37 protein-coding genes, 33 tRNA genes, 7 rRNA genes and 2 pseudogenes (2 of these 79 cut by a window edge) are annotated in these 57,671 nt (G+C 33.0%); 6 read left to right on the forward strand and 73 right to left on the reverse strand.

Features of this window, described 5'->3' with window-relative positions; genetic code table 11:
- The 3 genes from feoB to JYG23_RS05720 form a co-directional block, all read right to left on the reverse strand.
- Nucleotides 1-804, reverse strand: partial view of a ferrous iron transport protein B gene (feoB, locus tag JYG23_RS05710; protein WP_207237568.1) — the 5' end (the start) only. 1,335 nt of this gene lie to the left of the window's left edge; 804 of the gene's 2,139 nt are visible here — the first part of the coding sequence; it begins with the start codon at nt 802-804; the stop codon falls past the left edge of the window.
- Nucleotides 805-888: 84 nt separating this feature from the next.
- Nucleotides 889-1,110 carry a FeoA family protein gene (locus tag JYG23_RS05715; protein ID WP_207237569.1) on the reverse strand — a complete coding sequence of 74 codons (222 nt, stop codon included), beginning with the start codon at nt 1,108-1,110 and terminating at the stop codon, nt 889-891.
- Between the two features lie 43 nt (nt 1,111-1,153).
- Nucleotides 1,154-1,366 (reverse strand): FeoA family protein, encoded by a 213-nt coding sequence (locus JYG23_RS05720; RefSeq protein ID WP_207237570.1) that lies wholly within the window; start codon nt 1,364-1,366, stop codon nt 1,154-1,156.
- A 670-nt stretch (nt 1,367-2,036) separates the two neighbouring features.
- Between JYG23_RS05720 and JYG23_RS14830 the strand changes: the two are divergent.
- Nucleotides 2,037-2,810, forward strand: a pseudogene (locus JYG23_RS14830) (YibE/F family protein).
- A gap of 306 nt (nt 2,811-3,116) precedes the next feature.
- On the opposite strand, the gene JYG23_RS05735 reads toward JYG23_RS14830, so the two are convergent.
- The 7 genes from JYG23_RS05735 to JYG23_RS05765 all read right to left on the reverse strand — a co-directional run bounded on the left by JYG23_RS05735 (nt 3,117) and on the right by JYG23_RS05765 (nt 5,659).
- A tRNA-Leu gene (locus JYG23_RS05735) sits at nt 3,117-3,199 on the reverse strand.
- Nucleotides 3,200-3,214: 15 nt separating this feature from the next.
- Nucleotides 3,215-3,290: transfer RNA gene (locus tag JYG23_RS05740), tRNA-Lys, on the reverse strand.
- 21 nt (nt 3,291-3,311) lie between these two features.
- Nucleotides 3,312-3,386 (reverse strand) — tRNA-Gln (locus JYG23_RS05745).
- A 5-nt stretch (nt 3,387-3,391) separates the two neighbouring features.
- A tRNA-Arg gene (locus JYG23_RS05750) sits at nt 3,392-3,468 on the reverse strand.
- A 26-nt stretch (nt 3,469-3,494) separates the two neighbouring features.
- A tRNA-Glu gene (locus JYG23_RS05755) sits at nt 3,495-3,569 on the reverse strand.
- Nucleotides 3,570-3,574: 5 nt separating this feature from the next.
- A 5S ribosomal RNA gene (gene rrf, locus JYG23_RS05760) occupies nt 3,575-3,691 on the reverse strand.
- Between the two features lie 153 nt (nt 3,692-3,844).
- A complete protein-coding gene (locus JYG23_RS05765; protein ID WP_207237573.1) occupies nt 3,845-5,659 on the reverse strand; it encodes a glycerophosphodiester phosphodiesterase in 1,815 nt (604 codons plus the stop codon).
- A gap of 190 nt (nt 5,660-5,849) precedes the next feature.
- On the opposite strand from JYG23_RS05765, the gene JYG23_RS05770 reads away from it, so the two are divergent.
- Together JYG23_RS05770 and JYG23_RS05775 are read left to right on the forward strand one after the other, a co-directional pair.
- Nucleotides 5,850-6,110, forward strand: coding sequence for a hypothetical protein (locus JYG23_RS05770; RefSeq protein ID WP_207237574.1), 261 nt, complete (start codon nt 5,850-5,852; stop codon nt 6,108-6,110).
- A gap of 166 nt (nt 6,111-6,276) precedes the next feature.
- A complete protein-coding gene (locus JYG23_RS05775; protein ID WP_207237575.1) occupies nt 6,277-6,549 on the forward strand; it encodes a transposase family protein in 273 nt (90 codons plus the stop codon).
- A gap of 126 nt (nt 6,550-6,675) precedes the next feature.
- On the opposite strand, the gene JYG23_RS05780 is transcribed toward JYG23_RS05775, so the two are convergent.
- The 16 genes from JYG23_RS05780 to JYG23_RS05855 all read right to left on the reverse strand — a co-directional run bounded on the left by JYG23_RS05780 (nt 6,676) and on the right by JYG23_RS05855 (nt 14,561).
- A tRNA-Cys gene (locus JYG23_RS05780) sits at nt 6,676-6,749 on the reverse strand.
- A 17-nt stretch (nt 6,750-6,766) separates the two neighbouring features.
- A tRNA-His gene (locus JYG23_RS05785) sits at nt 6,767-6,843 on the reverse strand.
- A 10-nt stretch (nt 6,844-6,853) separates the two neighbouring features.
- Nucleotides 6,854-6,927: transfer RNA gene (locus JYG23_RS05790), tRNA-Gly, on the reverse strand.
- A 32-nt stretch (nt 6,928-6,959) separates the two neighbouring features.
- Nucleotides 6,960-7,034, reverse strand: a tRNA-Gly gene (locus JYG23_RS05795).
- Nucleotides 7,035-7,048: 14 nt separating this feature from the next.
- Nucleotides 7,049-7,133, reverse strand: a tRNA-Tyr gene (locus JYG23_RS05800).
- Between the two features lie 21 nt (nt 7,134-7,154).
- Nucleotides 7,155-7,231 (reverse strand) — tRNA-Asp (locus tag JYG23_RS05805).
- A gap of 19 nt (nt 7,232-7,250) precedes the next feature.
- Nucleotides 7,251-7,326, reverse strand: a tRNA-Val gene (locus tag JYG23_RS05810).
- An 18-nt stretch (nt 7,327-7,344) separates the two neighbouring features.
- Nucleotides 7,345-7,419, reverse strand: a tRNA-Glu gene (locus JYG23_RS05815).
- Nucleotides 7,420-7,427: 8 nt separating this feature from the next.
- Nucleotides 7,428-7,504 (reverse strand) — tRNA-Met (locus JYG23_RS05820).
- 34 nt (nt 7,505-7,538) lie between these two features.
- A tRNA-Met gene (locus tag JYG23_RS05825) sits at nt 7,539-7,614 on the reverse strand.
- A 16-nt stretch (nt 7,615-7,630) separates the two neighbouring features.
- Nucleotides 7,631-7,719, reverse strand: a tRNA-Leu gene (locus JYG23_RS05830).
- Nucleotides 7,720-7,726: 7 nt separating this feature from the next.
- Nucleotides 7,727-7,801 (reverse strand) — tRNA-Asn (locus tag JYG23_RS05835).
- Between the two features lie 31 nt (nt 7,802-7,832).
- Nucleotides 7,833-7,949 (reverse strand): 5S ribosomal RNA (gene rrf, locus JYG23_RS05840).
- A gap of 217 nt (nt 7,950-8,166) precedes the next feature.
- Nucleotides 8,167-11,096: ribosomal RNA gene (locus tag JYG23_RS05845) — 23S ribosomal RNA — on the reverse strand.
- Nucleotides 11,097-11,760: 664 nt separating this feature from the next.
- A 16S ribosomal RNA gene (locus JYG23_RS05850) occupies nt 11,761-13,272 on the reverse strand.
- The 16S, 23S and 5S rRNA genes sit together here with 12 tRNA genes alongside, the layout of an rRNA operon.
- Before the next feature lie 728 nt (nt 13,273-14,000).
- The gene (locus JYG23_RS05855) at nt 14,001-14,561 is read right to left on the reverse strand and encodes a uracil-DNA glycosylase (RefSeq protein ID WP_207237576.1); all 561 of its coding nucleotides are present in this window, start codon (nt 14,559-14,561) and stop codon (nt 14,001-14,003) included.
- Between the two features lie 156 nt (nt 14,562-14,717).
- Here JYG23_RS05855 and JYG23_RS05860 point away from each other — a divergent pair, with 156 nt between their 5' ends.
- Nucleotides 14,718-17,303 (forward strand): ATP-dependent Clp protease ATP-binding subunit, encoded by a 2,586-nt coding sequence (locus JYG23_RS05860; protein WP_207237961.1) that lies wholly within the window; start codon nt 14,718-14,720, stop codon nt 17,301-17,303.
- 61 nt (nt 17,304-17,364) lie between these two features.
- Here the strand turns inward: JYG23_RS05860 and JYG23_RS05865 are convergent, their stop codons facing one another.
- From JYG23_RS05865 to JYG23_RS06045, 37 genes and pseudogenes are all read right to left on the reverse strand, one after another.
- Nucleotides 17,365-18,456, reverse strand: a complete 1,092-nt coding sequence (locus tag JYG23_RS05865; protein WP_207237577.1) for a hypothetical protein — start codon at nt 18,454-18,456, stop codon at nt 17,365-17,367.
- Nucleotides 18,457-19,647 carry a hypothetical protein gene (locus tag JYG23_RS05870; RefSeq protein WP_207237578.1) on the reverse strand — a complete coding sequence of 397 codons (1,191 nt, stop codon included), beginning with the start codon at nt 19,645-19,647 and terminating at the stop codon, nt 18,457-18,459.
- Between the two features lie 546 nt (nt 19,648-20,193).
- Nucleotides 20,194-20,649 carry a methylated-DNA--[protein]-cysteine S-methyltransferase gene (locus tag JYG23_RS05875; RefSeq protein WP_207237579.1) on the reverse strand — a complete coding sequence of 152 codons (456 nt, stop codon included), beginning with the start codon at nt 20,647-20,649 and terminating at the stop codon, nt 20,194-20,196.
- 183 nt (nt 20,650-20,832) lie between these two features.
- Nucleotides 20,833-20,909, reverse strand: a tRNA-Arg gene (locus JYG23_RS05880).
- 8 nt (nt 20,910-20,917) lie between these two features.
- A tRNA-Cys gene (locus JYG23_RS05885) sits at nt 20,918-20,991 on the reverse strand.
- Between the two features lie 18 nt (nt 20,992-21,009).
- Nucleotides 21,010-21,086 (reverse strand) — tRNA-His (locus JYG23_RS05890).
- Nucleotides 21,087-21,096: 10 nt separating this feature from the next.
- Nucleotides 21,097-21,170, reverse strand: a tRNA-Gly gene (locus JYG23_RS05895).
- A gap of 32 nt (nt 21,171-21,202) precedes the next feature.
- Nucleotides 21,203-21,277, reverse strand: a tRNA-Gly gene (locus JYG23_RS05900).
- A 14-nt stretch (nt 21,278-21,291) separates the two neighbouring features.
- A tRNA-Tyr gene (locus JYG23_RS05905) sits at nt 21,292-21,376 on the reverse strand.
- A gap of 92 nt (nt 21,377-21,468) precedes the next feature.
- Nucleotides 21,469-21,544 (reverse strand) — tRNA-Thr (locus tag JYG23_RS05910).
- A gap of 23 nt (nt 21,545-21,567) precedes the next feature.
- Nucleotides 21,568-21,644: transfer RNA gene (locus JYG23_RS05915), tRNA-Asp, on the reverse strand.
- A 19-nt stretch (nt 21,645-21,663) separates the two neighbouring features.
- A tRNA-Val gene (locus JYG23_RS05920) sits at nt 21,664-21,739 on the reverse strand.
- An 18-nt stretch (nt 21,740-21,757) separates the two neighbouring features.
- A tRNA-Glu gene (locus tag JYG23_RS05925) sits at nt 21,758-21,832 on the reverse strand.
- An 8-nt stretch (nt 21,833-21,840) separates the two neighbouring features.
- Nucleotides 21,841-21,917 (reverse strand) — tRNA-Met (locus JYG23_RS05930).
- Between the two features lie 34 nt (nt 21,918-21,951).
- Nucleotides 21,952-22,027: transfer RNA gene (locus JYG23_RS05935), tRNA-Met, on the reverse strand.
- Between the two features lie 16 nt (nt 22,028-22,043).
- A tRNA-Leu gene (locus JYG23_RS05940) sits at nt 22,044-22,132 on the reverse strand.
- A 7-nt stretch (nt 22,133-22,139) separates the two neighbouring features.
- Nucleotides 22,140-22,214, reverse strand: a tRNA-Asn gene (locus JYG23_RS05945).
- A 31-nt stretch (nt 22,215-22,245) separates the two neighbouring features.
- A 5S ribosomal RNA gene (gene rrf, locus JYG23_RS05950) occupies nt 22,246-22,362 on the reverse strand.
- A 308-nt stretch (nt 22,363-22,670) separates the two neighbouring features.
- A 23S ribosomal RNA gene (locus JYG23_RS05955) occupies nt 22,671-25,600 on the reverse strand.
- Between the two features lie 461 nt (nt 25,601-26,061).
- Nucleotides 26,062-27,574 (reverse strand): 16S ribosomal RNA (locus JYG23_RS05960).
- A gap of 133 nt (nt 27,575-27,707) precedes the next feature.
- Complete coding sequence (locus JYG23_RS05965; RefSeq protein ID WP_207237580.1) at nt 27,708-27,890, reverse strand: hypothetical protein; 183 nt, start codon at nt 27,888-27,890, stop codon at nt 27,708-27,710.
- A 135-nt stretch (nt 27,891-28,025) separates the two neighbouring features.
- Nucleotides 28,026-28,550 (reverse strand): GNAT family N-acetyltransferase, encoded by a 525-nt coding sequence (locus JYG23_RS05970; RefSeq protein ID WP_207237581.1) that lies wholly within the window; start codon nt 28,548-28,550, stop codon nt 28,026-28,028.
- 80 nt (nt 28,551-28,630) lie between these two features.
- Nucleotides 28,631-29,625, reverse strand: a pseudogene (locus JYG23_RS05975) (radical SAM protein).
- A 19-nt stretch (nt 29,626-29,644) separates the two neighbouring features.
- On the reverse strand, nt 29,645-30,532 hold the full coding sequence (locus JYG23_RS05980; protein WP_207237582.1) for a class I SAM-dependent methyltransferase: 888 nt from the start codon (nt 30,530-30,532) through the stop codon (nt 29,645-29,647).
- A gap of 124 nt (nt 30,533-30,656) precedes the next feature.
- On the reverse strand, nt 30,657-31,661 hold the full coding sequence (locus JYG23_RS05985; RefSeq protein WP_207237583.1) for a S66 peptidase family protein: 1,005 nt from the start codon (nt 31,659-31,661) through the stop codon (nt 30,657-30,659).
- A gap of 98 nt (nt 31,662-31,759) precedes the next feature.
- Nucleotides 31,760-31,842, reverse strand: a tRNA-Leu gene (locus JYG23_RS05990).
- Between the two features lie 138 nt (nt 31,843-31,980).
- A complete protein-coding gene (locus JYG23_RS05995; RefSeq protein ID WP_242631641.1) occupies nt 31,981-33,318 on the reverse strand; it encodes an MATE family efflux transporter in 1,338 nt (445 codons plus the stop codon).
- Between the two features lie 190 nt (nt 33,319-33,508).
- On the reverse strand, nt 33,509-33,877 hold the full coding sequence (locus tag JYG23_RS06000; RefSeq protein ID WP_207237584.1) for a hypothetical protein: 369 nt from the start codon (nt 33,875-33,877) through the stop codon (nt 33,509-33,511).
- Between the two features lie 108 nt (nt 33,878-33,985).
- The gene (locus tag JYG23_RS06005) at nt 33,986-35,365 is read right to left on the reverse strand and encodes a HAMP domain-containing sensor histidine kinase (RefSeq protein ID WP_207237585.1); all 1,380 of its coding nucleotides are present in this window, start codon (nt 35,363-35,365) and stop codon (nt 33,986-33,988) included.
- 1 nt (nt 35,366) lies between these two features.
- Nucleotides 35,367-36,041 carry a response regulator transcription factor gene (locus JYG23_RS06010; protein WP_242631642.1) on the reverse strand — a complete coding sequence of 225 codons (675 nt, stop codon included), beginning with the start codon at nt 36,039-36,041 and terminating at the stop codon, nt 35,367-35,369.
- Nucleotides 36,042-36,368: 327 nt separating this feature from the next.
- Nucleotides 36,369-36,455, reverse strand: a tRNA-Leu gene (locus JYG23_RS06015).
- Nucleotides 36,456-36,510: 55 nt separating this feature from the next.
- Nucleotides 36,511-38,067, reverse strand: coding sequence for a GGDEF domain-containing phosphodiesterase (locus JYG23_RS06020; RefSeq protein WP_207237586.1), 1,557 nt, complete (start codon nt 38,065-38,067; stop codon nt 36,511-36,513).
- Between the two features lie 148 nt (nt 38,068-38,215).
- Entirely contained in the window at nt 38,216-39,388 is a 1,173-nt protein-coding gene (locus JYG23_RS06025) for a sodium ion-translocating decarboxylase subunit beta (RefSeq protein ID WP_207237587.1), read from the reverse strand.
- 19 nt (nt 39,389-39,407) lie between these two features.
- Nucleotides 39,408-39,782, reverse strand: a complete 375-nt coding sequence (locus JYG23_RS06030; RefSeq protein ID WP_207237588.1) for a biotin/lipoyl-containing protein — start codon at nt 39,780-39,782, stop codon at nt 39,408-39,410.
- A gap of 22 nt (nt 39,783-39,804) precedes the next feature.
- Nucleotides 39,805-40,158 carry an OadG family protein gene (locus tag JYG23_RS06035; RefSeq protein WP_207237589.1) on the reverse strand — a complete coding sequence of 118 codons (354 nt, stop codon included), beginning with the start codon at nt 40,156-40,158 and terminating at the stop codon, nt 39,805-39,807.
- A gap of 14 nt (nt 40,159-40,172) precedes the next feature.
- The gene (locus JYG23_RS06040; protein ID WP_207237590.1) at nt 40,173-41,720 is read right to left on the reverse strand and encodes an acyl-CoA carboxylase subunit beta; all 1,548 of its coding nucleotides are present in this window, start codon (nt 41,718-41,720) and stop codon (nt 40,173-40,175) included.
- 240 nt (nt 41,721-41,960) lie between these two features.
- Nucleotides 41,961-43,160, reverse strand: coding sequence for a DHHA1 domain-containing protein (locus tag JYG23_RS06045; RefSeq protein WP_207237591.1), 1,200 nt, complete (start codon nt 43,158-43,160; stop codon nt 41,961-41,963).
- Nucleotides 43,161-43,290: 130 nt separating this feature from the next.
- Here JYG23_RS06045 and nrdR point away from each other — a divergent pair, with 130 nt between their 5' ends.
- Nucleotides 43,291-43,761, forward strand: a complete 471-nt coding sequence (gene nrdR / locus JYG23_RS06050) for a transcriptional regulator NrdR (protein ID WP_207237592.1) — start codon at nt 43,291-43,293, stop codon at nt 43,759-43,761.
- Nucleotides 43,762-43,829: 68 nt separating this feature from the next.
- Here the strand turns inward: nrdR and JYG23_RS06055 are convergent, their stop codons facing one another.
- The 3 genes from JYG23_RS06055 to JYG23_RS06065 form a co-directional block, all read right to left on the reverse strand.
- Nucleotides 43,830-45,194, reverse strand: a complete 1,365-nt coding sequence (locus tag JYG23_RS06055) for a YjiH family protein (protein WP_207237593.1) — start codon at nt 45,192-45,194, stop codon at nt 43,830-43,832.
- Between the two features lie 303 nt (nt 45,195-45,497).
- Nucleotides 45,498-46,481 (reverse strand): hypothetical protein, encoded by a 984-nt coding sequence (locus JYG23_RS06060; protein WP_207237594.1) that lies wholly within the window; start codon nt 46,479-46,481, stop codon nt 45,498-45,500.
- A 13-nt stretch (nt 46,482-46,494) separates the two neighbouring features.
- Complete coding sequence (locus JYG23_RS06065) at nt 46,495-47,787, reverse strand: hypothetical protein (protein ID WP_207237595.1); 1,293 nt, start codon at nt 47,785-47,787, stop codon at nt 46,495-46,497.
- A gap of 734 nt (nt 47,788-48,521) precedes the next feature.
- Between JYG23_RS06065 and JYG23_RS06070 the strand changes: the two genes are divergently transcribed.
- The gene (locus JYG23_RS06070; RefSeq protein ID WP_207237596.1) at nt 48,522-49,154 is read left to right on the forward strand and encodes a DUF4241 domain-containing protein; all 633 of its coding nucleotides are present in this window, start codon (nt 48,522-48,524) and stop codon (nt 49,152-49,154) included.
- Between the two features lie 84 nt (nt 49,155-49,238).
- Here the strand turns inward: JYG23_RS06070 and JYG23_RS06075 are convergent, their stop codons facing one another.
- The 7 genes from JYG23_RS06075 to JYG23_RS06105 form a co-directional block, all read right to left on the reverse strand.
- On the reverse strand, nt 49,239-50,297 hold the full coding sequence (locus JYG23_RS06075) for a mechanosensitive ion channel family protein (protein ID WP_207237597.1): 1,059 nt from the start codon (nt 50,295-50,297) through the stop codon (nt 49,239-49,241).
- A 24-nt stretch (nt 50,298-50,321) separates the two neighbouring features.
- Entirely contained in the window at nt 50,322-51,665 is a 1,344-nt protein-coding gene (locus JYG23_RS06080; RefSeq protein ID WP_207237598.1) for an ABC transporter permease, read from the reverse strand.
- An 18-nt stretch (nt 51,666-51,683) separates the two neighbouring features.
- Nucleotides 51,684-53,423, reverse strand: coding sequence for an efflux RND transporter periplasmic adaptor subunit (locus JYG23_RS06085; protein WP_207237599.1), 1,740 nt, complete (start codon nt 53,421-53,423; stop codon nt 51,684-51,686).
- Between the two features lie 11 nt (nt 53,424-53,434).
- Nucleotides 53,435-54,118: an ABC transporter ATP-binding protein gene (locus tag JYG23_RS06090; RefSeq protein WP_305848859.1), complete on the reverse strand. Its 684-nt coding sequence runs from the start codon at nt 54,116-54,118 to the stop codon at nt 53,435-53,437.
- Nucleotides 54,119-54,224: 106 nt separating this feature from the next.
- Nucleotides 54,225-55,886 carry a hypothetical protein gene (locus tag JYG23_RS06095; protein WP_207237600.1) on the reverse strand — a complete coding sequence of 554 codons (1,662 nt, stop codon included), beginning with the start codon at nt 55,884-55,886 and terminating at the stop codon, nt 54,225-54,227.
- 144 nt (nt 55,887-56,030) lie between these two features.
- On the reverse strand, nt 56,031-57,563 hold the full coding sequence (locus JYG23_RS06100) for a VirD4-like conjugal transfer protein, CD1115 family (protein WP_207237601.1): 1,533 nt from the start codon (nt 57,561-57,563) through the stop codon (nt 56,031-56,033).
- Nucleotides 57,563-57,671: the 3' portion of a hypothetical protein gene (locus JYG23_RS06105; protein ID WP_207237602.1), read on the reverse strand. The gene runs 755 nt beyond the window's last position; the window shows 109 of its 864 coding nt (coding positions 756-864); the start codon falls outside the window, past its right edge — the gene reads right to left on this strand; the stop codon is at nt 57,563-57,565. Before JYG23_RS06105 ends, JYG23_RS06100 begins: the two co-directional genes overlap by 1 nt.

Below are 57,671 nucleotides of genomic sequence, written 5' to 3' on the forward strand. Positions count from 1 at the left end.
AGATTTATCTTTATTTTTGCGTTTATAACAACATTTAATTACACTTGCTATGTATATGTATCTTTCGTTAGTAATAATACTTTCTGCATCATCGTCCATTTCATCTTCAGCTTCAACAATATGCTCCTCAATATGTGAAACAATCGTTTTGTCTAAATTAAGATGTTGCATTATCTTTTCATCTCGCTCAAATATCTTAATCGCATACCAACGCTTTTCTGCTTCCGAAATTTCATCTCCCAAAGATTCCTCAATATGTGCAATTGCATGTTCAACAACTCCATTAAAGCTGTGCTGTGGCTGAATATCTACATTTGATTTTGCAAGTATTAATGCTTCAGTGGCAAGTTCGTTAATACCTGTGGCTTTCATTGCTGATATTTCCATTACTTTACACCCAAGTTGTTTTGAAAGTTCTTCGGTTCTAATAACATCACCATTCTTTTTAACAACATCCATCATATTTATTGCAACAATAACAGGAATAGTAAGCTCTGCAAGTTGTGTAGTAAGATAGAGGTTTCTCTCTAAGTTTGTTCCATCAACAATGTTGATTATTGCATCCGGTTTTTCCTCAATTAAATAATTTCTTGATACTACTTCTTCAAGTGTATAAGGCGAAAGTGAATAAATGCCAGGAAGGTCTGTGATTGTAACTTCTTTGTTTGATTTCAACTTACCTTCTTTTTTCTCTACAGTAACACCGGGCCAGTTGCCAACATATTGATTTGCGCCCGTTAAAGCATTAAACAGTGTTGTTTTACCACTGTTGGGATTTCCTACAAGTGCTATTTTAATACCCATTTTAATATCCTACCTTTCGATTTGATAAGCAGCCACTAACTGACTGCTATAAAAATTACAGAATTTTATGTCTGCTTCGACTTTTTACTCAATTTCAATCATCTTTGCATCCGCCTTGCGAAGTGTCAATTCATAACCACGCACGGTAATTTCAATCGGATCGCCAAGAGGTGCAACCTTGCGAATATACAGCTCTGTGCTTTTTGTAATACCCATATCCATAATTCTACGTTTAACTGCCCCATCACCGTGAAGCCTTTTAACTACAACGATTTGACCAATTTTAGCTTCTCTAAGTGTGCTCATATTTCTTTCCTCCTTGAAATTTGTATGTAAATTGCAAAGCAAATCACACCATAATCTTTGCTGCCATTTCCTTACTGATAGCTACACGGGACTCTTTTACATTTACAATTACATTTCCCGCAAGTTCAGAAACAACAGTAATACTTGTACCTACAATAAAGCCCAATTTTTGAAGGTGAAAACGAATATCTGATTTTCCACCAATTTTCTTAATAATGTTATCAACGCCAATTGTAGCGTATGTAAGTGGCATCATTTGTACCCTTCTTTCTACTTTGTTTTGGGTTAGTTATAACTAACCCATGCTCAAAAAAATAGTTAGTTGTGACTAACCAATTAAATAATACACCATAATATTTTGCCTGTCAATACTTTATTTTAAAATTTTGTGATTTTTTCATTAGTATATTTTTAAGTAGTAACTAGAGACATTGACATAAAAAGTATTATATGCTATACTTTTTTCTAAGTTAGCCACCGCAAACCACATGGTATTGCATAGATTTTATATTTCAAGGAGTGTTGTTTAGGAAAGAAAAAAAAATAGTTCAAAGTCTATTTTTACATTTATTTGCGTTTGCATATTATCATTAATCTTTATAATAGTCGGAAGTAATATTTGTAATTACGACTCAACTGAAACATTAGAAGGAACAGTAGAAACAGCTAAGATTATTTCTGTCCTTGATATTCATTCACAAGAAATATATGAAGGAGTAAAGAGTACCACTGTTCAATTTAAAGCAAAGATTACTTCTGGTGAATTTAAAGGACAACAGTTTCTTATGGAACAAAGCATTGACGAAATGATTTTACCAACTCCTAAGCAAGTAGAAAAGGGAGATTCAATACTTGTATCAAATTCTCCTGGAATAAATAATACTGAAATGATGTGGTGTTATTTGGGACCGAACAAGCTTTACGGTATGATTGTTTTGGCATCTGTATTTATTTTACTAATTTTGATTATTGGAAAGAAGAAAGGGATTACAACTATTGCATCTCTTGTTTTTACAGTTTCAGCAATTTTTGCAGTGTATATACCATCAATTCTTTCGGGCAAAAATATTTATCTTTCAACTTGCATTATTTCAATATTTGTTATTCTTTCAAGTTTAATTATTATTAATGGACTTAGCAAGAAAACTCTTTGTGCAGTTGTCGGAAACATTGGTGGAATTTTAATTGCAGGGATTTTAGCATTATTTGTAAATTCAGCACTTGAAATAACTGGTATGGTAGATCAAGATTATGTATTTCTAACAATGCTTGAAGGAGATATTTCTATTGATCTTCGTGCAGTAGTGTGGTGAGGAATTATTATAGGTTCATTGGGAGCTATAATGGATGTATCTATGTCTATTGCTTCGGCAATGCAGGAACTATCTGTTGAAATGAAAAACAAAAGTTTTCGTAGAATGGCTCGCTCCGGAATGAACATTGGTCGTGACGCAATTGGAACAATGACAAATACGCTAATTTTAGCATATGTCGGAAGTTCACTTGCAATCATTTTACTATTTACTGCATACAATAGAAATATCTTGTTGCTATTAAATTTAGAAATGATTGTTGTTGAAGTTATTCAAGCTATTGTTGGAAGCATCGGAATTCTACTAGCAGTTCCCGTAACCGTTTTATTTGCAGCATGGATATTTAACAAAAACAATTACAACAAATTATGCAAAGTAGAACAATAAAAAAATACACAAATCAGGTAAAATGTATCCTGAGAACAAATTGATAGAATTTAACGTGGGTGAATATATTATCTTAATCAAAACATATTTAAGCACAAAAAAACAGTCTCTCGACTGTTTTTTCTCTTTGGTACAGGTAAAGGGACTATGAAAGCTCCGCTTTCATCCTCCTTGCACTTTCGTGCCGCGGATCATTTGTCTAAAAACCTGCCACTGGCAGCTTTTCTTCACGCTAAATGCCCACTTTGGGTTCAAGTCCCTTTATTTTTAAGCATAAAAAAAACAGCCTCTCGACTGTTTTCTCTTTGGTACGGGTAAAGGGACTTGAACCCCCACGGTCTCCCACTAGATCCTAAGTCTAGCGCGTCTGCCAATTCCGCCATACCCGCATAAATATTTTTAAATGGTGATCCATCCGCGATTCGAACGCGGGACACCCTGATTAAAAGTCAGGTGCTCTGCCGGCTGAGCTAATGGATCATAATACTAAATTAATTAAATTGGCTGGAGTAGCAGGATTTGAACCTACGAATGCTAGAGTCAAAGTCTAGTGCCTTACCGCTTGGCTATACCCCAACGTATGGTGAACCAGAAGGGAGTCGAACCCCCGGCACACGGCTTAGAAGGCCGTTGCTCTATCCAGCTGAGCTACTGGTCCATAATTATATTACATTTTAAAAATATTGGTGACCCTACCGAGACTCGAACTCGGGTTACTTCCGTGAAAGGGAAGTGTCTTAACCGCTTGACCATAGGGCCATATTATCTGGCGACGTCTTACTTTTCCAGGCAGTCACCCACCAAGTATCATCAGCGCTAAAGAGCTTAACTTCCGTGTTCGGGATGGGAACGGGTGTGTCCTCTTTGCTATAATCACCAAATAAATTTATTTTATACATATTTCATCAATAAAGCTTGTATAGTTTAACATAAACATTTTGATAAGTCAATAGATTTAGGTGAATTGTATTTATGTTAATATTGGAATATAAGTATTTTATTGTACAATTTTACTCAATTTCTAAGTATATTTTTTATTTATTTATCCTAAATTTATAATTTACCAATTCAATTAATTTATCTGGTGCATAATTTGAATATACCATTTCTTTTGCTTTTAATGGATCATCCGTAATTATATTATCCACACCTAAATTTATCATTTTAACTAAATCAGCTTCATTATTAACAGTCCATGCATATACATCCTTCCCTTTATTTTTTATTGTGTTAACTAACCTTTTAGTTATAAAGCTATGCTCAACACTGAATCCATCCGCATAAGGTAAAACAGCAATTTTTCCATATGCAAGAGTTGTTACATAAATTGTCTTTATATCTGGGTCAATTTGTTTTATTCTTTTTATAATATCATATTTTAGAGATGTTACAACACAATCACTCTCAAAATTATTATTTTTTATAATATTAACTACTGCATCTTCTAAACCTTTTTCATGTCCAGTAGGTTTTAATTCAATATTTAATTTAATTTTACCCTTAGCTAATTTTATGACTTCATCTAGTGTTGGAATCCTTTCACCACTAAATTCTTCGCCAAACCATTTCCCCGCATCTAATGTTTTAACTTCATCAAAATTTACATCCCAAATATATTTATTGACACCTGTAGTCCTTCTAAGGTTACTATCATGCATTACAATTATTTCACCATCTTTTGTTTGTTGTAAATCTATTTCAACCCAATCAGCAAAATGATTAATTGCACTTTCTATAGCAATAATTGTATTTTCAGGTGCATTAGCAGAATCACCTCTATGAGCTGTTATGCTTGTTTTATGAAACAATTCTACCTTTAAATCAAGTGAATTGCCTTCGAAAAATAGCAAGTAAAAGTTGTTTAGAATTAAAACTACTGCAATAAATATATATATTTTTTTAGCTAGCTTAAGCTTTCTTAAAACTATCTTAGGCTTTTTATAATTATATATTATTTCTCCAATGTCTTCTTTTTGATTAAAATAGCAAGAACTAATGTAAGCAAAAACAATTGGTAGAGTAAATAAAATAGAAACACCTACTAATAGTATAAAAATCAATCTATAGGAGTTGAAAGTAACAACACCTATTACCTCATTCACTCCTAATGCTTTTCCAAAATTAAATATAATTAACACACTTAAAATCAAAAACAAACTATTCACTATTGAAATAACAAGATTCCATAATATAAGTCCAAAAACTGTTTTAGTATAGTCATTTCTAATTAAATTCATACTTTTATCACAAGCGCTCTTAATATTACAATTTTCTATACAAAAATAATAAAATGCATATATTAACCTCATCAGTATAATTGAAAATAATATAATTAATCCGGTAAAAAAAACCAATCGATTTCTATTTGAATTAATAAAATTTAAAAGAATATTTGGTAATTTAATTAAATATGCAATTTGAACGAATTGCGTAGCTATCAATAAAGGAAAAATAAATATAATTAATAGAAGTAAAAAAATATTAACTCCTTTAAATAATTTAGCACACGAAATTATACCAAAACGGAATATATCTCTTACTGATACAGAAATTTTATAATATGATGCATGATAACATCCAACTAAAGCAGTTATTTCAAATATTACAAATATAGCAAAACCTATTAAGAAAAATGCAAGCATTAAAATCGATGTAGGTTTAGTAATAAAACTTTCAATATTGTCATAGGATAAATAATTCATTCCATTTAATTTCATTGAAAAATTTAATATTACAATTGTGCTTGGGGCAAATAATAATACCACTATAAATTTATAAATTATTTCAAATAACGCTATTGATTTAAAATTAGTTTTTATTAGCTCTAAGCCTAAGCTTTTTTTTAACACATATATCACCTACCACTTATTTTAATGTCACTTATAAATTATATATCTGTTTACTATAAAATGAAATATATATTACAAAGTATTTATTTTTTACTACTAAATATTCATTATTTAAATATAATTTTATGTTATTTATTTTTGCAACTTGTCCGATATATATTTTATAAGAACATAATTAGGAGGATTTATTATGAAATTATCACCTATAGATTCAATAAATAAAATACATGAAAATCATAATCATGATACTAATAAGGAAAAACAAAAGAAAAATTTTACTAAAAATGATAACAGCAAAAAAGATAAACAAGAGATAGACTTAAATATAGATTCAAATCAATTGCATAGTTCAAATGCGAAACAAAACTTCAATAAAATACTTAACAATGAACAAATAGAATATTTAAAATCAAATATAGGAAAAATATATACAAAAACAATACATAAATGATATTAATGACTAAATTATAATTACTTTTGGTTCTATAATAAATGTGGGGTGCATGAAAAATATTTTCATTATCCCAGCATTTTTTATATACAAAAAAAGGCACTTATGATTCAAAACTGCTATAATGTTAGTTGATTAGACCAAACAGAAAGGGATTTTGATATAAGTGCTATCTAATTCTACCAATAATTTATTAAATTTAAAATATGAATCTTATGACTTTTTACCTAAATATCATAGAATAACTAATAGATTAGCTTTTTACATATGTACAGAACTTAAGAAAACTAAATCTATGAAAGAAATTGCTATGGATACCAATGTTTCTATATCTTCTGTTATGAGCTTATTTAACTATGTTAATTATGGAGTGCCTAAACTTGCTTCTGTTTTATCTATTGATGAATTTAAGGGTAATACCGTAGCTGGTAAATACTAATGTATTCTTGTTGATGGTCAAAAAAACAAAGTAATTAACATTTTACCTCACCAGCTATTGACAAAAAGCCATAAAAAAAAGCAGGAAATATTTCACTGCTTACATTAGCGATATTAAATTATAAATTGGAGGCGCCACCCAGATTTGAACTGGGGATGAGGGTGTTGCAGACCCGTACCTTACCACTTGGCTATAGCGCCTTAATAATATAAAAAAATGGGGTAAATAGTGGGAATCGAACCCACGACCTCCAGAGTCACAATCTGGCGCGCTAGCCGACTGCGCTATATCTACCATAATTTTTTGGAGCGGGTGAAGGGAATCGGACCCTCGCAACCAGCTTGGAAGGCTGGGGCTCTACCACTGAGCTACACCCGCATTATATGCGTTTTAATATTTTCTGTTACTTTTGGAGCGGAAGACGAGATTCGAACTCGCGACCCTCGCCTTGGCAAGGCGATGCTCTACCACTGAGCCACTTCCGCATTTTAAACTTAATTGGTGGGAAGGACTGGATTCGAACCAGTGAAGGCGTTGCCAACGGATTTACAGTCCGTCCCCTTTAGCCACTCGGGAACCCTCCCATATTATGTTTTTATTGAAAATGGCGACTTGGATGGGGTTCGAACCCACGACCTCCAGCGTGACAGGCTGGCATTCTAACCAACTGAACTACCAAGCCACATTCAATTTTATAAAAATGGTGGAAACAATAGGGCTCGAACCTATGACCCCCTGCTTGTAAGGCAGATGCTCTCCCAACTGAGCTATGCTTCCATGTTTTTTATTTTGTAATGGTGACCCTACCGAGACTCGAACTCGGGTTACTTCCGTGAAAGGGAAGTGTCTTAACCGCTTGACCATAGGGCCTTTTATTTTGGTAGCGGCGAACGGATTTGAACCGCTGACACTGCGGGTATGAACCGCATGCTCTAGCCAACTGAGCTACGCCGCCATTCTCGTAATTGTCAGTATTACTTCTATATTTTTGGTAGCGGGGACAGGATTCGAACCTATGACCTTCGGGTTATGAGCCCGACGAGCTTCCAGCTGCTCCACCCCGCGACAATTTAATTTAAAATGGTACCGAAGACCAGACTTGAACTGGTACGTTCTTTAGGGAACGCAGGATTTTAAGTCCTGTGCGTCTGCCAATTCCGCCACTCCGGCACATTCATGGCTCCGAGGGTGGGGCTCGAACCCACGACCTACCGGTTAACAGCCGGTTGCTCCACCATTGAGCTACCTCGGAATATCTATTCTAATTAAATATTTAGATATCAATCTGGCGATGTCTTACTTTCCCAGGCAGTCACCCACCAAGTATCATCAGCGCTAAAGAGCTTAACTTCCGTGTTCGGGATGGGAACGGGTGTGTCCTCTTTGCTATTATCACCAGATTAGTATAACACGTAATCTAAAAATTACTTCGTTATATTGTATATTAAGTTATCATTAAATTGAAAGTTTGAACTTTCAAAATTGTATAGGAAAAACTTTTCGAGATTTGTCCGACTGTATCACAAATCTATTTACTCACTTACGTTCGTATAGATTTGGATTTCGCTGGATCTGACCTACCATCCATTTGAGAATCAAATGGGGTTAGGATCATTATTGGTCAAGACCTCGACCTATTAGTATCACTCAGCTGAATACATTGCTGCACTTACACCTGTGACCTATCTACCTGTTAGTCTTTCAGGGGTCTTACTTACTTACGTAATGGGAAATCTTATCTTAAGGTTTGTTTCGCGCTTAGATGCCTTCAGCGCTTATCAATTCCAGACTTAGCTACTCAGCCGTGCTCCTGGCGGAACAACTGATTCACCATAGGTCTGTCCATCCCGGTCCTCTCGTACTAAGGACAGCTCCCTTCAAATTTCCTACGCCCACGACGGATAGGGACCGAACTGTCTCACGACGTTCTGAACCCAGCTCGCGTGCCTCTTTAATGGGCGAACAGCCCAACCCTTGGGACCTGCTTCAGCCCCAGGATGAGACGAGCCGACATCGAGGTGCCAAACCTCCCCGTCGATGTGGACTCTTGGGGGAGATAAGCCTGTTATCCCCAGGGTAGCTTTTATCCGTTAAGCGATGGCCCTTCCATTCGGCGCCACCGGATCACTAAGTCCAACTTTCGTTCCTGCTCGACATGTACGTCTTGCAGTCAAGCTTCCTTCTGCCTTTACACTCTTCGCACGATTTCCGACCGTGCTGAGGAAACCTTTGAGCGCCTCCGTTACTCTTTCGGAGGCGACCGCCCCAGTCAAACTGCCCAACTGACAGTGTCCATATACTGGATCACAGTATCATGTTAGAAATTCAGTATCAATAGAGTGGTATCCCAACAGCGACTCCACACATACTGGCGTACATGTTTCTTAGTCTCCCACCTATCCTGTACAATTAATACCGAATTCCAATGTCAGCCTGCAGTAAAGCTCCATGGGGTCTTTCCGTCCTGCCGCGGGTAACTCGCATCTTCACGAGTACTACAATTTCACCGGATCTATTGTTGAGACAGTGCTCAAATCGTTACACCTTTCGTGCGGGTCGGAACTTACCCGACAAGGAATTTCGCTACCTTAGGACCGTTATAGTTACGGCCGCCGTTTACTGGGGCTTAAGTTCACTGCTTCACTTACGCTTACAGCTCCCCTTAACCTTCCAGCACCGGGCAGGTGTCAGCCCCTATACTTCATCTTTCGATTTAGCAGAGACCTGTGTTTTTGGTAAACAGTCGCTTGAGCCTGTTTTCTGTGGCCCACTAAAGCTCCGGTCGTTCGACTTTCACTTCCATGGGCACCCCTTCTCCCGAAGTTACGGGGTTATTTTGCCTAGTTCCTTAACAATAGTTCTTCCGCTCATCTTTGGATTCTCTCCTTGACTACCTGTGTCGGTTTACGGTACGGGCACCTTGATCTCGATAGTGGATTTTCTTGACAGCGTAGACTCAGTTACTTCACTACTTGTTTTCGCTCCCATTCGTATCTCAGGATTATTGAAGAAACGGATTTGCCTATCTCTTCTCCCTACTTACTTAGACGTACTATTCCATCAGTACGCTAACTTATCTTTCTGTGTCCCCACTTCTCTTTTAACGATCTTCGGTGGTACTGGAATTTCCACCAGTTATCCATCGCCTACGCCTTTTGGCCTCGGCTTAGGTCCCGACTTACCCTGAGTGGACGAGCCTTCCTCAGGAATCCTTAGTCTTTCGATGGGTGAGATTCTCACTCACCTTTCGCTACTCATGCCAGCATTCTCTCTTCTGTACAATCCACAGCCTCTTTCGATGGCGCTTCGACTCGTACAGAATGCTCCTCTACCGATTGTATTAATACAATCCCACAGCTTCGGTGATAGATTTTAGCCCCGGTAATCTTCGGCGCAGGTCCACTCGACCAGTGAGCTATTACGCACTCTTTGAAAGTGTGGCTGCTTCTAAGCCAACTTCCTGGTTGTCTGTGTAGTCCTACATCCTTTTCCACTTAATCTATCTTTGGGACCTTAGCTGGTGATCTGGGCTCTTTCCCTTTTGACTATGAAACTTATCTCACATAGTCTGACTCCCAACGCTAATTTTATGGTATTCGGAGTTTGATAAGTTTCGGTAACGTATAACGTCCCTTGACTATTCAGTGCTCTACCCCCATTAATCTTACGTTAAGGCTAGCCCTAAAGCTATTTCGAGGAGAACCAGCTATCTCCAGGTTCGATTGGAATTTCACCGCTATCCACAAGTCATCCCATAGCTTTTAAACGCTAACGGGTTCGGTCCTCCACCAGATTTTACTCTAGCTTCAACCTGCTCATGGATAGGTCACCTGGTTTCGGGTCTACGACATGCAACTTTCGCCCTATTAAGACTCGCTTTCGCTTCGGCTCCTAACCTCTCAGTTATTAACCTTGCTGCATATCGTAACTCGCTGGCCCGTTCTACAAAAAGTACGCGGTCACACTCGTAGTGCTCCCACTGCTTATAAGCATAGGGTTTCAGGTTCTTTTTCACTCCCCTCCCGGGGTTCTTTTCACCTTTCCCTCACGGTACTATTTCTCTATCGGTCACTAAGTAGTATTTAGCCTTGGGAGATGGTCCTCCCTGCTTCCCACCGGATTTCTCGTGTCCTGTGGTACTCTGGATCATATCTTGCTCTTTGACTTTTTCGTCTACGTGTCTATCACACTCTTTGGAGCTTCTTTCCAGAAGTCTTTGACTATCGTCTCGGATACTTTGTTGATATGTCCGCAACCCCATGCCGAAACATGGTTTGGGCTCTACCGATTTCGCTCGCCGCTACTTTCGGTATCGTTTTTTACTTTCTCTTCCTAAGGGTACTTAGATGTTTCAGTTCCCCTCGTTCCCCACGTATGACTATTTATTCATCATACGTTACATACGGTTCTCCATATGTGAGTTTCCTCATTCGGATATCTACGGATCAATACTTGTTTGCAGTTTCCCGTAGCTTTTCGCAGCTTACCACGTCCTTCATCGGCTCTTAGTGCCAAGGCATTCGCCCTACGCTCTTTATATCTTGACCTCTTAAACTCGTTCTTTTTCATTTATGCTGTGTCTCTCGTCACTTCGAATGCTCACATACTATTCGTATGCTCCGCTTCTTAGCTCCTCGTTTCGTGCCTAAATAAAAAATCACTTCGTTTATTGTTAATCATCAGTTTAATTGTGCGTCTTCACACAACTATTTTTTGGTTACTCTTGTAATTAATATTTGCTTCCGCTTATATTTTTTACTTAGTTTTATTGTTTTTTTTGATGTTTTCTCTCGTTTCAAACTTGTTCTTTTTAATTTATACTTCGTTGATCGTCGTTTCTGGTGCTCACATATTATTCATATGCTTTGCTCCTCGACTCCTCTCGCCTTGTCTAAATCAAAAAATTACTTCGTTTGTTTTTTCCTATACAATTTTCAAAGTCCAATTTGCTCGTTAATTTCATTTTATACTGTGTTGCAATTTCTCATCACTCACTTACGTACTTTTGTACGTGCGTTCGTTCCTCGTCATGCGCCTTGTCTAAATTAAAATTCACTTCGCAAATATTTATCTTAATACTCAAATTCTCACTTGAGTATCAATGAAACAGCATAAGTTCCTTGTTTCGAACATGCCTTTCCGGCGTTCAAACCAGAAAAGCGACATTGAAACAAAATGTATTACTTTACATTTTGTTTTCTGTCTCCTTAGAAAGGAGGTGATCCAGCCGCACCTTCCGATACGGCTACCTTGTTACGACTTCACCCTAGTCATTAATCCTACCTTAGGCGCCTGCCTCCAAATGGTTAGCTCAGCGACTTTGGGTATTATCAACTTCCATGGTGTGACGGGCGGTGTGTACAAGACCCGGGAACGCATTCACCGCGACGTTCTGATTCGCGATTACTAGCAACTCCGACTTCATGTAGGCGAGTTGCAGCCTACAATCCGAACTGGGATCGGTTTATTAGGTTTGGCTCCAGCTCACGCTTTCGCTTCCCTTTGTTCCGACCATTGTAGCACGTGTGTAGCCCAAGACATAAGGGGCATGATGATTTGACGTCATCCCCACCTTCCTCCGGTTTGTCACCGGCAGTCTCACTAGAGTGCCCATCTTTCATGCTGGCAACTAATGATAAGGGTTGCGCTCGTTGCGGGACTTAACCCAACATCTCACGACACGAGCTGACGACAACCATGCACCACCTGTCTCCCTTGCTTCCGAAGAAGAGAGCACATTTCTGCACTTGTCAAGGGGATGTCAAGCCTTGGTAAGGTTCTTCGCGTTGCTTCGAATTAAACCACATGCTCCGCTGCTTGTGCGGGTCCCCGTCAATTCCTTTGAGTTTCAGTCTTGCGACCGTACTCCCCAGGCGGAGTGCTTATTGCGTTAGCTCCGGCACTGACCTCTCGGCCAACACCTAGCACTCATCGTTTACGGCGTGGACTACCAGGGTATCTAATCCTGTTCGCTCCCCACGCTTTCGTGTCTCAGCGTCAGTTACAGTCCAGTAAGTCGCCTTCGCCACTGGTGTTCCTCCTAATATCTACGCATTTCACCGCTACACTAGGAATTCCACTTACCTCTCCTGCACTCAAGTTACGCAGTTTCAAATGCTTACGAGGGTTTAGCCCTCGCCTTTCACATCTGACATACGTTACCGCCTACTCACCCTTTACGCCCAGTAAATCCGGACAACGCTCGCCCCCTACGTATTACCGCGGCTGCTGGCACGTAGTTAGCCGGGGCTTCCTCCTTTGGTACCGTCATTTTTTTCTTCCCAAAGGACAGAGCTTTACGATCCGAAAACCTTCTTCGCTCACGCGGCGTCGCTGCATCAGGCTTGCGCCCATTGTGCAATATTCCCCACTGCTGCCTCCCGTAGGAGTTTGGACCGTGTCTCAGTTCCAATGTGGCCGTTCACCCTCTCAGGCCGGCTATTGATCGTCGCCTTGGTAAGCCATTACCTTACCAACTAGCTAATCAAACGCGAGCTCATCTCGTACCGATAAATCTTTGACTTATTAATCATGTGATCAATAAGTGTTATATGGTATTAATCCCAGTTTCCCGAGGCTATCCCTTTGTACGAGGCAGATTGCTCACGCGTTACTCACCCGTCCGCCGCTAATACTCATCCCGAAGGATTTTCTTCGCTCGACTTGCATGTGTTAGGCACGCCGCCAGCGTTCGTCCTGAGCCAGGATCAAACTCTCGTTTAATATCTGTTCTCAAGCTTACGCTTGGCATTAACTCGATATTTTTGTTATCTGCTGTGTCACTACTCTTCATCACTCGCTTACGTACTTTAGTACGTGCGCTCGTTCTTCATCGCGTTCCTTGCATATAGCAAAACTATCTTCGTTAGTTGTTGTTGTTTTTGTTTTTACTGTTTTTGTTCTATTTCTTATACTCTTGCGAGTACTGAAACTAAAGGTTGTTCTTATGCTGTTTTATTGTCTAAGGTGCGAACAAATTTCGTCAAAAATTTTAAGTCAATTTGCACTTCGCAACGGCGTTAGCCATGTTGCGGGTTCTTATAAATTATCTTTTTTAGCACTTTCTGCGTTACTTTCATTTTCCAGTGCTCGTGTATTCTTTATACACTGTGCGCTTCAAATTTCAGTTGCCTTGAAATTATCTAAAAAATATTAATTTATATTCATTTTTCAATGCTTTGCTGTCTCTCAACAGCTTTATTAGTTTACCATCTCTATCGAAGTTTGTCAAGAACTTTTTTAAAATTATTTATTTTTACATTTTATAACTTATTTCGCTCTTTTTCGACAGCTTTAATAGATTATCACACTTATACTTTTTTGTCAACTAATTTATTTTATTTAATTACTCTTAACTGATGTGTCTTTCCGACAGCTTTGATATATTAACACATACAAAAACATATGTCAATAATATTCTTACCAATTTTTATATATTCTATATTTTAGTTCTATACAGCTCTAATTTGTTTGATTTTATCAGAAATACTTTTTAAATCTTGCCAAGCATCTTTTTTTGCAGATTCATTTCTCAATAAATATGATGGATGATATATTGCAGTAAATAAGATACCGCCCTTATCTACCCATTTGCCCCTCATAGACGTTATTGTTTTATTTGAATAAATAAGCTTTTTAGCGGCAACTGAACCTAAACAAACTATAATCTTAGGATTTATTAATTTAACTTGCCATCTTAAGTAATCAATACACAATTCTTGTTCATCATCCATTGGATTTCTATTTTTCGGTGGTCTACATTTTACGATATTAGTAATATATATATCTTCTCTAGTAAGATTAATAGATTTAATCATTTTTTCAAAAAGCTGTCCTGCCTTTCCAACAAACGGTCTTCCTTGCAAATCTTCATTATATCCAGGTCCTTCACCAACAAACATAATAACGGAATTTGCATTACCCTCACCAAAAACAACATTAGTTCTCATTTCAGATAATCTACATTTATTACACTTTAAGCAAAATTTCTTTACTTCATCTAATGTATACACTTTAACATCTCCAAACTATAAAAGTTATATCTAAGATAATTATATAACACACACTATCATAATTCAATATACATTCTATATTGATAATATATATGAGTAGACATAAAAAATTTATCAGTGTAAAATAGAATGTATAAAGTAGAAAGGTGTGATTACATGAATGCTGATAAATTTTCAGAAACTGGAATTCAAGTTATGCGTGACTCTCAAAGCATAGCAATAAAATATGGAAATGTTGAATTAACTGAATTACATATGCATTTAGCAATTATTAAGCAAAAAAATACTATAATAGCGAATATATTAAAAGACATGGATATCGATATATTTTCATATATTAGGGATATAGAACAAGCAATAGATAAGCTTCAAAAGCAAGATGCTTTAACTAAATTATATTACAATAGAACATCACAAAAAATTATTCTTGTTGCAGAAGACTTTGCTAGGGAAATGTATGAATCTCTTATAGGCTTAGAGCACTTATATCTTGCTATTTTGAAGGAAAATAAAATTACAAGTCAAAGCATTTTTGAAAAATATAATATTCATCTTCAAAAATTCTACGATAAATTGATAGAACAAAAATCTACTCTTAAAATAAAAAACAATAAGGTAGAAGGGTTGACCAACATTTTATTAAAATACGGAAGAGACTTAACTGCTGAAGCTATTCAGGGTGAATTAGACCCTGTAATAGGTAGAGAAGAAGAAATTAATAGAATGATTCGAATATTATCAAGAAGAACAAAAAACAATCCAGTTATAATTGGAGATCCAGGCGTTGGAAAAACTGCAATTGTAGAAGGATTAGCACAAAGAATTATTAGAAATGATGTACCAGATGCCTTAAGAGATAGAATTATTTTTTCATTAGATATGGGATCACTTATAGCTGGTGCTAAATTCAGAGGAGAATTTGAAGAAAGACTTAAAGAAGTATTAAAAATACTAAAAAATTCAAATGGTCAAATAATACTATATATAGATGAACTTCATACAGTAGTTGGAACTGGAGATTCAAATGGTGGACTTGATACATCTAATATGTTAAAACCTATGCTTGCAAGAGGAGAAATTTTAACCATTGGTTCTACTACATATGATGAATACAAAAAATTTATTGAAAAAGACGGAGCTTTGGAAAGAAGATTCCAAAAAATATTAGTTGAAGCTCCAACGGTTGAACAAACTATATCAATACTTCGAGGTATAAAATCAAAATACGAAATGCATCATGGTATTAGAATATCCGATAAATCTATAATAGCCTGTGCTATATTATCTGATAGATATATCTCTGATAGATTTCTACCTGATAAAGCAATTGATTTAATGGATGAAGCTTCCTCAATGGTGAGAACAAATGTAGATTCACTTCCAATTGAAATTGATGAAATGCAAAGAAAAATTTTACATTTAGAAATCGAAAAAATTTCATTATCACAAGAAAATGATAGTTTCTACACTCGGAAATGTAAGGAATTAGATAATAATATAAATACTCTAAAAAACCTATATGAAATCGAATTCAAGAAATGGGCAATTGATAAAAAAATAGTTGATAGAATAAAACAAATTAAGCAACAAATAAATGAGGTTAAAATTCAAGTAGATGAAGCAACTAGAAAAAATGATTTTGAGAAAATTTCAGAACTTAATTTTTTCAAACTAAAGAAATTAGAAAATGAAGAATTAAAATTAAATAAAAAACCATATACATACAAAATAAAAGAAGAAGTTACCGAAGATGATATTGCTGAAGTAGTTTCAAAATGGACAGGCATTCCAATTAGTAAATTGACTGAAACAGAAAAACAAAAAGTATTGAACTTAAATTCTATTCTGCATGAGCAAATTGTCGGACAAGAAGATGCAGTTTGTGCTGTATGTAATGCAATCATTAGAGCTAAATCTGGTGTTAAAAAATTACAAAAACCAATTGGAACATTTATGTTTTTAGGTCCTACAGGAGTTGGTAAAACACAACTTGTTAAAACACTTGCTAAAACATTATTTGAGAATAAAGCAAGTTTAATAAGATTAGATATGAGTGAATACATGGAAAAACACTCTGTATCTAAGCTTATAGGTGCACCTCCAGGATATATTGGTCACGATGATGGTGGTCAACTTACTGAAGCAGTCAGAAAGCAACCATACAGTGTTGTTTTATTTGATGAAATTGAAAAGGCAAATTCTGAAGTTTTCAATTTGCTTCTTCAAGTATTGGATGAAGGTAGACTTACCGACAGTAAAGGTAGAACTATTGATTTTAAAAATACTTTAATAATCATGACATCTAATATTGGATCAGGTAGTATTGTAGAAAAATTTAATTTAAATTATTATGAAAATATTGAACAAAGTATAAGAGAAAAAGTAATGCAAATATTAAAAGAAAAATTTAAGCCTGAATTTTTAAATAGACTTGATGATATTGTTCTATTTAAACCACTAAATAAATGTGATTTAGAAAAAATTATAAATATAGAATTGCTACAAATAAATAAAGACCTAAGCAATCAAAAAATTAACATAGCATTGGACAATACATGTATTAAATACATTATTGAAAATTCATTTTCTGTTCAATATGGAGCAAGACCTATAAAAAGATTTATAGAAAAAGAAATTACTACTGAAATAGGCAGAATGATACTACAAGATAAAATAAATAAATTTGACTCTCTGTTAATTTTATATAAGGACAATAAGTTAGTATTTAAAATAAATAACTAATTCTTTTAATAAAAATAAGCTGTTGTAAAATTAAATTATTTACAACAGCCTTAATATAAATTTATGCTAGTGCTCTTCCTATATTTTTTACAAAATCTTGTGTATTTGTTACAACTGATGTAGCTGTTAGTGTTCCTCTGTCAGCTAATTTATTTACAGCAAATTCCTGAATATCAACTGTATACATGTAAACTGGTCTTATTACACCATCGAATTCATTATAAGACGGTGTCATATTACCAGTGGCAATGGTAAATAAAATTGTTGATACCATGATTATTGTTGATGTTTTACGTGCATGCTTACGCATAGCATTCTGTGCTTCATATACGTTATCATATGTTCCTGGCAAAGTAAATCTATCTCTTACAGTGCTTGCAAGTACAAATGGAACATTGCATTCAACACAAGCTTTCATTATACCATCCTTTACCTGTCCTGATTTAACGAATGATTCTATTGAGCCCGCTTCTCTAACCATATTTATTGTTTCATAATAATTTTCATATGTATTCTGTTCTCTTCTAAATACCTTTTGTCCCCATGTAGTACCAAATGTTCCACATTCTAAATCAAAAGCTGCAAGGCTTGTACCACAAAGTATAGCATTTACATATCCTTCTCTAATAAGTCTTTCCATAGCATTTCTTGTATCTTCATCAAGACTTATAGCTGTACCTAAAACCCATGTAACATAACCATTCTTAGCTTTTTCATGTTTAAGAATTTCATAAAGTTGGTCATAGTCAATGCTAAATGCAGTTTCTCTTGATCTACCGCTTCTAAAAGCAAATGTATCAGAATCATGTGATTTATTAACAAATCCTTGAGTATACATATAAATTCCTTGACTTCCATCTTCTGTTCTACCAATAACTACTTTATCGCCAACTTTTAAATTTCTAAATTCTACTATATTTACAGATTCTTTTCCCATTTCATCATATGCCACACAAACTGTATCCATTCTACTTTCAGTAGCCAAAACCCATTTATTATTAATTTTAAAATATTCAGGAAAAACAGACAATGCATGATAATTAGCTGGAGAAACTCCATCCTTAACTACCTCCACCAAAGTGGCATTTGGTGCATTTATGAAAATTTCTTGGTTAAAGTCAGGTGGTGTATATTTAGGAATATTTAATGCCATTTATTTTTCCTCCTTTATTTTAAGTTCTTTTTCTTTTTCATCTTTTTTTACATTAGTTCTTTCACAGTATTCATTTACATTAACTTCAACGCTTTCAACCTGTAAATCTTCAACTGGTGTTAACAATGCCTTTTGAACATTTACTACAAAATCCTGTACATTTGTAACTAAAGTCCTTACTGCAATGTTTTCTCTAGCTGCCGCAACTTTATTAACAACGTTTTCAGTTACATCAACAGTATACATAAATACTGGAACTATTGCTCCATCTTCTTTTATTCTATAGCTTGATGCTAATTCTGCTGTAGAAACAGAATGAAGCATTGTAGCTAAACAAATAACAAGTGTTGCTTTATCAGTTTGCTCTTTAACTGCATTTAAGCCTTTTGAAACATTATGATATACTTCTGGTAATGGTCCATCATCTCTTATAGAACCAGCTAATACAAATGGTATATCTAATTTATTAAGCGTCTTAATAAATCCATTTTTAACATTACCATCAGCTATAAATTTATCTATTGATCCTGCTCTTCTAACCTCATTTAATAAATCCAAGTGATTATAATGTCCCATTGGTTGTGAAACTTGTGTGTAAATATTTTGTCCTAATGCAGTATCTAAATATCCACCTTCAAGATCATGTGTAGCCATAGCATTACCTGCTAGCAAAGCTTGTACATAACCATTTTCTGCAAGTTGAGATAAACCTATTCTTGTATCAAAATCAAATACAACTGAAGGTCCTAAAACCCATACTATGTATCCTCCATTTTCTTTTTCATAACGCATAAGGTCGAATAAATAATCATAGTCGTTAGTAAATGATGTTTCAACAGATTTGCCTGCATGACTAATAACAGCTTCATCAAATCCCTCTCTATAAACTATGACTCCATTTGTTCCATCTGATTCTTTCCCTAAAACAACCTTGTCTCCTAAAACTAAATCATTTAACTCTTTTATAATAATATCCTCTTTTTGTAAAACAGCTACACAATTCTGTGAATTATGTTTAGGTAATATCCACCTATTATTGTAATGATAATAAGTAGGTATATGACTAGTTAGATAAAAACCCTTTGGGGATACTCCATCCTTTTTTACTTCGGCTACTCTTATTTCATTTGCACTTAAGAATTTTTCAGAAGTAAAATCCGGTGGTGTGAACTTTGGTAATTCAAATGCCATAAAATGCTCCTTTTGTTTAAATATTTTTGATGTTTATAATTACTCACATAGCAATTCTCTATATGAAATTAAACATAATTTGTTATTAATTTAATTATCAATTTATTGAATGAGTTTTTGTTGCAAAATTACTTATTTAATTGTTATTTCCCAATATAAGTATATTTTATTATAACATATTTTTAAAAAAAATCCATTAAAATAAATAAAATATTCAAAATTATTTATTTGTTAATTTTTTATCTTAATATATAATATTTTATATTTAATTAATTAATTTTGGCATTTTACTTATTTATATTCTGATTTTTACATATATCATATTATATTTAGATATATTTAGATTTTGTATATTTTAAAATTTTATTAAAATATATAATGTTTACTAAAGTATATTTATTATTTTATCGTATATTATTAAATATTACATACTAATTAGTCAAATTACCAGGTTATACATATTTTTTTGTACTATAATTAATAAAATATTGAAAATAAAAAAGCCCACCTTAACTTCATATCAAGAGGACTTAATGTGCTAATACTTTATTTTTCTATTTCCAGTAGATATTTTTTAATATTTAAACCACTTGCATAACCAACCAATGAACCATCGGAACCTATAACTCTGTGTCATGGTACTATTATTGATATTGGATTTTTGTTATTTGCCATTCCTACAGCTCTGTATGATTTTGAATTTCCTATAGCAATAGCTATATCTTTATAACTTCTCGTTTCTCCATAAGGTATATTTAATAATTCTCTCCATACTTTTTTTTGAAATTCTGTGCCATTTAACATCAATGGAACATTAAATACTTTTCTTTGTCCATTAAAATATTCCGTTAATTGCTTAACTACTTCATCGGATAATTTTGAATCTTCAATTACTAAATTTTCATAATTATCTACAATAGTTATTGATGTTATGTAATCTTTAAAATAAACTATTTTAATTAACCCAACTGGCGAATTAAAGTAAGTATATTTCTCATCCATTAAATTACCGCCTCTCAATCTTTTATACTAATATAATATTATTATATCATGTATTAATTGCTATTTAATATGAAGATATTTTTTTTTGTATTATTATAAGCATTATATATAAAACAATTGAGAAATAAAAAAGCACTTATTGCTAAGTACATTTAAATCAATTTACAATATATTTTGTGTAATTGGTGCACCCTAAGGGATTCGAACCCATGACCTTTCGGTTCGTAGCCGAACACTCTATCCAACTGAGCTAAGGGTGCATATAAATTGGAGGCGCCACCCAGATTTGAACTGGGGATGAGGGTGTTGCAGACCCGTACCTTACCACTTGGCTATAGCGCCTTAATAATATAAAAAAAATGGGGTAAATAGTGGGAATCGAACCCACGACCTCCAGAGCCACAATCTGGCGCGCTAGCCGACTGCGCCATATCTACCATAATTTTTTGGAGCGGGTGAAGGGAATCGGACCCTCGCAACCAGCTTGGAAGGCTGGGGCTCTACCACTGAGCTACACCCGCATTATATGCGTTTTAACATTTTTTGTTACTTTTGGAGCGGAAGACGAGATTCGAACTCGCGACCCTCGCCTTGGCAAGGCGATGCTCTACCACTGAGCCACTTCCGCATTTTAAACTTAATTGGTGGGAAGGACTGGATTCGAACCAGTGAAGGCGTTGCCAACGGATTTACAGTCCGTCCCCTTTAGCCACTCGGGAACCCTCCCATATTTTCAGTAAAATTATTTTCCGCAACATGGCTTACGCCGTTGCGTCTTTCGCATTGTGTATTGAAATTACTCCGTAATTTCTGCGAAAATGGAGCTGGTGAAAGGACTTGAACCCTCAACCTACTGATTACAAGTCAGTTGCTCTACCAATTGAGCTACACCAGCATGTATCTTGTTTTTATTGAAAATGGCGACTTGGATGGGGTTCGAACCCACGACCTCCAGCGTGACAGGCTGGCATTCTAACCAACTGAACTACCAAGCCACATTCAATTTTGTAAAAATGGTGGAAACAATAGGGCTCGAACCTATGACCCCCTGCTTGTAAGGCAGATGCTCTCCCAACTGAGCTATGCTTCCATGTTTTTTATTTTGTAATGGTGACCCTACCGAGACTCGAACTCGGGTTACTTCCGTGAAAGGGAAGTGTCTTAACCGCTTGACCATAGGGCCTTTTATTTTGGTAGCGGCGAACGGATTTGAACCGCTGACACTGCGGGTATGAACCGCATGCTCTAGCCAACTGAGCTACGCCGCCATTCTCGTAATTGTCAGTATTACTTCTATATTTTTGGTAGCGGGGACAGGATTCGAACCTATGACCTTCGGGTTATGAGCCCGACGAGCTTCCAGCTGCTCCACCCCGCGACAATTTAATTTAAAATGGTACCGAAGACCAGACTTGAACTGGTACGTTCTTTAGGGAACGCAGGATTTTAAGTCCTGTGCGTCTGCCAATTCCGCCACTCCGGCACATTCATGGCTCCGAGGGTGGGGCTCGAACCCACGACCTACCGGTTAACAGCCGGTTGCTCCACCATTGAGCTACCTCGGAATATCTATTCTAATTAAATATTTAGATATTAATCTGGCGATGTCTTACTTTCCCAGGCAGTCACCCACCAAGTATCATCAGCGCTAAAGAGCTTAACTTCCGTGTTCGGGATGGGAACGGGTGTGTCCTCTTTGCTATTATCACCAGATTAGTATAACTCGTTCTTTTTCATCAACTCTACGTCATTACTCATTCTTTCGTCAGTTACGTACCTATTGTACATGCCTTCCTCATTCATTCGTATTCCTTGATTTGATAAAAAATTACTTCGTTATATTGTATATTAAGTTATCATTAAATTGAAAGTTTGAACTTTCAAAATCGCATAGGAAAATATTTTCGAGATTTGTCCGACTACATCACAAATCTATTTACTCACTTACGTTCGTATAGATTTGGATTTCGCTGGATCTGACCTACCATCCATTTGAGAATCAAATGGGGTTAGGATCATTATTGGTCAAGACCTCGACCTATTAGTATCACTCAGCTGAATACATTGCTGCACTTACACCTGTGACCTATCTACCTGTTAGTCTTTCAGGGGTCTTACTTACTTACGTAATGGGAAATCTTATCTTAAGGTTTGTTTCGCGCTTAGATGCCTTCAGCGCTTATCAATTCCAGACTTAGCTACTCAGCCGTGCTCCTGGCGGAACAACTGATTCACCATAGGTCTGTCCATCCCGGTCCTCTCGTACTAAGGACAGCTCCCTTCAAATTTCCTACGCCCACGACGGATAGGGACCGAACTGTCTCACGACGTTCTGAACCCAGCTCGCGTGCCTCTTTAATGGGCGAACAGCCCAACCCTTGGGACCTGCTTCAGCCCCAGGATGAGACGAGCCGACATCGAGGTGCCAAACCTCCCCGTCGATGTGGACTCTTGGGGGAGATAAGCCTGTTATCCCCAGGGTAGCTTTTATCCGTTAAGCGATGGCCCTTCCATTCGGCGCCACCGGATCACTAAGTCCAACTTTCGTTCCTGCTCGACATGTACGTCTTGCAGTCAAGCTTCCTTCTGCCTTTACACTCTTCGCACGATTTCCGACCGTGCTGAGGAAACCTTTGAGCGCCTCCGTTACTCTTTCGGAGGCGACCGCCCCAGTCAAACTGCCCAACTGACAGTGTCCATATACTGGATCACAGTATCATGTTAGAAATTCAGTATCAATAGAGTGGTATCCCAACAGCGACTCCACACATACTGGCGTACATGTTTCTTAGTCTCCCACCTATCCTGTACAATTAATACCGAATTCCAATGTCAGCCTGCAGTAAAGCTCCATGGGGTCTTTCCGTCCTGCCGCGGGTAACTCGCATCTTCACGAGTACTACAATTTCACCGGATCTATTGTTGAGACAGTGCTCAAATCGTTACACCTTTCGTGCGGGTCGGAACTTACCCGACAAGGAATTTCGCTACCTTAGGACCGTTATAGTTACGGCCGCCGTTTACTGGGGCTTAAGTTCACTGCTTCACTTACGCTTACAGCTCCCCTTAACCTTCCAGCACCGGGCAGGTGTCAGCCCCTATACTTCATCTTTCGATTTAGCAGAGACCTGTGTTTTTGGTAAACAGTCGCTTGAGCCTGTTTTCTGTGGCCCACTAAAGCTCCGGTCGTTCGACTTTCACTTCCATGGGCACCCCTTCTCCCGAAGTTACGGGGTTATTTTGCCTAGTTCCTTAACAATAGTTCTTCCGCTCATCTTTGGATTCTCTCCTTGACTACCTGTGTCGGTTTACGGTACGGGCACCTTGATCTCGATAGTGGATTTTCTTGACAGCGTAGACTCAGTTACTTCACTACTTGTTTTCGCTCCCATTCGTATCTCAGGATTATTGAAGAAACGGATTTGCCTATCTCTTCTCCCTACTTACTTAGACGTACTATTCCATCAGTACGCTAACTTATCTTTCTGTGTCCCCACTTCTCTTTTAACGATCTTCGGTGGTACTGGAATTTCCACCAGTTATCCATCGCCTACGCCTTTTGGCCTCGGCTTAGGTCCCGACTTACCCTGAGTGGACGAGCCTTCCTCAGGAATCCTTAGTCTTTCGATGGGTGAGATTCTCACTCACCTTTCGCTACTCATGCCAGCATTCTCTCTTCTGTACAATCCACAGCCTCTTTCGATGGCGCTTCGACTCGTACAGAATGCTCCTCTACCGATTGTATTAATACAATCCCACAGCTTCGGTGATAGATTTTAGCCCCGGTAATCTTCGGCGCAGGTCCACTCGACCAGTGAGCTATTACGCACTCTTTGAAAGTGTGGCTGCTTCTAAGCCAACTTCCTGGTTGTCTGTGTAGTCCTACATCCTTTTCCACTTAATCTATCTTTGGGACCTTAGCTGGTGATCTGGGCTCTTTCCCTTTTGACTATGAAACTTATCTCACATAGTCTGACTCCCAACGCTAATTTTATGGTATTCGGAGTTTGATAAGTTTCGGTAACGTATAACGTCCCTTGACTATTCAGTGCTCTACCCCCATTAATCTTACGTTAAGGCTAGCCCTAAAGCTATTTCGAGGAGAACCAGCTATCTCCAGGTTCGATTGGAATTTCACCGCTATCCACAAGTCATCCCATAGCTTTTAAACGCTAACGGGTTCGGTCCTCCACCAGATTTTACTCTAGCTTCAACCTGCTCATGGATAGGTCACCTGGTTTCGGGTCTACGACATGCAACTTTCGCCCTATTAAGACTCGCTTTCGCTTCGGCTCCTAACCTCTCAGTTATTAACCTTGCTGCATATCGTAACTCGCTGGCCCGTTCTACAAAAAGTACGCGGTCACACTCGTAGTGCTCCCACTGCTTATAAGCATAGGGTTTCAGGTTCTTTTTCACTCCCCTCCCGGGGTTCTTTTCACCTTTCCCTCACGGTACTATTTCTCTATCGGTCACTAAGTAGTATTTAGCCTTGGGAGATGGTCCTCCCTGCTTCCCACCGGATTTCTCGTGTCCTGTGGTACTCTGGATCATATCTTGCTCTTTGACTTTTTCGTCTACGTGTCTATCACACTCTTTGGAGCTTCTTTCCAGAAGTCTTTGACTATCGTCTCGGATACTTTGTTGATATGTCCGCAACCCCATGCCGAAACATGGTTTGGGCTCTACCGATTTCGCTCGCCGCTACTTTCGGTATCGTTTTTTACTTTCTCTTCCTAAGGGTACTTAGATGTTTCAGTTCCCCTCGTTCCCCACGTATGACTATTTATTCATCATACGTTACATACGGTTCTCCATATGTGAGTTTCCTCATTCGGATATCTACGGATCAATACTTGTTTGCAGTTCCCCGTAGCTTTTCGCAGCTTACCACGTCCTTCATCGGCTCTTAGTGCCAAGGCATTCGCCCTACGCTCTTTATATCTTGACCTCTTAAACTCGTTCTTTTTCATTTATGCTGTGTCTCTCGTCACTTCGAATGCTCACATACTATTCGTATGCTCCGCTTCTTAGCTCCTCGTTTCGTGCCTAAATAAAAAATCACTTCATTTATTGTTAATCATCAGTTCAGTTGTGCGTCTTCACACAACTATTTTTTTGGTTACTCTTGTAATTAATATTTGCTTCCGCTTATATTTTTTACTTAGTTTTATTGTTTTTTTGATGTTTTTCTCGTTTGTTTTTTCCTATACAATTTTCAAAGTTCAGCTTGCTTTGAACATTTTGTTGCCAAAATTTTCTCTGCATTAGTCTTAATACTCAAATTCTCACTTAAGTATCAATGAAACAGCACAAGTTCCTTGTTTCGAACATGCCTTTCCGGCGTTCAAACCAGAAAAGCGACATTGAAACAAAATGTATTACTTTACATTTTGTTTTCTGTCTCCTTAGAAAGGAGGTGATCCAGCCGCACCTTCCGATACGGCTACCTTGTTACGACTTCACCCTAGTCATTAATCCTACCTTAGGCGCCTGCCTCCTAAAAGGTTAGCTCAGCGACTTTGGGTATTATCAACTTCCATGGTGTGACGGGCGGTGTGTACAAGACCCGGGAACGCATTCACCGCGACGTTCTGATTCGCGATTACTAGCAACTCCGACTTCATGTAGGCGAGTTGCAGCCTACAATCCGAACTGGGATCGGTTTATTAGGTTTGGCTCCAGCTCACGCTTTCGCTTCCCTTTGTTCCGACCATTGTAGCACGTGTGTAGCCCAAGACATAAGGGGCATGATGATTTGACGTCATCCCCACCTTCCTCCGGTTTGTCACCGGCAGTCTCACTAGAGTGCCCATCTTTCATGCTGGCAACTAATGATAAGGGTTGCGCTCGTTGCGGGACTTAACCCAACATCTCACGACACGAGCTGACGACAACCATGCACCACCTGTCTCCCTTGCTTCCGAAGAAGAGAGCACATTTCTGCACTTGTCAAGGGGATGTCAAGCCTTGGTAAGGTTCTTCGCGTTGCTTCGAATTAAACCACATGCTCCGCTGCTTGTGCGGGTCCCCGTCAATTCCTTTGAGTTTCAGTCTTGCGACCGTACTCCCCAGGCGGAGTGCTTATTGCGTTAGCTCCGGCACTGACCTCTCGGCCAACACCTAGCACTCATCGTTTACGGCGTGGACTACCAGGGTATCTAATCCTGTTCGCTCCCCACGCTTTCGTGTCTCAGCGTCAGTTACAGTCCAGTAAGTCGCCTTCGCCACTGGTGTTCCTCCTAATATCTACGCATTTCACCGCTACACTAGGAATTCCACTTACCTCTCCTGCACTCAAGTTACGCAGTTTCAAATGCTTACGAGGGTTTAGCCCTCGCCTTTCACATCTGACATACGTTACCGCCTACTCACCCTTTACGCCCAGTAAATCCGGACAACGCTCGCCCCCTACGTATTACCGCGGCTGCTGGCACGTAGTTAGCCGGGGCTTCCTCCTTTGGTACCGTCATTTTTTTCTTCCCAAAGGACAGAGCTTTACGATCCGAAAACCTTCTTCGCTCACGCGGCGTCGCTGCATCAGGCTTGCGCCCATTGTGCAATATTCCCCACTGCTGCCTCCCGTAGGAGTTTGGACCGTGTCTCAGTTCCAATGTGGCCGTTCACCCTCTCAGGCCGGCTATTGATCGTCGCCTTGGTAAGCCATTACCTTACCAACTAGCTAATCAAACGCGAGCTCATCTCGTACCGATAAATCTTTGACTTATTAATCATGTGATCAATAAGTGTTATATGGTATTAATCCCAGTTTCCCGAGGCTATCCCTTTGTACGAGGCAGATTGCTCACGCGTTACTCACCCGTCCGCCGCTAATACTCGTCCCGAAAGACTTTCTTCGCTCGACTTGCATGTGTTAGGCACGCCGCCAGCGTTCGTCCTGAGCCAGGATCAAACTCTCGTTTAATATCTGTTCTCAAGCTTACGCTTGGCACTAACTCTCGTTAGTTGTTGTTGTTTTTGTTTTTACTGTTTTTTGTTCTATTTCTATACTCTTGCGAGTACTGAAACTAAAGGTTGTTCTTATGCTGTTTTATTGTCTAAGGTTCATTTTTCAATGCTTTGCTGTCTCTCAACAGCTTTATTAGTTTACCATCTCTATCAAAGTTTGTCAAGAACTTTTTTGAATTATTTTTCGTCTCATTACTAATATTCTTCGCTAGGGACTTACTTAATTTATCATATCTTTTGTATTTTGTCAATACATAAATAACTTTTTTCATTCGTTTTTTAACCATGCAACTTTTATTATGTGTTAAAATATCAATATATATCAAGACTAAAATATCTATATTAAATCATTAGAAAAGTTATATATACTAAAACTTATATTTCTAGATTATAAATAACAAATAGTATTAACAAATAAAATTATATCTTTCTTTTTTAAAGTAGGCTACTAAGGAACCTCTGAAATATCCATATCCTTCAAATTCCATACCTATATTTTCTAACGACTTCATTGATTTTTTATTTTCTGGGAGAGCCATAGCAATAATTTCTTTTAACCCTAATTCTGTAAATCCATACGTTAATAATGCTTTACCACTTTCAGTTGCATAACCCTTACTCCAATAATCAGGCAACAATCTAATCCCTATTTCTACTGCGTTTAAATCTTTCAAATACCTATACCCTGTAATACCAATAAATTCTTTATTTTCTTCTAAAACCACACCCCATGTGTGAAGTCCACTATTATAACTATATTTATTTATATGCTTTCTTAGGTTATCTCTGCACTCATTAAAAGTTGACCTATACATATTTGGTATATATTTTCTAACCTGAGGATCATTTTCTAATTTATAAAAATCTATTAAATCACCTATAGTTAACTCTCTAATTATAAGCCTTTCTGTTATTATAATTTCATTATTCATTATTACACTCCTTCTAAATATAAATGCTATATATTTACTGGTTATACTAATAAATATATGAAAAATTACAACTTTTGACATTATACTACATATAAAATATTCATATTCTCTAATTTTTTTAAAAGTTGCTTTCTTAGGAATTCCTCTACATCTACTCTAATTTCATTTTTATAGCAATACCTTCCCAGTCCTCTTACAGTCATTATTTCTTTATCATATAAATCTACTGCATTTGGAAATGTATCTTGATTAATTACTTTATGAATAAAACTGTATGTCATAAATATTATTTCAATTGTTGCTTGGTTTTTAACTTTTTCTGATAATTCATCAGCAAGCTGATCAATTAGTTTTGAATATAATTCCTTCCAATTATCAAGTAGTACAACAGGTGCAATCAATAATCCAACTTTATAACCTGCCTCACACAATTGATTTATAGCTTTAATTCTATTTTTAAGAGATGATGTACCAAATTCTACTTTTCTAATAATTTCTTCTGGATTTACGCTAATCCTTGCAATTACTTTACCATTATGATTAAGTGGCAATAAAGGCTCAATCATATCAAATTTAGTTGGGAAAGTAATCAAACCTTTTTTACTCTTAGCAAAGTTCTCATAGTCCACACCAAATTATTTGTAATATTATTTTCCAATACTAAATCACTATTACTACCTATTTCAAATACTAAGTCTTTATCACTTTTATTTGAGAATTTTATGAGTTTATCTAACATTTGCTCCCTATTTACAAATACTCTAAGATAGGAACATTTATTATAGTGACACATCAAATAGCAATATAAACACATAGCACTACAGCCAGATGATGTATATGGAACAATATAATTTGAAACTTTGAAGTTTTCAGTATATTTATGTGTTTTTCTAACCCCTATAATTAAATGTTGTTTCATATTAGGAAACTCTTTGTTTGAATTTGTTCTTAATTCTTCTATTTTGTTATGACTTTTTATTTCAATCCACTCTTTGTCCTTATATTTTTCTCTTAAATATTTACCTAACTCATAAGTTATAATTTGTGGCTCAAAATATATTTTATCTGGGAACATATAAACCTCATTTTTTTACTTATTTATATCCACTAATAACTAAAACTGCTGTTGTTTTAAAATCCCAGATTTTTTCATTGTTTTTATATTGCTCAATTCTCTTATCAAATCTAATATTAATTAGTTCTATAAGTCTATCTTTTTCCTCTATTGTCAAGGAATTTGGAGACAGATTAAGTACTTTATACACACCTGACAAGGCTTCTAATCTATTATCGTTTATTTGATTAATTGCTGTTATTGGAGATGTATTGTAATTATCCGGTGCATAGCTCATAATATTTAATAAATCTACATTGATATTTCTAAATCCTGCTTTTTCTAATTCTTTAGGATACTCATGCTCATCCACTTCAAATTTGCCAATATCAAATTTTTCAAATATATCATCTGTATTTTTAAATGCCTTTTCACATAATAATTTTTCTTCTTTGCTAATATTTAATAAATTGTCATACCTAATTTGAAGTTTTGGTCTAACTGAAAGCACTACTATTCTTCCATTATTTCGTAATATTCTATATTGCTCGTCGAAAAATAGTTTATGAGGTACGTGTTCTGCAACTGTATGTGAAAAACACAAGTCAAATGAATTATCTTCAAATGGCATGTTTGTAGCATCTCCAACAATAAATTTACAATTCAAGCCTAATTCCAAATTTTTATCCTTTGCATATTGAATATGCTGTTCATCACAATCAATACCTGTAATATGTACATCACCTACATATGAATTAATCCTATGACAGAATACTCCTCCTCCACATCCAACTTCCAATATATTCTGTTGGTTTCTTACGCCAATTGCATTTAACCACATTTCTTTATTATTGTCATTAAATCTAAGACTTCTGTTATTGTACAGCTCTTCAGAAGTCTGAATATAATTTGACCAGTAATTACTCATGTTTTTCACCCCAATTCGTTTATTTAATATTAATCATTATAATATTTTGTTACTAAATAATAGTTAAATAATTATATCACAAGTAAATATATTGTATGTATATTTACTTGTATAAAGAATGATTTTATATACTAACAAAATCATCTAATACCGTTACACATTTATTTGTTGCATCCAATTCTACTTCACATCCAATTGGCATGGTCAACATTGGATGCGTGTGACAACAATCAAATTCAGCAAGCACAGGAAAATCTACATTTCCCATTACTTCTTTTAACACATCATATGGTTTCCTATTTGTTTTTAAATCATCAAATAATTCGTGCTTTCCCAATATCAAACCTCCGATTTTATCAAAAACACCGCTAAGTTTTAACAATGAAAAACTGCGTTCAATAGTTGCTATATCTTTTAGAGAATCTTCAATAAACAATATATCTCCGCATTTTATTTCTGGCATGTATTCTGTATTCCAAATTCCTTGCATAGTGTTTAGATTACCACCAATTATTCTTCCTTTTGCTTTGCCTTCATTTAAGGTTATTAAAGTGTTTTTATTTGGAGTTTTTCCTCTATCTTGAGTTTTCCAATCTAAAAATTCGTCAGTCCAGCACTCAGGTGTAGGCATAATATATGGTACATGCGATTTTCCCATTGTAACATTTGAAAAATACTGAAATGTTTCATTTACAAATGGTGGAAATTCTCCAAAAGATGCAACAACAGCAGGTCCATAATAAGTAACTAAGTCTGTTTTAGCATAAATCGCCAATAGTAATGCAGTAACATCTGAATAACCAATTATTATTTTAGGATTTTCTTTTAATGCTTGATAATCTACATAAGGTAAAATTGAATTAGAATTCATTCCTCCAATAGCTGCCATAATACATTTTACATTTGGATTATATATAAGTTCATTCAATTCAGTAGCACGCTCCAAAATACTTCCAGAGCGATAAAAATCTTGTTTTCCGGTAAGATATCCCTCAAAAAAATTAAAACCTTGACTTTCCAAAAATTGTTTTCCTCGTGAATAGCGTTTTTTTACGGTTGCAGTTGCGGGTGAAGATGGAGAAAATACAGCAATAGTATCTCCCTTTTTTAATTTTGGTGCTAAAATCATTCAATCACTTCTTTCTAATTATTTATATAAATAATAAGAATATTATAGCATACAAAAAAAGAGTCGAAAAGTGTTATCTTTTCGACTCTTTTTTTCTTTGGTACGGGTAGAGGGACTTGAACCCCCACGGTCTCCCACTAGATCCTAAGTCTAGCGCGTCTGCCAATTCCGCCATACCCGCTTGGTTAGCTTTTAACAACAAAGATTATTATACATAACAGTTAGTTATTTGTCAACAATAATTTTAATTTTTTCTTTTATATAATCATATAACTATAAGTATTGTTATACTCCACTAGCCTCATCATATAAAAATTTATTAAAACCTATACATCCAATCAGCCTTTAAGTAATAAATCAAAAATAGTATTGAGCTTAAAGACCATGTCAATGGATACGCCCAAAATATAACTTTTATATCATTAATAAAATGAGTTGCAACTGTTATATATGATACTCTAATAATGCACCAACATATAAGCATTGTAAACATTGGTATTTTTGATTTGCCTGCTCCCCTTAAAATACCTGCTATACTGTGAGAAAAAGCCAAAAGAAAATAAAACAAAGAAATTGTTCTAGCTTGCTTAGTACCAATTAAAATAACCTCAGATTCTTTGCTAAATAACCCAATAAATATCGGAGCAAATATAAAAAATATTAATCCTACTATTTCTGCTAAGGCAACAGACGTCATTATACCATATTTTGCTCCTTTCTTTACTCTTTCATATTGTTTTGCTCCTATATTTTGACTTGTAAATGTAGTCATAGACATAGCAAAACTTGTAATTGGTATAAATGCAAACCCTTCGATTTTAGAATATGAACCACATGCTGCCATTGCAACAGGTCCAAAACCATTTATATTCGACTGTACCACTAAATTTGCAAGTGCAATAACAGAATTCTGTATACCGGACGGGAAACCTATAAGTAACATTTCTTTTAATATTTCTTTGTCAATATGTATATTTTTAAATTCTACTTTATAAACATCTTTTACTTTTGTTAATCTATGAAATGCAAGTACAACACTTACTGCTTGAGAAATTACGGTAGCAAATGCAGCACCCATTACACCCATTTTTAAAATTGCAACAAAAAGCAAATCTAACATTACATTTACTATTGATGATGTAATCAAAAAATAAAGTGGATGCTTACTATCGCCAACAGCTTGAAATATACCATTTGCGGTATTGTACATCACAATAAAAATAGCCCCTGAGAAATATATTCTTACATATAATACTGCATTTGAAAATACAGATTCTGGAGTTCCCATAAGTCTAAGAATATGCGGAGTAAACACAGTACCTACTATCGTTAAAATTACACCTGATATAATACCAAATGCCATAGCATTTCCTACCGACTTTTTTACATTTTCTAAATCTCTTGCACCAAAATACTTTGATATAACAACACCTACTCCACTAAACACTCCTCCAAAAAAACCTACCATTAAAAATATTAACGAACCTGTGGAACTTATAGCTGCAAGTGCATCTCTTCCTACGAAATTTCCTACAACTAAGGCATCAACAATATTGTATAGCTGTTGAAATAAGTTTCCCCAAAACATTGGCAATGCAAATTTGATTATTTTTGAATATATTTTACCTTCTGTCATTAATAAAGAGTTTGATTTCAATTAATTTTATCTCCATTTTATAGTAATTTTTATAGCATATGATACATATTATATCATTATTTCAGTAACAAGCAATACAACATATAAAATAAGATAAAAAATCACGGTCTAAGTAAATAACTCAAACCGTGATTTCGTCCAACGTTACGATGGTAAATTTAAACTGCAATTGAAAAATTCCTTTGCTACTTTACTTTTTGCTGTCTGCTAAAGCTTGTTTGTATTCCTCTACTGTCATTCCTTTTTCTTCTGCTTGAGCTGCAAATTTCTCCGAAACTAGTGCTTTATACTCTTCAACAGTCATACCCTTTGCTGCTAATTGTGCTTCAAATTCTTCTTTAGTCATTTTTGGTTTAGCATCTTTTTTACTGTCTGCTAAAGCTTGTTTGTATTCCTCTACTGTCATTCCTTTTTCTTCTGCTTGAGCTGCAAATTCTTGAGCATATTCAGCTTTTGAATTCAACACTTTTCCTTCTTTTTCGCTTGTAGCTGCACTTGCAGACACTGTTCCGATTACGACAAGCATTATTGCCATTGCTAAAATAAATACTTTTTTCATTGATATCACCTTTCTTGTTTGTATTCATCAACTATTGTTAATGTACAATTAGTATATCAATTAAATTGGTAATAAAAACGTTCTAATTATGGCATAATTATGGCATTATCAGAATTGCTTGTGTGGAAGTTTTACAATAAAGACTGCACCACCTTCAGACTTATTTCTCAAAGTAATCATTCCATTGTGTCCATCAATAACTTTTTTAATAATAGATAATCCAATACCAGATCCTTCTTTCTCACCAATTATTGATCGAGAAAATGGATTTTGTAATAAAGATTCACTAAACCCTTTTCCATTATCTGAAACCTCTATTTTTATAAATTTATCCACGTTTTCAATAGAGATATAGATAGAATCTTTTGTATATTTGATGCAATTTGAAATAATATTAATAAATGCTCTAGTCACTTTTTCTTCATCTGCATTTAGACATAATTTTTCTACCGGTTCAAAAAATACATCAAGGTCATTTATGATAATCAGACTATCAAGTTTATCCAGAACATTAGTGATAATTTTATTAATACTTACTTTTTGAAAATTAAAAGCATCTTTAACTGTATCTAGTTTACTTAAGTATATAATATTTTCTATTTGTTTCTTTAAACAATTACATTCATTTGTGATAATATCAAGTGCTTTATCATTATCTTCAATAATATTAGTTTTGATTCCCTGAGCATATCCACTAATAACAGTCAAAGGTGTTTTTAACTCATGTGAAATATTTTCATAAAACTTTCTTTGCTCAACATCTTGCTTCTTAAGGCTTTCAGCCATGTCATTAATAGCAAATGCCAACGTTTCGAATTCATCACCAGTTTGCAAAACTACTTTTTCATCAAAGTGCCTTAAAGCAAATTTTTCTGTTGTCTTTATTAATACATCTATTGGACGAGTTATCATTCTTTCTGAAAACCTATTTATAATCACTATTAAAATACTAATAGCAACTATAGCAATAATCAAAACATAAACAATTTGATTTACAATCATTTTAACATTTTCATTGGATATTAAAGTTACAACTAAAAGAGTATATTTATCTCCTTCATAGCTTATTTCAACTGAATCATTATATGCTAGAAAAGACTTTCCCAAAATTCTAATCTCATATATTTGCTTTATATCTTTGTTATACATATTTTTAAGTTCATTATCCGGTATATTTAATTTTGAAATTATACTTGAAGTATTTATCAGTTCAGGATTTTCATTCATATTGAAAATTGCAGATACAACTGGTAATTTTTGATTTTTATCAAAATACCTTAAATTTACTGAAATAGCACCATTATTATATTTTATATATTTATTATATGAAAGGGCTTCTACAATAGTTTTATTATCCTTAATAATATCACTTGCAATTCCATCCTCAATATAATTACTTACAATAGCTGAGATAATAATAGATAGTATAATCATACTAATTGAAGTAACAAGGAAATTCGATAATATTAGTTTTTTTCCTATTTTCATACTAATCACTCACCTTGTAACCGTATCCCCATATGGTCTCAATTTTACATTCTATTTCAGCTAAAAGCATTTTCTTCCTTAATCTCTTAATAAGGTGATCAACTTGTCTAGTATCTCCAAAATAATCATAACCCCATACTTTTTTAATAATTTTTTCTCTGGAAAAAGCCTGATTTTTATTTGCTATTAATAATTCAAGCAAGTCATATTCTTTGACTGTAGTAATAAACTCTTCTCCGTGAATTAAAACCACCCTATTTGATTTAATAATCTCAACATCTTTGCAAAACAAACGATTATCAGTATTACATAAAAAATTATTATTTACTCGGTGTAACATATTTCGGACTTTTATAGATATTTCTCTAAGACTAAATGGCTTAGAAATATAATCATCACTCCCAAGTTCTAATCCAAGAATCCTATCAATTTCTTCATCTTTTGCTGAAATCATTATTATAGGTATATCACTAATTTTCCTAATCTCTTTACACAACTCATAACCAGATATTTTTGGCATCATAATATCAGTGATAACAAGATCACATGAATTTTGCAAAAATTTTGATAGTAAGCTATTTGCATCATAGAATGTCTCAACCAAGTAATTTTCGCTTAAAAGTTGACTCTTTAATAGCTGACAAACATTTTTATCATCATCGGCAATATATATCAATTTATCTTTAATAAAAATCCCTCCTATCTAAAATCTTATTATATCATATAAAATTCCATTTAGAATAATATAAATGTGGCAATTATATGTCATTTTAGTTATAACCTATCGAGTAATTATATTAGTATAACCTTGCAGCTTTAAATCTACTATTTAGAAAATAATGCCATACAGTAGATTATAGTCGACTGAAAAGGTGATTATTCCCTGTGAAAATACAATTTTTATAATGATTTGATAATAAAATATATTCATAAAATCCATATATAAATTCAAGTCCCTATGTTTTAAACACAAAAAAAGCAGTCTCTCGACTGTTTTTTCTTGTGGTGCGGGTAACAGGACTTGAACCTGCATAGCTAAAAAGCCATTAGAACCTGAATCTAACGCGTCTGCCAATTCCGCCATACCCGCATAACCTTATGCAAAATAATATCGCTTAACATAATATTTTATAAAATACAAATCTTTATCTACTTTTATGCTCTTTAAGCCACTCACAAAACTTATTAAAAGGCATAGGCTTACCATATAAAAAGCCTTGAGCATACTTACAATTCATTTTTCTCAAATAATTTTCTTGTTCCTTAGTTTCAATGCCTTCCCAAATTATAATTATATCATTGCTATGTGAAATATCTACAATACTTTTTATAATAGCTCCTTCTATTCCATCTAATGCACCAATTTCAATGACACTTCTATCCATTTTCAACACATCTATTGGTAACTTATATAATAACTGTAGAGACGAATTGCCACTACAAAAATCGTCAACTGAAATCCTCATCCCAGCATTTTTGAATTGTTTAGCGTGTTTTATTACTGATTCAATTTCATCAATTTCGCCAACCTCTGTAAGTTCAATTTCAAATAATGACGGACTAAGATTATATTTTTTAACCATTTCCGCATATAAAAGTGGTGGTTTATCGCTTTGCAATTGCTGTCTTGAATAGTTACTTGAAATAATTATATTATGCCCATCTTCAACTAATTTTTTTTGGTGTTTGCAAAGTTGCTCAAAAACAAACAAATCCAATTTACATACAAAACCATTCTTTTCAAAAAACGGAATAAATATATTAGGCATCAACAATCCCTTTTGATGATGATTCCATCTTACTAATGCTTCAGCACCCACAATATATCCTGTTTCTATATCAACCTTTGGCTGATAATATACTTCAAACTCTTCTGACTCTAAAGCTGCATACATATCCTGCTCTAATTGTTTTTCAAGTTCTAATTTTTTATGCATTTTATTATTAAAAAAATATGTACCATGACTGTGCACAGTACCAATCTTTTTTTGTGCAAATATTGCGTAATCAATTGCTGTATCAATATCTATTTTTCTGTTACCAATAAAATACACACCTCTTCTAAAAATAATTGGATAACAGTCACATACTTTTATTACAGCATTCCTCAATACATTAAGCATTCCGTAGCAACGTTTCTTAAACAAATTTACTGTTTCATATTTGGTAAGTACAACAAAATTGCCCCCACCTGTTCTTGCTACAATTTCACCATCACTCATTAGATTATAAATTTCCTTATTTATACATATTAATAACTTATCACCCATTTTTCTGCCATACTTATCGTTTATATATTTTAAATTTTGTATATCCCAATAAACAAGTACATATAAATTATTTTCGTTGTTTTTTATAATTTTTTTTGCATCAATTCTAAATTTTTCAAAGTTTGGGTATCCTGTAATTCTATCTGTATACAGTGCATTCTCTAGCGACATAGCATAATTTGTCCTCTTTCTTATTAAAACTATACTTGCAATTATCATTATAGCAATAACTATTCCAATTACAATAGTTTTTTCAATTGTTATATCGCAAAAAACACCATTATTTTGAAACAATACACCCCCTATTATATTGTTTTCATATAATTTATCATTTGTACAACTTCCTGTGTATGAAAAAACTAACATATTACTACACAAAATAAAATTCAAAACTATAATAATATATACACAATGCCTAATTACTTTTTTCATAGCAGAATCTCCTCAACATTTATTATGCCATTTAAATAATTTTTACCCTCAAAACTGTTAAGTAAACATCTGTTTTTAAATTTCAAATATTTTAAAACTGAATAATAAAAAAGACTATCATAAAGATAATCTTTTTTATTTATTTGAATTAACTAAAGAACATTAACATAATTCCTGCTGCAACTGCTGAACCTATAACACCTGCAACGTTCGGTCCCATTGCATGCATTAATAAGAAATTTGCAGGATTGTATCTTTGTCCCTCTTTTTGAACTACTCTAGCTGCCATTGGTACTGCTGAAACCCCAGCTGCTCCAATAAGCGGGTTAATTTTACCATGTGAAAGCTTGCACATAAGCTTTCCTAACAATACTCCTGATGCAGTACCTATAGAAAAAGCAATAAGTCCTAATAATATTATTTCTAATGTTTCAGCTCTTAAAAACATTTCCGCACTAGCTTTTGCACCAACTGTAAGTCCAAGTAAAATAGAAACTATGTACATTAAAGAATTTTGTATACAATCAACTAATTTTGGTACAACACCTGATTCTTTCAATAAGTTACCAAGCATTAACATGCCTATTAAAGCTGCTGCTGAAGGAAGTAATAATACAACAAATATTGTAACTATAATAGGGAAAAGTATTTTTTCAGTTTTACTAACAACTCTTAACTGTTCCATTTTAATTTTTCTTTCCTTCTCAGTAGTCAAAGCCTTCATTATAGGTGGCTGAATAATTGGAACTAATGCCATATATGAATAAGCCGCTATAGCTATTGGACCTAATAATTTAGGTGCAAGCTGTGATGTTAAATATAATGCTGTTGGACCGTCTGCTCCACCAATTATACCAATAGATGCTGCTTCATAACCAGTAAATCCTAATGCTATTGCACCTATAAATGTAGTAAATATACCAAACTGTGCTGCTGCCCCTAGAAGTAAACTTCTAGGATTAGCTATTAACGGACCAAAGTCAGTTCCAGCACCTATACATAAAAATATCAACGGAGGATAAATACCTAAATTGGTACCTTGATATAAATAATACAATAATCCACCGTTTTGTGTACCTTCCGGCTTTACCATAAGATCAGCAAAAGGAAAGTTTACAAGCAACATACCAAATGCTATTGGTATCAATAAGTATGGTTCGTATCCTTTTTTGATAGCTAAATATAGGAAAACGCAAGCAATACCTATCATTATTAATTCTCCTGGTAGCATAATACCGAATAACTCTGTATCTAATTGAAACAACTGAGATAAGCCTGTACCAACCCAGAATTGTTTTAATATCTCTAATATCTCTGACATTAAAGTCCCCTCCTTTTGACTATCCTAATGTTACTAATGCGTCACCTGTACTTACAGCTGCTCCTTTTGAAGTATGAATTTTAACAACCTTTCCATCTGAAGGTGCTACTATTTCATTTTCCATTTTCATTGCTTCAAGAATCATTAATACGTCTCCTGCTTTAACAGATTGACCTTCTGAAACTTTTATATCCACTATAGTTCCAGGCATTGGAGAAGCCATAGCACCTTGTACTGGAGCTGCTTTTGGTGCAGCTGCTGTTGGAGCTGCCACTGGTGTTGGAGCTGCCACTGGTGCTGGTTTTGCTGGTGTGAATGATGCATTTGAAGCACCCACTTCTTCTACTTCTACTTGATACATTTTTCCATTTACATTTATATTATATTTTTTCATTTAATTAATCCTCCTACTCTTATTATCTCATAAGTTCTATTTTACCTGTTTTTGACCAAGCTCCATCTAAATCTGGTAACTTTTTTATATTCCTTACAACTAAACCACTTGCACTTTTACCTGTCATTGCAGCAATTGCCGCAGTTATAACTGCAACCAATTCAGTATCATCTTGCTCTACAATTTCTTCAACAACAGCTTGTGCTGGTTGAGTAGGAACATTAGTTACATTTTTCTTATCTTTTCTAGTTATACATACTCTCATTAAATCAATAATATAAGATATAGCTAGCAATGTTAAGAAAACTAAAACCATACTGAAAATAGTAATAAATACAGTTTCAGACATTGTTAAATTCGTTAAGTCTTTAATCATTTTTTCACCTCATTTTACAATGGAATATTTCCATGTCTTTTTGTAGGTCTTTGAACTCTTTTACTTTCAAGCATATTGAATGCAGAAATAATTCTTTGTCTTGTAGTAGATGGTTCAATAACATCATCTATATAACCTCTTGCTGCTGCAATATATGGATTTGCTACAGTATCTCTATACTCATCAATTTTTTCTTTTCTCTTAGCATTCTTATCTTCTGCAGATGCTATATCTTTTCTAAATATAATATTTGCAGCTCCATCTGGACCCATTACCGCTATTTGTGCAGTTGGCCATGCATAAACAACGTCTGCTCCTAAATCTCTAGAACACATTGCTAAATAAGAACCACCGTAAGCTTTTCTTGTTATAACTGTTACCTTTGGAACTGTTGCTTCACTATACGCATAAAGCATTTTTGCACCATGTCTTATTATTCCACCAAATTCTTGATTAGTTCCTGGTAAGAAACCTGGTACATCAACTAATGTTAATAATGGAATATTAAATGCATCACAAGTTCTAATAAATTTAGAAGCTTTATCAGATGCGCTTATATCTAAGCATCCTGCTAATCTATTAGGTTGGTTAGCTATAACTCCAACACTTTTACCATTAATTCTCATAAATCCAGTTATGATATTTTCTGCAAAATATGGTTGGTATTCTAAGAATTCACCTCTATCAGCAAGTGTAAAAATAACTTCTTTCATGTCATATGCCTTATTTGTATTATCAGGTATAATAGAATTTAATTTTTCATCAATTCTATTTAGGTCATCTTGACAATCAAATGCAGGTGCATTTTCTAAATTATTTTGTGGTAAGAAGCTTAGTAATAATTTAATTCTTTCAATACAGGCATCTTCACTATCATCTACAAAATGTGCAACACCACTCACTTTATTGTGTGTCATTGCTCCACCAAGTTGTTCAGCTGAAACTTTTTCACCTGTTACAGTTTCAATAACTTGTGGACCTGTTATAAACATTTTACTTACGTTTTGCACCATGAATATAAAATCTGTTAATGCTGGTGAATATACAGCTCCACCTGCACAAGGTCCTAGAATAACTGAAATTTGTGGTATAACACCTGAAGCTAAAGTATTATTGTAGAATATTTTTCCATAACCTGATAAAGCATCAACACCTTCTTGAATTCTTGCTCCGCCTGAATCATTGATTCCTATTATTGGAGCTCCTACTTTCAATGCAGCTTGTTGTGCTTTTGCAATTTTTGCTGCATGCATTTCTCCCAAAGAACCACCTATTACAGTAAAATCTTCTGCAAACACATATACCAATCTTCCGTCTATAGTGCCATAGCCTGTTACAACACCTTCACCTGGTGCTGTTTTTTTCTCCATGCCGAAGTTTACACATCTATGTTCAACAAATGTATCCATTTCAACAAAACTATTTGCATCTAACAACTTTAGTAATCTTTCTCTGGCTGTAAGTTTTCCGCTATCATGTTGTTTTTTTATAGCTTTTTCTCCGCCGCCTAGTTCAACTATTTTTCTTTTTTCGATTAACTCATTAAGCTTATCATTAGACAATTTATTTACCTCCTACTTATTTCTTTACCTATTATAAAATATATAATTTTTCGTGTAAAGTCAATACCTTTTATTAATTTGCAAGTAAAATTTATATAATTTCAAAATTAACTAATTAAAACTAAGTAACATATTTTATTTCCTTGATTTAATCATTTATTTTATTTTATTTTTTTTATTAATTCGCAAGTTTTTTTCATAATAATTCCTTTTTTTTGATTGTGTTTTAGCATATTAGCCTTACATTGTATATATTTTACATAACATTTTAAACAATTCATCAAATTTGTCTGAACTTTTACTTGTTCCTTGAATCATTCTATTATTTCCTCCGCCTTTCAAACCCACCAAAGAAGAACATTCTTTAAAAACACTTTTTATATCTAAATTTAAATTTAAAGATTGAGCAATTATTAAATTTAAATTATTACCATTTTTAATTACAAATCCACATAAAAAATTATCATTTTCGATAATTTTTGATATAATCATCCTATCTTCTTTAATATCATTATCTTTATTTTGTACAAAAATATATTTTATATTTCCTAAAACTTTTGCATTATCTATATATTCTTTAGCTTTATAATCATATAACTTATTTTGAAGAGAATTTATTTTTTTAAGAGCTACTGAGTTTTCTAATCTATGCTTTTCTATATTTTCAACAAGCTTAGTATTATGACAAGAAAAACTATTTGCTAACTTATTTATATCTAAATTTTTATTTATATAATCTATTAATGCTCTTTTCCCACATAAAAATTCTACTCTTGTTCCAGATTTGTATTTTTCATATTTAACAATTTTAACTATTCCTATCTCTCCTGTAAAATTCACATGTGTACCACAACAAGCAACATTATCTTTTTCTCCGATTTTAACAACCCTAATCAATTTATCATCAACAGGTTGCTTTCTAAGTCCGGTTTTCATTGCATCTTCATGTGATAATATTTTTGTTTCAACTTTTAAATTATCATAAATAATTTGATTTGCATAAAACTCAACATCTTTTATCATATCATTTGTAAAAAAATCAACGTCTAAATCTATTGTTGTGTACTCACCACTTAAATGAAAGCCAATAGTTTTAGCGTTAAATAAATGTGCAAATGAACAAGATAATAAATGTTGCCCCGTATGCTGTTGCATATGGTCAAATCTTTTATCAAAATCTATTTTTAATAATACCTCACCTTCTACATAATTATCTAGTATATGGATTACTTCTTCATCTTTTTCATAAACGTCTAGTACCTTTAAACCATTTATAGTTCCATTATCCTTTGGTTGACCACCTAACATATCTGGATAAAAAATAGTTTTATCTAATATTACTTCAAATTGTTGATTATCATTTAATTTACAACTTGTAACCTTAGTTCTAAACTTATCTTTATATGAATCATATATATATTCTTTTTTATCAAAGCTCATTATAAATCTCCTACTATATATTTTTTAAAATAAAAACTTATTTTCATTATAGTTAATATTACATAATAATACAAAACTTTTATTTACAAATTGATAATTTTTTAGTAAAATCTAAATAAGGAGTGATGTTATGCGTTGTCCAAAATGCAATTATTTTGAAACAAAAGTTATAGATTCAAGACAAACTGATGATGGATTTAAAATTAGAAGAAGAAGAGAATGTATTTCTTGTGGACAAAGATTTACAACATACGAAAAAATAGAAGAAATGCAACTTGTCGTAATTAAACGTGATGGAAATAGACAAGGTTACAATAAAGATAAAATTATAAATGGCTTAATTAGAGCTTGTGAAAAAAGACCAGTATCATTAAGGAAAATAGAATCAATAACTGAAAATGTAGAAAAGCAACTCTATAATAATTTCCAAACCGAAGTATCCACTGAGTTAATTGGTGAACTTGTTATGAATGAGCTAAAATATGTAGATGATGTAGCTTATGTTAGGTTTGCTTCAGTTTACCGACAATTTAAAGATATTAACACATTTATGGATGAATTAAAACGTATTCTCGATGATAGAAAGAATCATAAAAATTAATAATAAAATATAAAATCTGATTTAATCATACAGTAATTAAATCAGATTTTTTTATATATAATTTCAAATTAGATTAGATGTAATATAAATCTTCCTATCATAGTTGCTATAACTAAGCTAATTATTGTTCTTTCTATAAATATAATAAATAATTCCCATAGCTTAACTGGTAGCTTAGAGCTAATAATTAACGAGCCCACTTCAGACATATATATCAACTGTGTAACTGAAACAACTGCTATAACAAATCTCGTTAATTCACTAGTTATTCTTGAACCAATAATTGCTGGTGTAAGCATATCTCCAAAACCTACTAGCATACATGTTGATGCTATATCAGGCTCTGGTAGCTTTAATAACTCCAACAAAGGAATAAATGGCTTTCCAAGTATTGAAAAAACAGGAGTATATTCTGCTATAACAAGTATAATAGTCCCTATAGCCATAACCGTTGGTAAAACCCCTAGCCACATATCCAAAGCGTTTTTACTTCCATTTATGATAAATTGCTTAGTACCTTTGCTTGAACTAGATTTTATTAATGCTTTTTCCAATGCCCAGCTAAAAGTTGAATGTCCTGACGGTATACTCTCATCTGGTTTTTCAGCATCATTATAATACTCATCTTTTTTAAGTGATAGTGGTGGTATACGAGGAACAATAACAGCTATAACGAATCCTATTACACATATACTTAAGTAAAACGGAACAAACATATTTGTCATATTAACCGTTTCTATTACAACTAAGCAAAATGTAATTGATACTGCTGAGAATGTAGTAGCTATGACTGCAGCTTCACGTTTAGAGTAATATCCATCTTTGTATTGCTTCGCTGTTAACATAACGCCTAAAGTTCCATCTCCTAACCACGATGTTATGCAATCCACTGCTGAACGTCCCGGCAATTTAAATATTGGTCTCATAATCTTTACTAATAATGTTCCTATGTATTCCAATAATCCAAAATCTAATAAAAGAGGTAGTAACAAACCAGCAAAAACAAATATAATCACAAGAACTGTTAATAAATCATTAAGTATAAATGTTCCTGTAGCACCCGATAATATATGCTCTGGACCAATACCTGAAACGACCATTATTGCTAATACCATGCCAATAACTCTAACTATAAGCCATACAGGCTTTAGATAAAATAAATCTTTTAGCATTTGATTATTCATCATAAATTTCGGTTTGAAAATAGTAGCAATAATAGAACCTATTGCTGATATTGAAATTATAATAACACACATTTGAGGTAAAACTGAATTAATAAGTGAAGATATGTAGTCAGACACTACTTTTATTGGAATAGTAAATTGTCCATCATATTTTATAGGTACCATAAATAAAATTATACCAATAATCGAAGGAATAATAAATTTTGCTAGGTTCGCTTTCGAGCGAGACTTTTCTACATTACTTGACATTTTAAACACCTTTCTTTCTAGTAATTTGTCATGTATTTACAAACAACCTTATATTTTTCATTATTATACATTATGTTGTTATATAATGCAACAACAAATTTATTTTGTTATGCATAATTTTATGTCTTTATACTAATTTTCAATGTCTAACGTTTTCATTTTATATTAGTAATAGTATCATCATAAGCATATTTATTCACTTATGCATTTAGCAATGGTGTTTTATAACAACGTTCATGCTGGGCGCACCAAAAAAAGATAGCATAGTTTTATATGCTATCTTTTTTGCTGTTACAATAATAGTTATTTTTTACTCAATACTTCTTCTATACTTGTCCATGTAAAACTTTTCACCATGCCATTTTCATCCAAAGTATATTTATATAGCTCAAAGGTTTTTTCTCTATCAAAAAATAAACTTACCATATATTCTGCAAAATTATAGTACACTGGTTCTTCAAATGTATATGTTCCAGTTTTTGAGTTTATATTTTCACCTAAAAATTTATAGAATTTTTTATAATCATCTAAAAATTGGTTGTATATTCTTTCAAAACCTTCATCACTTATTTTTTGTTCAACATATTTTGTATAGTACTGATATGCAGGCTCAGTTGAACTTGTAAATATACCTACTAGATCAAAATCATAAATATTTTTAACTAACTTATAAACATAATCCCATTCTTTTAACTTTGCCTGACCATAATAAAATTTATAATTTAATTTTATCTTATATTCTTCATTGAATAGATTAGCAAAATAGTGCTTTTGAAAATCTGTAAGATCATTAAATCCTTCTATATCATTATACATTTTATTTAATGTATCTATATATAATTTTTCTCTCTTGTCTATTTGTTCTTGAGTAAAATATATCCATTCTACATTTTGATCTGTTATTTCGTCCTTATTCTCTTCAGGTACTTTTATTATACTTGCATAATCTGTTTTATTACCTTTATACCACATACCTTGTGTTGCTAAAGTATATTTAGGTATGTTTAATAATTCTATCCCTAATTCTTTTATTGTATTTAGGTCACGTTCTAACATTGGTATTTGCAAATATAAATAATCATAGTACCTATAGTTATCATTAACTAAAAAGTTTAATACTTGTTTTTGCTGAGTGTTAAATTTATTATAGCTTTCGACTATTTCCTTTTGCCTTTCAGTTAAATTATAAATCTTTTCTTCTTTATTATTTATTTTATCTGCTTTGTTGCACGCGCTTTGACATATCAACATTACTAGCATTAAAACTATTAATATTTTTCTTTTCATCACAACTTCCCCCTTATAAACTTAATTTGATTTTTTTTATAAAATTATCTAAATTTATGTCTATAAATTCTTCTGTTTTTTCTTCTCCTCTATTTATATTGAATAATTGTGCATTCATAATAAAACATTCCATTAAACTATTCATACCTAACGTTTTATATGATAATTCATTTATAAACTCTTCACTTATATTTCCGTTTAATATATTTCTTTCCATTATTTCATTTATACGCTTAAGCTCTGTCTCATTTTCCTTGTAATATTCTTCTATTGCCACATTATTATTTACTATATTCATATACATATTATCAGCACAATCATTTTTTAATGTGTAACATGAAAATGCTATATTTTCACCTAATAATTCACTGTCAAGCATATAATTAGCTAACTTATATGTACTTTCATTTGTTATTTTATCATTTATGTATATTGCATATCTTATCATGTCAGGTTCAAACAATACTATTGTATCCTTTAAACTTTTAAGCAATGTGTTTTTGTTAAAATCAGTATAATAACAATTATCTTCTCTACAATACGAACCATAACCTATGTCTAAAGTAAGATTAGTTTTTTTGTCTATAATAGTTTTGCTACATCCTAAGGCAATATTTGTTCTATCTTTACTTTTTTCAACGAATTTTCTAATTGCATTAGCTAAATTATTTCTATATTCTTCATCTATTTCACTTTCCTTGGTAGTATTATTTAAATTTAAATTGTACTCATACATTAAATTAGTTACACATGCATTGTTAATTGCGCTATCATTACTTAAATCTGCCCCATTCTCTAATAGTCTAAATATAATATTTCTATAGTCTGTAGGTGACATTATATCTTTATCAAAATTAATATCATAAACATCTAATAAATTTTTGTTAATTAATCTAATGTTGTAAGTATATGCTACTAGCATGTATGGTAAATTTTTGCATGGTTTTGCTATATTTTTATAGTTTTCTATATTTTCATAGTTCGCGTGTTCACTATTTAGATTTCTCATTTCGTTATAGTTACCGCAGACTATGGAATTATTTTTTTCAAGATTTATATTTCTTTTCAAAATATAATCATCATATGACATCTCTGATTTATAATAGCAATGTATTTGAAGTGGTATACCATTATTTTCACAATATCTCTCTATGTCGGGTATTAACATTGCTATTTGATCGTTTTGGTCTCTTTGGTACATCCACAAATGAACTGTATTTGGGTCTGCTTTTTTGCATGATGTAGTAATACTAATAATTAGTATAAATATTAAGAATAATAAAATATATCTTTTCTTGTTTTTCATCCCATCCTCCATTTTTAAAATTATACTTGTACCCATATTCTTACATTATATACCTTTATAATAAAACATGATATTACAATTTTGTTATATTTACATTAATTTATATTATTTTTCCATTTTACTTATTTTTCTACAATATTCGACATTAGTAATGCATTTGTTTTTTTCCTATCGAGTAGAGCTAAATAATTAGTATACCGTGGTACTATAAAGGTACGCTCGGGTCTTTCTATGAAAATTACAAATTTTTTCCCAGAATTCAACAGGGAATTTTGAGCTTAATATCAATGAACCAACCTCAGACATATATATCAACTGTGTAACTGATATAACTGCTACAACAAATCATTTAATATAAATGTTTCATTTGCGACTAAAACGCTATTATAGCCTTGTTTAAGTAGAAATATGTATATTAAGTCAATAGCATACACATCATCGCTTAAAGAGTAATATAAAGGGCTAAAATTACCAGATATTTTTGTAAAACCTAACACTAATATTTTTCAATTATACCTATGCAAATATTTTTAATAATAATAATTTATAAACTGTGAATAAATTTTGTAAATTATGTTAAATTATAATTAAATATTTATTATATTAGTTTTATATAATTGTTAGCTAATATTTCACAATTTTTTTATTATTAAAAATATTGAAAAAAAGCTAATAACCATATATACTATACTTATAAAAATATATCGCAAATTTTTTTTAAAATGAGGTATCCTATGTATATAAATAATTATGCCCTAAATTTAACCAATGAACAATCATTGGATATAGAAACAGACTTTGGAAAAGCAACAATGATAAGACATAATATAGGAAAATTAATATTGAAAACAGGAAATATAATTGCAACTGATCCTATACTTTTATATGATGATCAACCTTACTATATAAAAGTAAAACCAGCAGAATATCCAGTTTATGTTTTTACTGCTAATTTTGAAAATGGAGAAAATAAAACTGCATTATCAAAAATTGAATTTAGCAAAGAAAAACCTGTAAAATGGGAAATGGCCCTTTATGAAGGCGAAAGGTCTAACAATTTGAAAAATGATGAATATTTAGGCTTTGATGTTGAAAATGGAATATGTGCTTATATGGATGATAGTATTATGGAAGAATTAGATACGTTGTTTGAAAAAGATTTAGAAGAATATGAAAATTTAATTAAAGCAAATGTTATATATAACAAAAAAGAATTAAAATATCAAAGTATCAGTTATGGTAATAACGGATGTAACATAATTGTATTTACATCTGGCTGGAAAGATGGAACTTTCCCTTCTTATTATGGCTATGATAAAAACAATAAAGTTTGTTGCTTGGTAACAGATTTCATGGTATTTGAATAAAATATTTCAAAATTGCAAGCTAAAAAGCAGACATTAGTAATAACTAAACTTTACTAATTGCCTGCTTTTTTATTATCAATTCTATTATTTTTCCATATATACACTAACACTTGGAAATGCAAATTCAACTTGTTCATTTTCAAATATAGACATTATTTCGAAATTGACTTCTTCTTTAATTTTTAAATACTCATTAAAATCTGATGTATTTATTCTGTACATAACAATTATATCTAAACTACTACTTCCAAAACCATCAAACTTAACATTAACAGTATCATTCAGTACCATTGGGTGATTATTTAAAAATGTATCTATTGTTTTAATAATAGTTTTCAATTTAATTGAGCTTGTAGAGTAAGTAGCACCTAAAACCTGTTTTACTCTCCTTGTTCCACGCTTTGAATAGTTCAAAACAGCACCATCTACAAACTTTGAATTAGGAACAACAATTAATTCTTGTTCTAAGGTTCTAACCTTGGTACTCCTAATTCCAACTTCTTCAACTATACCTTCATTCGATTCAATTTTTATAAAATCTCCTGTATTAAATGAACGGTCTGTCAATATAATAAATCCGCCAAAGATGTTTTTCAATAAATCTTGTGCTGCCATTGCAACTGCTAAACCACCTATTCCAACACCTGCAAGCAAACTTTTCAATTCACTAAATCCTAATTGTACAGAAACAATAACGACTATTATTATAACTATGAAAAACTTAATACCTTTTATGATAAGTGGAAAAAGAGTTTTAAAAACCGGTTTTCTCTCAAATAATTCAGTATTTTGTTTTATAATACTATTGTATGTGTCTAGTATTCTTAACGCTCCACTACCAATAACAACAATCATAAATATAGTATAAATTTTTTCAATAAATCCATCAATAGTGTCATTAAATGGAATAATTATCAATGCTATATACAATGTACTAACAAGTAAAATAATATTTAATGGTTTTTCTAATGATTCAAGCGCCATTGAAATATTTTTTTTATTCCATTTATCTGCTAATTTTTTCATTGAATTGATTATAAACTTAACAACAAACTTTCTTAATATCACATATACTACAAATACAATTAACAAGCTAAATATTGTATTAATCGATATTGATTTTACAAAAATATCTTCAAACATGTATACTCCTAAAATTAATTTTTATTATCTTTTTAAAGCTTCTACTGGAGGTAATGATGATGCATTGATTGCTGGATATACACCAAACAATAAACCTGAAGATAATGCAACGCCTATTGCAATCTTAATTGATTTAGCATTCAATGCAGCTTCTAATCCATATGAAGAAACTATCCTAATCGCCCATGCACCTAGTGCAATACCAACTATACATCCTATTATACTAACATATATTGCTTCTAGCAAGAATTGAATTAATAAATCCTCCTGCTTAGCACCTAATGCTCTTCTAACACCTATTTCACTTGTTCTTTCAGTAACAGCAACAAGCATGATGTTCATGATACCAATACCACCAACCAACAATGATACGGCCGCTATACCACCAAGCAATACAGTCATTATTCTGTTAGCTTGGTCGGCTTGTTGAACCAATTGATTTAAACTTGTTATAGTTATAGGCTCTTCACCTTTTTTAAAAACATTTGTCTCTTCTATTGGTTCTTCTGTCGGTTCTTCAATTTCCGAATCTTGATTCATGCCACCGTCAATAATACCTTTATCTCCACCCTCTCCAGGGTTTGGCTGTTCCTCTGAACCTGGGGGAGTAATAACTGTACCTTTAATTTTATTATTAAATATTCTACCTAGTTGAACCATTGAAAGGTCAACATCAATAGTAGTATCACATTTCGCCCATATCTCTTTTATATTTTTTTCTTCAGTTATCCTTAGTGCAGATGTATAAGGTATAATTATTTTATCATCTATTCCATCTCCATTTCCTTCACCCTTTGGAGACAAAACACCAATGATTCTATAGTTCATACCATTAATTTTCATAGTTTGCCCTACGGGGCTTCTACCATTCAGAAGTGATACACCAACATTATAACCAAGCACTACAACTGGAGCTCTTTGTTTAGCATGCAACGAAGTAAAAAAATTACCTGAGGCTACTTGGTGATCTCTAATAGCAGGATAATTATTATTTACACCTAATATTTCTAGCTCGCTATCATCCCTTCTCCATCTAATGTCTGCTTTTGTATATACTACAGGAGTTGTCAATTGTATGTTGTCAACTCTATCTTGCAAATCTCTTGCATCTTCCATTTCAAAGTTATACTCATCAAAATTTGATTTTACTAGTATAACATTCTGTCCTAAACTTTCAAATTGTGCAACAACAGCCTGTCTAGCGCCTTCTCCTATTCCCATAAGACTGACAACAGCGGCAACACCTATTGCAATACCTAAAACTGTTAAAAATGTTCTAAGCAAGTTAGATGTTATACCATTTGCAGCCATTTGTGCTGAGAATTTCAAACGAACAAGAAAGGATGTTATGATACCCTTTTTTTTCATAGTACTACCTCCTAAGTTCTATTCGTTTTTCCCAGGCAATAAAGAATTATTTTTCTCCACTTTTTGACTTGGCATTAAGTCTTGTGTACTACCAGTAACTACTTTTTGACCTTCTTTAAGTCCACTTAAAACCTCAACGAATCTATCATTCATCAAACCAATTTCTATTTCAACAGCCTCAACTACTCCATCATCGTTTAATACTTCTACTTTTTGTTTATAATCATCCTCAAATACTGATTCAATTGGTACTAACAATGTATCTTCTGATTTTCCAGCATCAACAAAACAGTTTGAATTCATACCAGGTCTAAGTCCGTCACCACCGGTAACACTAATTTGAACACGATATACAACTTTTCCATTATCAGTATATTGATACATTCTACCAACTGTACCTTCAAATTTTTTGTTAGGTAAAGCATCTACTGTTACTTCAACACTTGAGCCAACTTGAATATAGTTAACATCTAAATCACTTACTTGAGTGTAAATATCCATTTGATTAGCATTATAAACTTCAACTATTTGTGAACTCCATCTATCGGCATTTGCAGACACCTCAAACTCATCCCCAACGTTATGTCTAATATAAGAAATTATACCGTCATTTGGTGCATATACAGTCAAATCTTCGCCAAAAGTATTTAGTGAAGCTACATCTTGTTGTAATTTTGATAATTCATCCTGCATCGTTTTTATATTATCTATCGTTGCTTGTAAGTCATTTGTTACATCATTACCAGCAATTCTTACAATTGGTTGACCAGCTTTAATCATTGCATTATTTTTGACAAATACTTCTGTTGCAAGATATGTTTTATTTTCGCCCAAAATATAATTTACTTTTGATTCGTCTAAATAAGATTCAACTGTTCCTACATATTCTAAAGGAGTGGATGCCGAACCATTTGTATTTAAATAAACACCTACACTTGAATCCGACTTAATTAATCCGGGATTTTCAACCTGAATAACACCGGTATGTACGTAATAATCCTTTGAAACATCATGAAACCCATCACCCTTAATGTTAGGTACTTTTCTTGTAATTGTTGTGGTTGATGGATTTTCTTCTAATTCTGTTATTTCAGCTTCATAATATCCTTCATAACCAATAAATGATATTAAAATTTTATTATCATTTGCTACAAGCATAGGGTATTCATCAGGTTTAACCATAAATGATATCTTAAGTGTACTATCATTTATAATATTTGCAATATAATAATTTGTAATTTTTTCTCCCTCTTTAACTTGTAAATCTGTAACCTTGCCATCAATCGGAGCAGATATAACTATACCATCTGATGGATTTACATCATATACGCTTGAAATATCTTTATTTACTTTTAATCCTAATGCTTTTACAGCCTCATTAATTTCTTCTTGTTTTTTATGTATTAAATCATTCTTATCAGAAATTAATTTTGGTAAGTTTGTAGATGATAATCTAACAATTTTGTCACCTTTTTTTATAGCATCATTTTCACCAACAAAAACTTCTTCAACTTTAAAGTTCATACTTGCTTCTAATCCTTCAATTGTAGGAGCTGAAATTGTTCCTCCGTAGTTTGCTTGCAACTGCCCTGTAATATTTACACCTACTTGTATATCACCTCTTGTTACATCTTTTGTTGCATAAACTGGTCCTGAATTTGTTTCAGTGTCTTCAGGCAAAAGCTGTAAACAAGTAAAATATCCTCCTGCAAAAACTAGAGCAAATACTATAACTATTGAAATAATTTTTTTAACCATTATACCCTCCTTTAGTTTCTTTTATCAGAAACTATCTCTCCATCTACTAGTCTTAATGTTCTGCTTCCAAAAGCAGCTATGTCTTCCTCATGTGTTACTTGAACTATTGTTATGCCTTTTTCTTTGTTAAGCTCAGTAAATAGTTCCATTATTTTATTACCTGTCTTTGAATCTAGTGCACCAGTTGGTTCATCTGCTAAAATAAGTGCTGGACTACCTGCTAAAGCTCTTGCAATAGCAACCCTCTGCTGCTGACCACCAGAAAGTTGACTTGGCAAGTGATGCATTCTTTCTTTAAGTCCTACCAATTCTAAAGATTTTTCTGAAAGTTCTCTACGCATTTTGGCATTCATACCCCTATATATCAATGGTATTTCAACATTCTTTTGTGCAGATAAATTAGGTAATAAATGAAAATTTTGAAATACAAATCCCAAAAATTCATTTCTAATTTCAGACATTTTTCCATCGCTAACTTTATTTACCTTGTGACCAGCTAGTTCATAGAAACCAGAATTAGCTTTGTCTAAACAACCTATTACATTTAATAGTGTTGATTTTCCAGAACCAGATGGACCCATAATTGAAACAAATTCACCACTAACGACATTAAAATTAATGTTTTTTAATGCTTCAACCTGTATTACACCAGATTTATAAAGCTTAACTATATTTTCCATCTTTATAATATCCATACTTTTCCTCTTTCTGCATTATTTATAACTACTACTATTTTACTTAGACGTAATATTATATTAAAAGTTTCAAATTTTACCGATTTATTTTTATTTTTTTTATTTTTTATTTTTCTACATCAACTTTTATTGAATCCACCCAAATTTTATTATTGCCAATGTATTCGATATAAAGATTAATTCTGTCCACATCTCCAGTAATAACAGTTGCAGTTTTTACTGACCAAACATCATCATAAATTTGAATTTTACCACTTTTACTATCCACACGTACTCCATCCTTATATACTTCTACAACAAGCTTAGCCTCAACATCTTTTTGAGCTTTGAACATTGCAGATATAACTACTTGATTATTTTGCATTAATCTATATTTTTCATTTTTAAAGTCTATAACCGCAAACAGAGAATTAATGTTTGACTCAGTACTATTTTCAACTACTAGTGATGCATTTCCCTCGTTATAATTATCCGTACTTTCTTTAGCATATGGTCCAGTATAATTTATACTTTGTAAAATATCTTTGCTCAAGAAATCAGAAAATTCTCCAGAAAAGTCACCGTTTTGTTGTGTACTGTCTGATTGATCACTATCATCATTAGTTTGGCTATTGTTTGAATCATCTTCATTTGATGAATCATCATCTTTGTTATCTTCGTTATTATCTATACCTGTATTTTCACCCTGTGTATCTTGACCCAAAGTAGGTTCATCTTTATTATAAAGACTGTTTATAATAAAAAAGCTGAGTACTAATACTGCCACAATACAGATAGGTACAATTATTTTCAAAGCCTTATTACGATTATTATGATTTACTATTTCTTCCTTTTTATCATCTGCTTTATTAGAATTATTTAAGTAAATATCGATTATATTTTGATTACTAACATCTTCTTCTATTTCACCAATTTCTTTTTCTTTAGAACTTGAATTATCTTCATTATTTTGATTATGTAATTGGTTGTCCACATTTTTTTCAATGTTTGTATTCTCATTATCCAAAACTGTGCCTTTAACTGGGTTATCATTAATTATTTGATTACAAGTTATATTTTCATTTTCTAAAGAATTTATGTCAGCAAGCTTTGCAATAGTAGACGGTCCTTCAATTTTACAATAAATCATCCCGTATACAGGAGAATTAATTAATTCTTTTAATATATCCTTTGGATGAAAATAATCTCTTGTTAAGCATTTTACTATAATCTTTAAAATATCAGGTGGTATTGAATCCGAAATATTGTAGTCTACAACTTCCTCCTTAGAAAATAAATAATGAATCAAATTACCTAAATTTTTATATGTAAAATTATCTGATAAATCATACTCGTCCTTAAATTCAAAATAGCCATTGAATATCAGCTTATTATCCTCTGTAACACTTAAATTATTAATATTCAAAATTTTAAACTGAAGTAAATCGCTTGTATTGTAAATATTTATAAATAGATTTATTAATTGCTCAGTAATTAAGAATTGTTGCTTTAATGTTAAATCTTTATTATCTATATATTCTTTTATCATAGTTTGATTTTTAAGACTATGAGGTTTACTTACTATATACAATCTATCTTCTGTCTTATATGTTCTTTCAATATTGGAATCTAAATTATTAAGAGTATTAATATCTATCAATTTAATAAGATTTTGATTAATAATTGTATTATATATATAAATTTCTTCTGTTTTCTTATCTTTACATTCAACTATTCTTTGACAATCATTTTCATATAATATTTTTATTATTTCCAAGCTACTATCCATTCTTTCCTCCTCATAATAAGTCTAATATGTATTTATTAATTTTTTGTGAACAAATTTATTAATATTCTTTATATTAGTTATATTTTACCACAATTAATTGAATAAATTAAGTAGTATTTTATTAAATTTACAAAAATACTAATTTTATTTAAAAGGTATATGTTTTATTCCATTTTTTATATCTTCATACATTTTTTTCGGACTAATACTTATTGGTAGTTTACTTGAAATTTTAGACATCTCAAATGGTTTAGTTTTTTTAAAGCTATACTCATCAATATCAGCTAGTTCAGAAATAATAGGATATTGCCTACAATTAAATACTAAGGCTTCTCCTCTTTGCTTATTTAATCTTTGAAGCTGTGAAATTGAAATAAGTGGAGTTTCATATTCAAAGTTGTCTCCATAGTGGAGTTTACCACTTAATTTACTTACCTCTTCTAAAAGAAGAACTTCTTTACTTGCCAAGAACACCCAATTATCACAATTTCCTTTTATAGTCTGCGCATCATCATTATATTTCTTTTCTAATTGATGTACGCTCTGAATTACTAAGAAAAATCTCATATTACGACTTCTTGCTGCTGTAATCATTGAAGGCATATCCGGAAGTGCTGGAAGGTTTGCGAATTCGTCTAAAACAAAATTAACTCTAATATCGAGCTTTCTACTTTTATTATTTTGTGCTTCTTGTATTAACGTTTCATAGCATTGTTTTACAAAGGTTGTGGCAATAAAATGATATGTACTTTTCTCATCTGGTACAATAATATATATCGCTGTTTTTTCTTTTCCAATTTTTCTAACATCAAAACTATTACTTGACATGTTCCTTATAAGTTTATCTTGAGTCATAAAAACCTGGATAAGAGTAAATAACGTAGATTGTATATCCCCTCTTGCCTTATCACTTGAACCACTAATACCAAAATAGTTTAAATAGGCTATATTTTCATTGTCGGCTTCATTCATTAGTAAAGTTAAATAATTTTTATTATCATCATTTGTGCTACCATTCGGAATATTGAACATAAAATTATCAGTAGTCTTTGAAAATTCAACACAAAACCTTGTGAAGGTTTTAAGATTGCATTCCTCTTCACTACACTCATCAAGCATTAAAAGCAATATGGCAGTTGCTACAGAACGTGCAGCATTTACCCAAAATAAATCCTTAGTATTTTTAGTAAGCGGCTCAGATATTACATTTACAAAATCATTTATTCTAGCTACTGCATCATCTGTATACCCACTGTGATATAATTCATAAGGTAGAGCTAATGGATTCCAAGTATCCCCAAAGTTTAAATCTCTATAATTTAAAACAACAACATTATAGCCATGATCATTCACAAAACCTGAAGTATGATCAAACAGTTCGCCTTTTGGATCTGTAACGACAAATGATTCTCCAGCTCCTGCCATAATATTTATCATTGGCATGCAAAACAAGCGTGATTTTTTAGAACCAGTTGAGCCAAAAATCAAACTATGAGTATCTGTATTGTCTACCCATACATTATTACCATCACTAATTATAGGAAGTCCTGCAGCTGAATAGTTCTTATCTGTAATTTTTATAAAAGATGTATTTGCTTTTATTTCATTAATATCTGCCCATCTTGTTTCTTGCTGTGATTTAGAGTATTTGGTGAATTTATAATATTCATCATTCATTATTTATGTCCCCCAAATCCTATTCTTTTTATTGTTATTATTTCTTTCATACTTTGAACATACTCTCCATCTTTTGAATACCTTGAGATTTTAGTTGCATTAATCTTT

The organism is Sedimentibacter sp. zth1 (assembly GCF_017352195.1).
Classification (GTDB): domain Bacteria; phylum Bacillota; class Clostridia; order Tissierellales; family Sedimentibacteraceae; genus UBA1535.

Coding starts and splice junctions, on each gene's coding strand:
- JYG23_RS05870 (WP_207237578.1), bottom strand. CDS start 19,647: ATGGCATTTGAATTACCAAAGTTCACACCACCGGATTTTACTTCTGAA.
- JYG23_RS05970 (WP_207237581.1), bottom strand. CDS start 28,550: ATGAATAATGAAATTATAATAACAGAAAGGCTTATAATTAGAGAGTTA.
- JYG23_RS06025 (WP_207237587.1), bottom strand. CDS start 39,388: ATGTCAGAGATATTAGAGATATTAAAACAATTCTGGGTTGGTACAGGC.
- JYG23_RS05865 (WP_207237577.1), bottom strand. CDS start 18,456: ATGGCATTAAATATTCCTAAATATACACCACCTGACTTTAACCAAGAA.
- JYG23_RS06060 (WP_207237594.1), bottom strand. CDS start 46,481: ATGAAAAGAAAAATATTAATAGTTTTAATGCTAGTAATGTTGATATGT.
- JYG23_RS05985 (WP_207237583.1), bottom strand. CDS start 31,661: ATGATTTTAGCACCAAAATTAAAAAAGGGAGATACTATTGCTGTATTT.
- JYG23_RS05860 (WP_207237961.1), top strand. CDS start 14,718: ATGAATGCTGATAAATTTTCAGAAACTGGAATTCAAGTTATGCGTGAC.
- JYG23_RS06045 (WP_207237591.1), bottom strand. CDS start 43,160: ATGAGCTTTGATAAAAAAGAATATATATATGATTCATATAAAGATAAG.
- JYG23_RS06035 (WP_207237589.1), bottom strand. CDS start 40,158: ATGATTAAAGACTTAACGAATTTAACAATGTCTGAAACTGTATTTATT.
- JYG23_RS06000 (WP_207237584.1), bottom strand. CDS start 33,877: ATGAAAAAAGTATTTATTTTAGCAATGGCAATAATGCTTGTCGTAATC.
- JYG23_RS06075 (WP_207237597.1), bottom strand. CDS start 50,297: ATGTTTGAAGATATTTTTGTAAAATCAATATCGATTAATACAATATTT.
- JYG23_RS06080 (WP_207237598.1), bottom strand. CDS start 51,665: ATGAAAAAAAAGGGTATCATAACATCCTTTCTTGTTCGTTTGAAATTC.
- JYG23_RS05715 (WP_207237569.1), bottom strand. CDS start 1,110: ATGAGCACACTTAGAGAAGCTAAAATTGGTCAAATCGTTGTAGTTAAA.
- JYG23_RS06090 (WP_305848859.1), bottom strand. CDS start 54,118: ATGGATATTATAAAGATGGAAAATATAGTTAAGCTTTATAAATCTGGT.
- JYG23_RS05980 (WP_207237582.1), bottom strand. CDS start 30,532: ATGAGTAATTACTGGTCAAATTATATTCAGACTTCTGAAGAGCTGTAC.
- JYG23_RS06065 (WP_207237595.1), bottom strand. CDS start 47,787: ATGAAAAACAAGAAAAGATATATTTTATTATTCTTAATATTTATACTA.
- JYG23_RS06100 (WP_207237601.1), bottom strand. CDS start 57,563: ATGAATGATGAATATTATAAATTCACCAAATACTCTAAATCACAGCAA.
- JYG23_RS05965 (WP_207237580.1), bottom strand. CDS start 27,890: ATGAAAAAAGTTATTTATGTATTGACAAAATACAAAAGATATGATAAA.
- JYG23_RS06085 (WP_207237599.1), bottom strand. CDS start 53,423: ATGGTTAAAAAAATTATTTCAATAGTTATAGTATTTGCTCTAGTTTTT.
- JYG23_RS06095 (WP_207237600.1), bottom strand. CDS start 55,886: ATGGATAGTAGCTTGGAAATAATAAAAATATTATATGAAAATGATTGT.
- JYG23_RS05770 (WP_207237574.1), top strand. CDS start 5,850: ATGAAATTATCACCTATAGATTCAATAAATAAAATACATGAAAATCAT.
- JYG23_RS06070 (WP_207237596.1), top strand. CDS start 48,522: ATGTATATAAATAATTATGCCCTAAATTTAACCAATGAACAATCATTG.
- JYG23_RS06055 (WP_207237593.1), bottom strand. CDS start 45,194: ATGTCAAGTAATGTAGAAAAGTCTCGCTCGAAAGCGAACCTAGCAAAA.
- JYG23_RS05720 (WP_207237570.1), bottom strand. CDS start 1,366: ATGATGCCACTTACATACGCTACAATTGGCGTTGATAACATTATTAAG.
- JYG23_RS06005 (WP_207237585.1), bottom strand. CDS start 35,365: ATGAAAATAGGAAAAAAACTAATATTATCGAATTTCCTTGTTACTTCA.
- JYG23_RS06030 (WP_207237588.1), bottom strand. CDS start 39,782: ATGAAAAAATATAATATAAATGTAAATGGAAAAATGTATCAAGTAGAA.
- JYG23_RS06020 (WP_207237586.1), bottom strand. CDS start 38,067: ATGAAAAAAGTAATTAGGCATTGTGTATATATTATTATAGTTTTGAAT.
- nrdR (WP_207237592.1), top strand. CDS start 43,291: ATGCGTTGTCCAAAATGCAATTATTTTGAAACAAAAGTTATAGATTCA.